We start from the raw sequence: 55,882 nt of genomic DNA on the forward strand, positions 1-55,882 counted from the left end.
ATGATGGTAACGACGGTCTGGATCACCTTGTCAAGGCTGGAAAGCGTGCCTTGACAAGGTGATCCAGACCGCGTGGGGGCTTCGGATCGAGGTGCAGGGCGGAGTCTGGGTACGGGTCTTGTCGGGTGGGTCCGTGGCGGTGGCGCAGGTGGTGCGCGGCGGCGGTTTCGTACGTGGCGTGCGTGCGGCTGGGGGTGTGGGGTGGTGGCGTGATCGCCTGATTGATCTTCAGAAGGTGCAGGTGGTGGGGCCGAAGGTGAAGTCCGGGGTGGTGACGGTGATGCCGCGGGCGTCGGTGGGGTGGCCGGTGGCGGAGAGGGCCGCGACGGTGGTGCAGACGATTTGGTCCAGGCCCAGGTAGATGGTCTTCACGGAGTACGGGACGGTGACCGTGGGCGGAGTGGCTGTGGTGTCGACCGTGGCGGGGGTCGTGCCGGTGGGCAGGAAGGAGTAGAGGCCGGTCTTCTGTTCGGCCGGGGTGGGGCCGAGGAAGAGTTCGGCGAGGGCCAGGTCGGGGGTGACGGGGCTGCCCCAGTGGCGCACGACCGGGGTGAGGCTGCCGTCGACGGCGAAGTAGAGGGTGAGCTGGCGGTCGGCGTCCGGGCCGGCGGCCTGGGGCGCGGGGCCGGCGGGGATGACGGGGGTGGGCTGGATGCCGCACGCCGCGAGGAGCACCAGCAGGGTGAGGGTGGCGAGGAGTTTCTTCATCGGGACTCCGGGTGGCGCGGCAAGCGGAGCGTGAAGCGAGCACCCGAGCCGGTGTTGGCCGCCTGGACGTCGCCGCCGTGCAGGCGGGCGTTTTCGCGCGCGATGGACAGGCCGAGGCCGCTGCCGTCGGAGCGGGCGCGGGAGGTGTCGGCCTTCGTGAAGCGGTCGAAGACGTGCGGGAGCACGTCGGCGGGGATGCCGGGGCCGTGGTCGGTCACGGTCAGGGTCACGGTTCGCTCGTCGGCGGCCAGGTGAACCTCGACGGGCGGCGCGCCGTGGCGCAGGGCGTTGCCGACGAGGTTCGCGACGACGATGTCGAGCCGGCGGGGATCGACGGTGGCGGTGACGCCGTCGGGCAAGTCGGTGGTGACGCCGTCGGTGGCCGACCAGCCCCGGGCGGCCAGGCTGTCGGTCACGGCGCGCGCGACGTCCCACTCCTCCAGGCGCAGTTCGGCGCGCCCGGCGTCGAAGCGCGAGATCTCCACCAGGTCTTGCACGAGCCGCGTGAGGCGCCGGGTCTCGGCCGACACCAGGCGCGCCGCGACGGCCGTGTCGGCGGGCAGGTGCTCGGCGTCCTCGTCGAGCACGTCGGTCACGGCATTCATCGCGGCCAGCGGGGTGCGCAGTTCGTGGGACACGTCGGCGACGAACCGCCGTGCGTCCGCCTCCATCGCGCGCAGTGTGCCGACGGTCCGCTCCAGCTCGGCCGCGGTGCTGTTGAACGTGGTCACCAGCTGGGCGAGCTCGTCGGAACCCTTCGCCGGCAAGCGCACGTCGAGCTGCCCGTCGCCGAGCTTGCGGGCCGCGGTGTTCAGCGCGCGCACCGGTCGCAGCACCTGCCGCGCCGCGAGCAGCGCCAGTGCGACGGCGATCGGCAGCGCCAGCGCGGCCGTCTGCCACGCGCGGGCCGCCAGCCGGTCGATCGCGGCCTGCTGGTCCACCAGCGAGACGCGGGCGTACACCTCCACACCGGTGTGGACGACGCGGTCGCCTCGGCGCTGCACCACCGGCATGCCGATCAGCAGCTGCGGGGTGTCGTCGCGGATCACACGCTGGAACTGGATGGTGTCCTCGTCCGCCACCTGCCGGCGCAGTTCGGCGGGCACCTCCGCGGTGCTCAGGCGCGACACCGAGTGCAGCCCCTGGTAGACGGCGACGGTGGCACCCTTGAGGCTGTCGGCGAAGTTGTCGAGCTGCCGCTGGTCCGGGGGTAGCGTCATCTGCGGCAGGTACGCCGTGACCTGGTCGCGCAGCTGCAGCATGGCCGGGTCCTGCACGCCCTCGAGGATGGTCGTGCGGGCCGTGACGTAGCTGGCGCCGGCCGCCGCGGCCGCACCGACGAGCGTCATCGCCGCGAACGACAGCACCAGCCGGGGGCGCAGGCCCGCGAGCCGCGGACGTCTCACGAGCGCCCGAACCGGTAGCCGAACCCGCGCACCGTCTGCACGTGGTCCGGCCGCGCGGGCACGTCCTCGATCTTCGAGCGCAGCCGCTGCACGCACGCGTCGACCAGCCGGGAATCGCCGAGGTAGTCGTGGTCCCACACGGCGCTGAGCAGCTGCTGGCGGCTGAACACCTGCCCCGGCGTGCGGGACAGCTCCAGCAGCAGCTTCAGCTCGGTCGGGGTGAGCGCCACGGCCTGGCCGTGTTTCGTCACGAGCATGCCGGCGCGGTCGATGACGAGCTCGCCGTGGCGTTCGACCTCGCCCGCGCGCGCGTCGCGGTCGACGGCGGCGCGGCGCAGGACCGCGCGGATCCGCGCGTCGAGCACGCGTGGCTCGACCGGTTTGACCACGTAGTCGTCGGCGCCCGCTTCCAGGCCGGCGACCACGTCGAAGTCGTCGCTGCGCGCGGTCAGCATGATGATCGGCACCTCGCCGGAGGTCCGCATGCGCCGGCACGTCTCGAACCCGTCCATGCCGGGCAGCATCAGGTCGAGCACCACGAGGTCGGGCGACTGCTCCTTCAGCACCTCGACGCCGGCCTCACCCGACTCCGCCGTGTGCACCACGTGGCCCTGCCTGCGCAGGGCCAGCTGGAGTCCTTCGCGCACGGCCGCGTCGTCCTCTACCACCAGAACCACTGCCACCGGAGCCATTATTCGGAAAACCGCAGCCCTCGGCGAGCCGGGGCGATCTTGTAGCAAAACCATGACACTGCTCTGACCCGACCACTAAATCCCGCGCCGAGACTCGGGCGCATGGCAGTGACGTTCCCCGAGGCACCCCCGATCACCCCGTCCGGACCCCCGCGCCACGCGCTGGTGGCGAAGACGCCGTCCCGCACCGCCGTGCTCGTCGCGGCGGCGGTGGGCAACGCGGTGGCCTTCCTCGTGGCGTACCTGCTCTTCGTCCGCACGGCGGCGGGGCAGGAGGCGGAAAACGGCGTGGTCCACAGCGCACAGGCCGCCGGCCGGTCCACTGTGGACTGGGCGGAGCCGCTGCGGGACGTCGACCTCGTGGTGGTCCTGGGCGCGGTCGCGTTGCTGGTGCTGGCGCTCGCGCTGGTGCGGCGCCGGTTCACGCTCGGCGTGACGGCGCTGGTGCTGCTCGCGACGCCGCTCGCCGTGGCCCAGCTGCTCAAGATCTACGTGCTCGACCGCCCGGGCATCGACGACGGTTACGCGGTCGCGGGCCACAACAGCTTCCCGAGCGGGCACGTCAGCGCGGCGACTGCGGTGCTGCTCGCGCTGGCCGTCGTGCTGCCCGCCCGGTTCCGCACCTGGGTGCTCGCCGTGGGTTCACCCGGCGTCGCTTGGGTCGCCGCGGCGACCGTCGCGCTCGGCTGGCACCGGCTCTCCGACACCGTGGGCGGCTGCCTCTTGGTGGCCGCGGTGGTGTGTGCCGGCGCGGCGGTCGTCTCGGCCCGGCGGCCCGACGGCCGGCGAGTCCCGGTGCTGCCCGCGGTCACCGCGCTGCTGGGGCCGGTGGCCGTCGTGCTCGGCGGGTTCGCGGTGCTCGGCTCTTCGACGTCGGAGGGCGCGCGGTTCATCGCCGCGGTGCTCCTGGCCGCGGTGTCGGCGGTGGCGCTCGTGGCGCTGGTGACCGGTCCGGTGCGGCGCGTGAACTTCGACCCGGGACGCGCGGGGCGGGCCACGCGGCTGAGCCGCTGATCGAGGGCCAGTTCCCGGCGATTGGCCTGCGACTCGGGCCGCCATGCGGCGCTAAGGTCGGGCTGTGTACGCGAAGCTCGCCGAAGACCTGTCCGACCTGCCCGCCGTCCTCGACGCCGCCCGCGAACAGGCGGGTGAGCTGCTCGCCGGGCTCGCCGACCGCCCGGTGGCCGTGCCGCCTGCGGGGTTCGCGCCCTCGGCCGTGCCGGAGGACGGCGTCGGCGCGAAGGCCGCGCTGGCCGAGTTCGCCCGCCGCTGGGCTCCCGGGTTCGCGGCCAGCGCCGGGCCGCGGTACCTGGGCTTCGTGACGGGCGGGGCGACACCCGCGGCGGTGGCGGGCGACTGGCTCACGGCCGCGGCGGACCAGAACCCCGTGTCCTCACTGGACTCTTCGGCGTCCGATCTCGAGCGGGAGACGACGGCGTGGCTCGCGCAGCTGTTCGGGCTGGGGCCGGAGTTCAGCGGTGCCTTCGTGTCCGGCGCGACGATGTCCACTGTGGTCGGTCTGGCGATCGGCCGCGAGTGGGTGGGCGAACAGCTCGGGATCACGGTCGCGGACGCGGGAGTCGCGGCATTGGGGCCGGTCGCGGTCGTCAGCGGGGCGCCGCATTCGAGCGTGCTCAAGGCGATGGCGGTACTGGGGCTGGGTCGGTCGGCGATGAAGCGCGTGGCCCTGCAGCCCGATCGCGAAGCCGTGGACGTCGCCGCCCTCGACCAGCAGCTGGCCGACCTGGGCGGGCGGCCCGCGATCGTGGTCGCGAACGCGGGCACGGTCGACACCGTCGACTTCGACGACCTGCGCGCGATCGCGGCGCTCAAGGCGAAGTACCCGTTCTGGCTCCACGTCGACGCCGCGTTCGGCGGGTTCGCCGCGCTGTCGCCCGAGCACGCCGCGCTCGTCGACGGGCTGGCGCTCGCCGACTCCGTCTGCGTGGACCTGCACAAGTGGCTCAACGTGCCCTACGACTCCGCGATCCAGTTCAGCCGCCGCCTCGACCTGCAGGTGCGCGTGTTCCAGAACGCCGCCGCGTACCTCGGCCACCCGGGCGAGAACCCGGACTTCGTGCACCGTACCCCCGAATCGTCCCGGCGGCTGCGGGCGCTGGCGGCGTGGTGCACGCTCGCCGCGTACGGGCGCTCGGGACACCGCGAGATCGTCGAACGCTGCGTGGCCCACGCGCGGGACCTCGGCGAGCGGCTCGCCGCGACCTCGCAGTGGCGGCTGCTCGCACCGGTGCGGCTCAACGTCGTGTGCTTCACCCTCGCGGAAAATCCCACGCAGGACCGGATCGACGCCGTGGTGCGCGCCGTCGCGGCCGGGGGCGAGACGTTCGTGACGCCGACGGTCTACGCGGGCGTGCCGGCGCTGCGCGCGGCGTTCAGCAACTGGCGCACCGCGCGCGAGGACGTCGACCGGATCTTCGCCGCGCTCGTCACGGGTTCCGGCGCGGCTTGATCCGCACGTTCGGCAGCACGGGCGCGGGCAGCCGCGCCGGTGCGCCGGGCACCTCGGGGATCGCGCCGAACTGCGGCGATTCCGCCTGCCACGCCTCGCGGTAGGCCACGATCTCCTCGTGCGTGCGCGCGACGAAGTTCCACCACATCACGATCTCCTCACCGAACGGCGGCCCGCCGAGCAGCATCGCGCGGGCCGGGCCGTCGCCGGAGTTGGTGAGCTCCAGCGTCGCGCGGCCGGTGCCGAGGTAGCCGAGGTCGGCCGCGGTCAGCGGCGTGCCGGCGAAGGTGACGCTGCCGGTGTCGACGAGCAGGCCGTGTTCGAACTCCGGGTCGACGTCGAGCGAAACGGTGGCGCCGGGTTCGAGCAGGAGCTCGGCACCGAGCAGCGGCGTGAAGGTCTTGACCGGCGAGGCTTCGCCGGCCAGCGAACCGAGGAACACGCGGGCAGTGGCGCCGCCGAGATCGGTGGCGGGCGGGGCGTAGTGCTGGAAGTCGCGGCCGGCGTGGCGGTGCGCGTCGGGCAGGGCGACCCACAGCTGCACACCGTGCAGGGACGTCGTCTCCGGCGTCGACACCTCCGAGTGGCAGATGCCGTGGCCGCCGGTCATGAGGTTCAGCTCGCCGGGGCGGATCAGCGCGTGCGAGCCGAGGCTGTCGCGGTGCTCGATCTCGCCGGCGAAGAGCCAGCTCACCGTCTGCAGCCCGGTGTGCGGGTGCGATCCGACGGACATGCCGCCGGTGACGGCGGGGTCGGCCGGGCCGTAGTGGTCGGCGAAGCACCAGGCGCCGATGAGGGAACGCTTGCGCTGCGGCAGGGTGCGGCGCACCTTCATCGCGCGCGGTCCGCCCAGGGGCACGTCGCGCGCCGTGAGCACCTCGACCCCGGCGAGCCCGGCCGGCGCGGGGTCCCCGCAGTCCAGGACGGGTGGCTCGGTCTCGACGTTGCTCATCGTGGTGCCTTCCGCTCGGGCGAAGTCCTCTCCGGAAACCTTAGTCCGCAGGGGATCGCGCGGCGGTTCAGTCCTTCGAGTACGGCGTCGCCTCGTGGCCGGGGAGCCCGGCCGTGCGGTTCTCGCGTTTGAGCCGCGCCTCGGCGAGGTGCGGGATGCCGCGCGTGAGCTCGCGGACGCGCATTTCGTGGTCGCGGAAAGCGGAGTAGTAGGTCGCGTCGTACTCCTCCACGACCTGGAACGTCCACCGGCCGTGCAGCACGTTGCGGCCGAGGAGCTGCTCGGCCAGCCGGTCGGCGTGCTCGCGGTGGCCGGCCGCGCGCAGCTGGTCGATGCCGTGCGCGAGCTTCTCGTCGGCGGAGCCCGTGAGCTGGTGGAACGCGTAGAGGTGGCCGCGTGCGACCTCCACGGTCTCCAGTGCCTCGGTGATCTTGCCCACCGCCGCCAGCGTCGCGCGGTCGGGTTCGAGGTGCTCGGCCGCGGCGTCGTCGAGCCGGAGGTCGGGTTTCGCGTCTGGGTCCATACCGGGCGAGGTACCCCGCGAACCGCCCTCCGTCACGCTCGCGGCCCGCTAGAGTCGCGCCGCATGGGGACCTCTCACGACGTGAAGGCGGCCGACGGCCGCGTTCTGCGCGCCCACGACAGCGGCCGCGGTGAAAACCTCACCGTGCTCTGGCACCACGGCACCCCGCAGACGGGCGCGCTGCTGGAGCCCGTGCTGGCGGCCGCAGAGGCGCGCGGTATCCGCGTGGTGTCCTACGGGCGGCCGGGCTACGGCGGTTCGACCGTCGCGCCGGGACGCACGATCGGCGACGCGGCCGAGGACGTCCGGTGCGTCGCCGACGCTCTCGGGCTCGACCGGTTCGCGGTCGTCGGCGCCTCGGGCGGCGGCACGCACGCGCTCGCCTGCGCCGCGCTGCTGCCGGACCGCGTCACGGCGGCCGCGACGCTCGCCGCAGTCGCGCCGTACACCGAGGAATTCGACTGGTTCGCGGGCATGGCCGACCCGACTTCGCTGCGCGCGGCGCGCGAGGGCCGCGACGCCCGGCTGGCCCACGCGGCGACGCACGACTTCGATCCGGCGAGTTTCGCCGCCCCCGACTGGGCCGCGCTCGAGGGCGCGTGGGGACCGCTGGGTGCCGACGCGGGCGCGGCCGGAGCCGTGGGTCCCGACGGCGAGGTGGACGACGACGTCGCCTACGTGTCCCCGTGGGGCTTCGCACTCGCGGACGTGCGCACCCCGGTGCTGCTCGGGCACGGGAGCGCCGACCGCGTGATCCCCGAGGCGCACGTCCACCACCTGTTCGCCCACCTGCCCGACGCGCAGCTGTGGCTGCGGCCGCGCGACGGCCACATCTCGATCCTCACCGCGCTGCCCGTGGCGTTCGACTGGGTGCTGGACGCCGCGCGCTGAGTCCCGGGTTCCGGGGGGCGGTTCACGAGGCTTCGAGGGCCTGCTCCAGCTCCGCGCGCTTCATCTTGGAGCGGCCCTTGATCTCGCGTTCCTTCGCCAGCTCGTCGAGCTCGGCCTTGGTGAGGTCGGCGAGCTTGGGCCCCGCCGCCGGTTTCTTCCCGCGCCGCTTGCCGCTGCCCTCGACGCTGCGCTGCAACGCCTCGAACAGGTCCACGACCTTCGTCGGCTCGGCGGCCTCGGCCGCGGGCGTGATCTCGTCGCCCTTGCGCTTCGCGTCGATCAGCTCGTGGACGCGGTCGGTGTAGGTGTCGCGGTAGTCCTCGGGCCGCCAGTCCTCGGTCATCGCGTCGATGAGGTTCACGGCCAGGTCGAACTCCTTGCCGCGCGCGGCGGCCTGGTCCGGCAGGTCGGGCAGCTCCTCGTCCTTGCGCCGCAGGTCCGCGGCGAAGTGCAGCGTGTCGAGCAGCAGCACGCCGTCCCCGGCGCGCACGAGCGCCAGGTATTCGCGCCCGCGCAGCACGAACTTCGCGACACCCGCCTTGTCCGTCTTCGCCATCGCGGCCAGCAGGAGCGAGTACGGCTTGTCGTAGTCGGAGCTCGCGGGTGCGAGCCAGTAGGTGCGGTCGAAGAACATCGGGTCGATGTCGGCGAGGTCGGCGAACGCCTCCACGTCGAGCGATTTGCTGCGGCCGGGCGCGATCTCGTCCAGCTCCTCCTGCTCGACCAGGACGTAGTCGCCGTCGCCGAGGTCGTAGCCCTTCACGACGTCGGCGTAGTCGACCTCGTCGCCGGTCCGCTCGTTCACCCGGCGGTAGCGGATGCGGTCGCTCGTGCCGCGCTCGAACTGCCGGAAGTGCACGGTGTGGTCCTCGATCGCGCTGTAGAGCCGCACCGGCACCGTCACCAGGCCGAGCGTGAGCGAACCGCTCCAGACGGGTCGTTTCGGGGCCATGGCGCACTCCTCTCCTGCCGCCGGGGTACCCGGTTTCGGCCCGCGTGACGCGTCAGGCCAGCCGGTCGAGCAGCTCCTCGTGGTGGCCGGCGCGGCGCAGCTTGCGCGGCTCCGGCCGGCCCAGCGTGTGGTCGCCCTCGCGCAGTGCGGCCAGGAACCGCGCGACGTCCTCGGGGTCGGCCAGCACGTCGTCGTGCTCCAGGTAGGCCAGCACGATCAGGTCCTCGCCGCACGACGCCTCGATCGCGGCCGACCAGCCGTGCACCTCGTCCCACAGCAGGGCCAGGTCGCGGTCGGGGAAGCGCTCGAGCCGCCGGTCCAGCGCCACGTAGGCCGACACGGGCACGTCGAGGTCCACCGTGCACGACTCCGGCCCGACGCCGGCGGCCGCCGCGACCCGGCCGAGGTAACCGCGCAGCGCGCGGTCGAATCCGTGGTCCACGCCGAGGTCCGCATCCACGAAGCTGGTCACCGGGTACCTGCACTTTCGCCGGGAGGAGGGAAGATCGCCCTGAGAGGCGAGCACGGGCTACCCACTCCGGCGGTGGGCTACACCTGGTTCGCCCCGCGGGTGTCCGCATTCGGGCCAAGTGGGCCCGTTCGGCCGTACGCGGGGCCCGCCGAACGGTACGGCCCCTCGATCCGCCGATCGGCGCCTCGGCGTTCGTGCGGTGCCGCCGTTCGCCGGCGATTCCGCGGCCCGCTCCCGGCGCGCCTCAGCCGCGGCCCTGCGCGGCGAGCCGGCGCACGGCGGCCACGATCTCCCGGTTCGGCACGCCCTTGGTGAGGTACTCGACCGCGCCGGCGGTCTCCATCGCCGTCATCGACGCCCGGTCGGAGTACGCGGAAAAGGCGAGTACCGCGGTGCCCGGGCAGCGGGCGACGATCTCCTCGGCCGCGCGCGCCCCGCCGCCGCCCGGCATGCGCACGTCGAGGACGGCGACGGCGGGCCGGTGGTGCTCGGTCAGGGTGATCGCCTCGTCCGCGTCGCGGCCGACGGCGACGACCTCGATGTCCGGCTGTTCCTCGAGGACTTCGCGCAGCGCGTCGCGGATCATGGCGTCGTCGTCGCTGATGACGACGCGCAGCGGGCCGCTCACAGCTGCGCGTCCGGAACGCTGGGCAGCCAGAACTCGACGCTCGTCCCCTCACCGGGGGTGCTCCGCAGGGAGAACCAGCCGTGGGCCGACTCGGCGCGCTCGCGCATCTCGATGAGCCCGAAGTGGTCGCGGCCGGGGTCGGCGCCGGTGACAGCGGTGCCGACCCCGTCGTCGGTCACGCGGAACAGCGTGCCTCTGTCCACTGTGGACATGGAAACCTCCACTCGCGACGCGCGGGCGTGCTTGTGCACGTTGGTGAGCGCTTCCTGGCAGATCCGGTAACCCGTCACCGCCGCCTCGGGCGTGGGCTCGGCCGTGAGCCCGTCCTCGAACGCGTACTCGAGGCCCCACGGGACCACGACCTCTTCGAGGTGCGCGCCCAGCGCCACCGCGAGGCCGTGCCGTTCCAGGTCGGGCGGCCGCAGCCGGGAGACGAGCGCGCGCAGCCGGACGACGGCCGCGCGCACCGATTCGTCGAGCGCCGCGACGCCTTCGCGGTGCTCTTCGGGCAGCCGGTCGGCCAGCAGCTGCAGCCGCATCCCGACGGCGACCATCGACTGGATCGAGTCGTCGTGCACGTCCCACGCGATGCGACGGCGCTCCACCTCCTGCGCGTCCACGAGGTGGCTCACGAGGCGGCGGCGCTGCGTCAGCGCGTGCGCGGCGGTGCGGCGTTCGGTCATGTCGCGGGTGACTTTGCCGAAGCCACGGTGGTTGCCGTCGTCGTCGTACAGTGTGGTGATCACGACGTTCGCCCAGAACCTCGACCCGTCTTTGCGCAGCCGCCAGCCTTCGTCCTCGAGGCGGCCTTCGGTGAGGGCGATTTCGAGCTCCCAGGCGGGTTTGCCCGCCGCGATGTCTTCGGCGGGGTAGAAGACGGAGAAGTGCCTGCCGGTGATCTCGTCGGCGCGATAGCCGTGGACGCGCTCGGCGCCGGCGTTCCAGCTGATCACGTGGCCGCCGGTGTCGAGCATGAAGAGGCCGTAGTCGACGACGTCCTGCACCAGCAGGCGGAACCGTTCTTCGCTCTCCCGCAACGCCTGTTCCGCGGCGCGGCGTTCGGTCATGTCGCGGGTGACCTTGCCGAAGCCGCGGTGGTTGCCGTCGTCGTCGTACAGTGTGGTGATCACGACGTTCGCCCAGAACCTCGACCCGTCTTTGCGCAGCCGCCAGCCTTCGTCCTCGAGGCGGCCTTCGGTGAGGGCGACTTCGAGCTCCCAGGCGGGTTTGCCCGCCGCGATGTCTTCGGCGGGGTAGAAGACGGAGAAGTGCCTGCCGATGATCTCCTCGGCGCGGTAGCCCTTGATCCGTTCGGCGCCGGCGTTCCAGGTCGCGATGCGGCCGGCCGGGTCGAGCATGAAGATCGCGTAGTCGACGACGCCTCTGACCAGCAGGCCGAGGTCGTCCGGCGAGGGTTCGTCCATGGCCCAACTCTGCCCCAGCCACGCCGGCGGGGCAGCCTCCGGCTCAGCTACCGCCGGGACCGGCCAGGTCACACCACACGACCTTCCCGCCGGCGGTGGGCGTGACGCCCCACGCGAGCGAGAGGAGTTCCACCAGCCGCAGGCCCCAGCCGCCGTCCGCGCCGGAGCTGCGCTTCGCCGGCACCGCCGCGCTCTCGTCGGCGACCTCGATCCGCACGACGGAACCGGCGTGGCTCAGCCGCAGTGACGCGGCGCCCGCGCCGTGCAGCACCGCGTTGGTCGCGAGCTCGCTCACCACCAGCACGGCGTCGTCAGCGAGGGTCAGCAGGCCCCAGCCGGTGAGAGCGGTCCGGGTGAAGTCGCGCGCCGCCGCGAGCCCGGCCACCGTTTCGGGCAGCAGGCACTCGGCCGACGTGTGCGCAGAAACCTCCACGCGTCCACCCTGGACGAAACGGGCCCGGCGCGGCAGACGCAGATCACTTCGCCGCACTGACGCAGGTGCATCAATCCAGCAGGCCCTCGCGCCGCGCGAGCGCCACCGCTTCGAGCTTCGACCGCGCGCCGAGCTTCTCGAGCACGCGCTGCACGTGGTTGCGGGTGGTGTTGCGGGTGACGCCGAGGCGGACGCCGATCTCCTCCGTGCTCGCTCCTTCGGCCAGCAGCTGCAGGGTTTCCTGCTCGCGCGCGGTCAGCGTCGAGCCGCCGCGGGTGCGGCCGGAGAGCCGTTCGAGCACCCCGGGCAGCAGGCCCGCGTCGAAGACCACCTCGCCCGCCGCGACGCGCTGCACGGCCGACTCCAGCACGTCCAGCGGCGCGGACTTCAGCAGCAGGCCTTTGCCCCCGGCTTCCGCCACGCGGGCGGCGACGGCGGGCGTCGCGTCGCCGGTCAGCACGAGCACGCGCGAGCCCAGCGCGGCGAGCTCGCCGATCGCGGTCACGCCGTCGCCATCGGGCAGGCGCCGGTCGAGCACCACGACATCGGGCCGCAGCCGGGCCGTGTCGGCGGTCGCGGACTCCCGCGAGCGGGAGCGGCCGACGACCGTGAGCCCGGGGGAGCGCTCCAGCGCCAGCTCCAGCGCTTGGGCCACCATGTCGTGGTCTTCGACGAGGAGCACCCGCACCGGGCCGGCGGACGGGGGCTCGACAGGCATGACGCTGCCTTTCTGGGGGACGCGGAGCTGACCACTCATCGTAACCGCAGGTCGGCCGGGCCACCGGCCGGGCGGATCACCCCCGGACGGCGAACTCGCCGACGACGTCCGCGGCGTCCGCCCGCGCGGCGAACCGGCGGCGCTGCCGGTCCGCACCACCGCCGTCGCGGGCCAGCCGGGCGAGGCCTTCGCGGACGAAGGCGGTGTCGCCGGCGGCCTCCAGCGCGGGCGCGCAGAACTCCGTCAGCCGCGTCAGCACCTCCAAGGCCGGCCGCACTTCGCCGGTGGCCGGGTCGGGGCAGCAGCCGGTGACGCCTTCGCGCGCGGCGCGCCAGAGCTGCCCGCGCAGCACCTCGTTGGACAGGTGCGGCGGCTCGCCGCGGCCGAGCACCGTGGCCACGAGCCCGCGGCAGAGCACGGCCAGCAGCGCGGCTTCCCCGGTGGTGGCGGCGACGTCCGCGACGCGGAACTCCACCGTCGGCTGGTTCTCCGAGAGGCGGACGTCCCAGTAGACCATCCCGCGGTCGAGGATCGCGCCCGTGCGCAGCCACGCCTCGACGATCCCCTCGTACTCGGCGTGCGAGGCGAACCGCGGCGGCGGACCGGCGGAGGGCCATTGCGACCACTGGCGGTGGCGCCAGCTGCAGTACCCGGTGTCGAGCCCGTCGGCGATCGCCGAATTGGCCGTCACCGTCAGCAGCGCGGGCAGCCACGGCCGGACGTGCCCGATCACGCGCGTGCCCGCCTCCGGATCGGGCACCCCGACGTGCACGTGGCAGCCGCAGGTGAGCGTGGTACGCGCGGTGGCGCCGAAGTGCTCGGCCATCCGCCGGTACCGCGGCGTCGGGGTGATCGAGGGCAGCTCCTCGGCGGCGACGGGCGGGGTGGCGCACGGCAGGATCCGCAGCCCGCGCCGGGCGGCGGCGCGCGCGAGCGCGGTGCGCATCGAGTCCAGCTGCTCGACGGCTTCGGCGCGGGTCCGGCAGACTTCGGTGGCGGATTCGGCCTGCGCGCGGGTGAGCTCGTGCTGCAGATCGCCGTCCGTGTCGTCCACGGAGTCCAGCACCGCGCCCGCCGCGTGCGACGGTCGGCCCCGCTCGTCGACGACGAGGAACTCCTCCTCGATCCCGAAGGTCGGTGTTTCCCGTGTTTCCGGCGTTTTCGTCATCGGCCCTCGTGACCGGCCCGTTCGGCTCGGGCCTGATCGGCGAAGCAGTCCCAGGCCTGCCGCACCAGCGCGGGGTGGGCGAGCAGGTCCACGGCCGTGCGGCCCAGCGCCGCGGCCGCCGCGAGCAGCACGGCGCGGGCGCGGGGCGAGGCGGTCGCCGCGGTGAACTGGGGCGAGTTCTCCGCGTGGGCGGGGTCGACGATCGCGACGAGCGGGTGGACGGCGGGCACCTTCAGGCTCACGTCGCCGATGCCGGACGAGCCGAGCGCGGCGCCGAGGTCGGGGCCGGTCGTGAGGATGCCGCGGGCGGCCAGGTGCGCCGCGAACCGGTTCGACAGCACGGAGTTGTCGCGGAAGTGCGAGCTGCCCGGGCCGAGGGGCTCGACCTCCGCCTTGGTGCCGGTGGCGATCGCGGCGCCCTCGGCGCAGGCGGACACGTCGGCGACGAGCGTCGCCAGCGCCGCGGCCGTGGGCGCCGAAAGGCCGAACCGCGCTTCCGCGAGTTCGGGCACGGACTCGGTGGACTCGCCGCCGCGCGTGATGATCCCCTGCGCGCGCGAACCGGCGGGCAGCCGCGCCTGCAGGGCCGCGACCGCGGTGAAGACCTGCACCAGCCCGGCCACGGCGTCGGCCGCCGGGTGCTCGGCGCCGCCGCGGACGGTGATCCGCACCTCGGCGCGGGCGGCCAGCGGCGCCCACGACCACGAGCGGGCGCCGGGGCGGAACAGCAGCGCCGCGTCGACGTCGTCGAACACGCCGGCCGCGGTGAGCGCGGGAATCCCGTCGCGGGGGCAGCCGGCGACGAGGATCGAGCCGGGTTCGCCGTCGGTGACGCGGCGGGTCGCCAGCGCCGCGCCGAGCCCCGCGGCCGCGGTCAAACCGGCCCCGGGCCGTCCGTCGTACTCCAGCAGCAGCGCCACGCCGGGGCGGCCCTCGCCGTGGCGGGCGGTGATCGCGGCCGTGAAGCCGGCGACCCGGTTCGCGACCGAGAAGCCGGCCTCTTCGAGCGGCTCGGTCAGCAGGTGGGCGGCCGCTTCCTCGTCCTGCTCGGCGCACAGCTCACCGGCGAGCGACCACAGCCGGTCGTCCAGCTGCTCGATCTCGTGGTCGACCCGCTCGTGCCGGGTCTCGTCGGCCTCCATGCGCCACACATACCCCACCGGCGGCCATTCGATCCGCACCGGAGTGGGTAATTCGGCCGTGTGCGCGCCGCGTCCGGTGGGGAATCGTCGGAATCCCCAGCAGACGAGTCGGACGGAGCGGGCATGACAGCGGGAAGCTACCGGGTACTGCCGGCCGAGGTGTCATCGATCGTGCAGAACGTCGAAGGCCTCGGAGCGTCGGCGTCGTCCGCGACGCGCGACCTGGAATCGCTGGTGATCGACGCGCTCTCGTTCGCCGGGATCGGCAGCGGGGTCGCCGCGGCGAACTCGACCCTGCAGTCGCAGCTGGTGTCCTCGCTCGGCAAGTTCGTGAACCTGATCGGCGAGGTCAGCGGCAAGGTCCAGTCCGCGGCGCAGGGCTACACCGACGCCGACACGGCGGTGGCGCAGGGCCTGGGCGGGGGAGCGCAGGCTTCGGGCGGCGGCGGCGCGGCACCGGCGGCCGCCGGGCAGCTGGACAGCCGCGTCGTCGACTCGATCATGCGCTCGGAGGGCGCGACCGGCGAGCAGGGCGGCGTGCCGGAGGCCTACGGGTTCCGCCAGAACATGCACAACGGCTACGACCAGATCATGGCCGCGCGGAACCAGTACGGCATCGGCAGCCCCGAGGAGCACGCCGTCGTGGCGAACCTGATGACCGAGAACGCGCGCACCGCCGGCGCCCTCAACTTCACCGATCCGGGCACGCAGGCCGCCGTCATGTCCGGCGCCCACATGCGCGGCGCGGGTGGCGTCCGCGCGATCCTCAACCACATGGGCGGCGCCGGCGTCGTGCGCAGCGCGGCCACGCTCGACCCGGCCGCCGTGCAGCACGTCCAGGGCCTCACACCCGAGCAGTTCCAGCAGGACTTCCACGACGCCCGCCTCGACTACGACCGCCAGGTGTACGGCAGCACCACCACCACGCAGGGCGGCCACACCCAGAACTGGTGGGACCGCTACGAGCTCGGCCTCACCCAGCGCTACGACCGGGAGCAGCAGGAGTTCCTGAACCTGTCCCGCCAGCCGGCCGCGCAGTAGCTCACTGCGCCGGCGGCTCGCGCAGCAACGCGGTGATCCGCCGCAGCGGACGCCGGGCGATCGCGCCCAGGCGGCTGCCGTCGGTGTCGGCGTTGTGGACGATGGCGGCCTCGGCCGTGGCCAGCGACGGCGGGTCGGGCGTGCCGGTGAGGACGGCTTCGACGGCGTCGGCCAGGGGAGTGGCCACTTCGGACGTGTCGGTCGGCTCGCCGCGGGCCGCGAGTTCGGCCGTGTCCTCGAAGTGGATGCGCACGAGGGTGCCGATGTCGGCCGCGGTCCGGGCGGCGGGGTCGAGGGACGCGAGGCGGCCGGGTTCACGGCGGCGCCACACCGGGTGGGCGCGCACGGCCTTGCGCGCGAGCGCCAGCTGCCCCGGCAGCGCGCGGGCGCGGGATTCGGCCGCGCGCACCGCCTGTTCGTCCGTCGGGGCGCGCAGGTTGCGCGCGAGTTCGGCGGCCGTGCCGTGGAGTTCGGTGATGAACGCGCGGGCGGGGTTCGTCGGGAGCAGCAACGGCGCCAGCACGATCGTGACGCCGGCCCCCACGGCCGTCTCCCACAGCCGCGACACGGCGTAGGAGTCCGGGTCGGTGTTGGCGAAGACCAGCAGAGCCGACACGGCGACCTGGAGGTTGAGCGTGCCGCCGATCCGCAGCACGATGCCGACGAGCAGGGCGAGCCCCAGCACGAGCGCCAGCGCGAGCGCCGAGGGCCGTACCACGTTCAGCACGAGGATCCCGATCGACAGCCCGCACACCACCCCCACGAGCCGCGCCAGGGACACGTTGAACGTCGAGTACGGCGCGTCCCGCACGGACACCAGCGGCACGATGACCGCGTACACGGGCGGCTGCTGCGCGCCGAGCAGCACGCACACCTGCCACGCGACGGCTGCCGTCACCACGATCCGCAGCACGTACGGTCCCTCGGCGCGCAGGAGCTCACCCATGCGCCGGGCCAGGACTCCGGGGGTCGGCATCGTCCCATCCTCGGGCCGCGCCCCTGATCCGTCCAGCTAGGGCCGCGGCAGCGACCGGTACCAGATCTGCCCGATGACGGTGCCGAGGTCCTGGATGCGCTCCGGCCGCGGCGTCACCGGCAGGAGTCCGATGTGGACGTAGGCCATCTGCTCGATCATCGACCCGAGCGCCTCGGCGTGCAGTTCGTAGTCGGTCTCGCCGATCACGCCGCTCTCGTGCAGCCGCCGCAGCCAGCGTTCGGTGCGGTGCACGAAGCCGGATCGCACGTGCAGCCACAGCGTCAGGAACCCCTCGTTCTCGCTCGCTGCCGCCGCTTCGCGCATCACGCGCAGGAGGTGGCGGTTGCGCGCGTAGGAGTGCAGGTACGCGATGGTCTGCTCCACGAGGTGGTGCTGCTCGTCCCCGGACCGCGGCGCGGTCGCCGACGCCGCGGCCAGCTCTTCGAGCGCGGGTTGCAGCGCCGCCAGGAAGATGTCGTCCAGGCTTGTGAAGTGCCGGTAGAAATTGCCTTGCGCGGTGTCGGCGCGGTTGGTGATGTCGGAGACGCGGGTGCGGGTGTAGCCGTACTCGGAGAAGCACGCCGTGGCCGCGCGCACGAGCTTGTCGCGCGTCTGCTGCCCCCGCTTGTTCGGCCGCTTGTCGACGGCGTCGGGTTGCAGCGAGGCGATCAGCTCGCGGACGCGGACGCGGGCGGCTTCCGCGCGGTCCTCGCCGGTGGTCTCGTGCGTGGTACTGCTCATCTTCTGCTCACCCCACCGGTCATCCGCCGACCGTACCTTGGACGATCGCCAGCAGTTCGGGCAGCGCGCCGTCGCGGCCGGCGCGCGCGGCGGCCCATTCCGTGAGCGTCGCCGCGGGCCCGTCGGCGGTCGGCGAACCCGCGCCGGCGCGGTCGCCGTCGAGCACCGAACCCGTGGTGCCGTCGACGGTCACGAGCCGGCCGCGCACGGCGTCGGCGGTGCCGTCGCCGCAGCCGACCACACACGGGATGCCGGCTTCGCGGCACACGAGAGCCGCATGCGACGTCGATCCGCCGTGCTCCGTGACGACCGCCGCTGCCGCGAACATCGCCGGCACGTCCTCCGGGGACGTGAACGGCCGCACGAGCACGACGGGATCGCCGCTGTCGAAAGCGGTCAGGGCTTCGCCGGGGTCGGTCACGGCGGTGCCCACGCCGAGGCCGGATCCGGCGCCGGTGCCGCGGGCTAGCACGTCACCGTCCGCGGCGCCCGTCGTCGCCAGCAGCTGCTCAGCCTGCGCCGGCGTCACGCGCGCCAGCGCGGTGTCGCTGTCGATCACGCCTTCGGCCACGAGGTCCACCGCGATCCGGGCCGCGGCCCGGGGGGTGCGTTTCCCGGCGCGGGCCTGCAGCACGTACAGCGTGCCGGATTCGATCGTGAACTCGACGTCGACCATGTCGCGGTAGTCGCGTTCGAGCACACCGGCCAGCCGCAGCAGCTCGCCGTGGTTGCCCGGCTGCGTGCGCGCCAGCTCGCCGAGCCGCGCCGGGGTGCGCTCGCCGGACACCACGTCCTCGCCCTGCGCACGGGCCAGCCATTCGCCGAACACGCCGGGTTCGCCGGTGCCGGGGTCGCGGCTGAACAGCACGCCGGTGCCGGACGCGGCGTCGCGGTTGCCAAACGCCATCGCCTGCACCGTCACGGCGGTGCCGCCGAGGCCGGTGATGCCGTGGTGCTCGCGGTAGCTCAGTGCGCGCGGGGAGAACCACGACCGGAACACGGCGCCGATCGCTTCGCGCAGCTGCTCGTGCGGGTCGGCGGGCGGCGGGCCGCCGACGATGTCGGTGTAGGAGCGCACGAACCGCACCCACGTGTCCTGCGCCCATGCGGGATCACCGGATTCTCCGGCCAGCACGTCGCGCAGCGCCTCGGTGAGCCCGAGGTTCAGGACCGTGTCCATCATCCCCGGCATGCTGCGCGCGGCTCCGGACCGCACCGAGACCAGCAGCGGCGAACCCGGCCCGCCGAAGCGCCGCCCGGACTGCTCCTCGAGCCGGGTCAGCTGCGTGAGCACGCCGGCCCAGACCTCCCCGGGCAGCGTGCCCCCGGCGTGGTAGGCCGAGCAGACGTCCACGGTGATCGCGAACGCGGGCGGCACCGGCAGGCCGAGCGAGCGCATCCGGTTGAGGCTGTGGGCTTTCCCGCCCACGAGGTCACGGCACAGCGGGCGCGTGCCGTCGAGGGGGAGCACCGGTTCGGCGGGTGCTGTGGTGGTCACCGGGTCGTCCTTTCGGTGCTGGACAGGTGCGCGCGGGCGGCCCCGAGGCCGCCTTCGACGGGCAGGTCGACGCCGTTGACCCACGAGGCGGCCGGGTTGAGCAGGAACCGCGCCACCGCGGCGACCTCGCCGGGTTCCGCGTGCCGGCCGACCAGCGCGCCGGCGCGGTCGATCGAGTCGGCGCCCATCGACGCGCGGAAGTCGGCCAGGATCGGCGTGCGCACGGGCCCGGGGCTCACGCTCACCGCGCGGGCCCGCGGCAGCAGCCGGGCGGCCAGCCGCGCGCTCCAGGCGACGAGCGCGGCCTTCGACGTGTCGTAAGCCGCGGCGTCCGTCAGCGGGTGTTCGGCGAGCCACGCGGCCAGCTCGTCGTGACTGTCCACAGTGCACAGCCGGTCGAGAGCTTCGGCCGGCAAGGTGTTGCGGTGCGCGGCGATCGACGCCACCGTCACGACCGCGCCGCCTTCGGCCAGCCGCGGCAGCAGCGCCTCGGTGAGCAGCCGGGTGCCGACGACGTTCACGGCGAGCACCGTGCTCGCGGGCGCGGTGCCGGGTACACCGGCGACGTTCGCGAGGCCGGCCAGCGGCCCGGTCACCGTCGCGGCGGCTTCGCGCACCGCGGCGAAGTCGGTGAGGTCCACGCGCAGCGCTCGCGCGACGGGCGCCGGGATCTCGGCGCGGTCGACGCCGAGCACCTCCACGCCTTCCCCGATCAGCTGCTGGGCCAGCGCCAGGCCGACGCCCGAGGCGGCGCCCGTGACGAGGATCCGGCGCGTCATCGCAGCACCGCCTGCACCGCGGTGAGGGCGGCGATGCCCTCGGCACCCAGCTCGCGGCCGTAGCCGGAGGCCTTGAACCCGCCGAACGGCACGCCGGGGCGCTCGCGCGTGCGCACGCCGTTGATCTTCACCTGGCCCACGCGCAGCGTCCGCGCGAAGGCCTCGGCGCGGTCGGGGTCGGCCGACCAGACCTCCGCCGACAGGCCGAAGTCGCTGTCGTTGGCGACATCGGTGGCGTCGGTTTCGTCCGCGTAGGACTGCACCACGAGCACGGGGCCGAACACCTCCTGGCGCACCAGCGGATGCCGGGCGTCGAGTCCGAAGTAGACACGCGGCTCGAGGAAGTAGCCGCGCGCGGGCAGCAGGGCGAGCCGCGGCGTGACCGCGCGGTCGTCGCCCGCCGTGTCGAGCAGGTGGCGCACGCGGTCGCGCTGGCGAGCCGAGGCCAGCGGGCCGAACGTGGTGGCCGGATCACGCGGATCCCCGGCGACCACGGTGTCGAGCGCATCGAGCACCAGGTCGCCGACGTCGGCCAGTGCGCTGCGCGGCACCACGATCCGGGTGGTCGCGTTGCACGCCTGACCGGAGTTCACCAGGCCGCTCTTCACCGCGGCGCCGACGGCGTGCGCGAGGTCCGCGTCGGGCAGCAGCACGGCGGCCGACTTCCCGCCCAGCTCCAGCGTCGTCGACGCGGTGTGCCCGGCGGCGAGCGCCGCGACCGTCTGCCCGGCCGGCACGCTTCCGGTGAAGGACACGTGTCCCACGCGCGGGTCCGTCACGAGCGCCTGGCCGGTGGCGGGCCCGGTGCCGTGGACGACGTTCAGCACGCCCGGCGGGAACCCGGCCTCCAGTGCGGCCGCCGCGATGAGGTTCGCGTCGAACGGCGTCGCCTCGCTCGGCTTGAGCACGACGGTGTTGCCCGCGGCGAGCGCGGCGCCGACCTTCGCGATGATCTGGTGCGCCGGCATGTTCCACGGCGTGATCGCGGCGACGACGCCGAGCGGGATCCGGTGCAGCTGCGCGCCGTCGATCTTCTCCGTCCACGCGAACGCGCGCGCCGACGTGGCGAACGCCCGCAGCACCCGCGGCGGCAGCTCACCCTGGCTCGCCGTCGCGAGCGCGGCGGGCATGCCCATCTCGCGGGTGATCAGGGCCGCCAGCTCACCGGCGCGCGCCTCCAGCGAGTCGGCCAGCCGGTCGAGCAGGTCCGCTCGATCGGCCGGACTCGTGCGCTCCCACGCCGGGTAGGCGGCGGCCGCGCGCGAGACCGCTTCGGCGGTCAGCACGGGACCGGCCTCGGCGGTCTCGCCGATCGGCTGCTCGGTGTACGGGTCGATCACCGGCAGCGCCGGACCGTCCGGGATCCGCCATTCGCCGCCGACGAGGCACGCCGCGCGCCCGAGCCACGGCTCGGCGCTGCTCGCCCGCTCAGTCACGGTCGCTCACCAGCCGCACCGGCAGCCGCTTGACGCCCCGGAAAAAGTTGCTGCGCAAGCGTTCCGGTGGCGCCTGCACGGCGACGCGCAGCCCGCGGTCGCGCAGCCGGCGCAGGAACAGCTGTGCTTCCAGGCGCGCGAGGTGCGCGCCGAGGCAGGCGTGCACGCCCCAGCCGAAGCCCAGGTGCTCGTTGGGCGCGCGCTCGGCGCGGAACTCGTCGGGCGCGGTGAACACGGCTTCGTCCCGGTTGCCCGATGCGAACCACAGCACCACCTTCTGCCCGGCCGCGATCGTGCGGCCGTGCAGCTCGACGTCGCGCGTCGCGGTGCGCCGCATGCACAGCACCGGCGACACCCAGCGCACCATCTCCTCGACGGCGCCCGGGATCCGCCCGGCGTCCGCGCGCAGCGCCGCCCACTGCTCGGGGAACGCCCCGAACGCCACCATCCCGCCCGTGAGCAGGTTCCGCGTGGTTTCGTTGCCGGCGACCATGAGCAGCAGGTAGTACGCGTCGAGCTGGCCGCGGTTGAGCGGCACCCCGCCGGGCGCGGCGTGGGCGAGCACGCTCACCAGGTCCTCGGCCGGCGCGGCGCGCCGCTGCGCCTCCAGGTCGTGGAAGAACGCGAAGATCTCGTCGCGCGCCTTGGCCGCGGTTTCGGGGCCCTCGCTGTATTCGGGGTCCTCCGACGCCATCTGGTTGGTCCAGCGCTGCATGTGCGGGCACGCCTCGGGCGGCGCGCCGAGCAGGCGGCCGATCACCAGCAGCGGCAGCTGCGCCGCGATCGCGTGGACGAAGTCGAACGTGCCGTCGTGCTCCAGCGCGGAGTCCAGCAGTTCGTCGATGACCGTGACGATGTCGTCTTCGAGCAGCCGGACCGTCGCGGGCCGCACGTGCGGCACCACGAGCTTGCGCACCGTGCCGTGGCGCGGCGGATCCATGTTGTGGATGCTGGGTTCGCCGTGCCCCTCGGCGCGGCGGTCCGGGATCTGGGTCCCTTCGGCGGAGGAGAAGTTCTCGTGGTCGGCGGCGACGCGCTTGATGTCGGCGTACCGCGTGAGCGACCAGAAACCGCGGCCACCGGGCTCGTCGTTCCAGTGCAGCGGATCGTGCACCCGCAGCTCGCGGAACGCCTCGTGGTCCCGGCCCGAGGCGAACAGGTCCAGATCCATGAGGTCCACGGCCGTCGCGCCGGACGTCTGTTCGGACACCACTGTCCCTTCTGTCGCTTGCCACGCTGGATTGCGAACGCTCAATCACTACAGCACATCCCGTGGACGAACGGAAGAGGTACTCCGGGGCGTTGCGACGACTCTGGTTCGTGACATAGCATTCACAAACAATCGCGAAGGAGGTTGATGGCGTGTACCCCGCCCCGATCGCGCGCGAGCGGCCGGATGCTCGCGCCTACGTGATGGCGCCCAGCGGCGAAAGCCTCACGTACGCCGAGCTCGAAGCCCGGTCCAACCAGGTCGCGCACCTGCTGCGCGAGCGGGGGATCGGCCCGGGCGGCACGCTGCTGCTCGTGCTCGAGAACCGCCTGGACTGGCCGGTGCTCGTCGCCGCGGGCATGCGCTCCGGACTCTACGTGACGCCGGTGAACTGGCACCTGCGCAGCGGCGAGCTCGGCCCGCTGCTCGCCGAGGCGGTGGGTGACGGCGGCTCGTGCGCGATCGTCACCAGCGCCCGCTGCGCCGGCGTGGTCACCGAGGCGCTGCGCGATGTCGCGAAGCCCGCGCTGCTGCTGTCCGCGGACCCCGGCGGCGAGCTGGAGTTCCTCGGCGACGCCTGCTCGGGCCTGCCCGAAACCCCGGTCGACGGCGAGCTGCTCGGCGCCCGCGTGCTCTACAGCGGCGGCAGCACCGGCCGGCCCAAGGCGTTCCGCCAGCAGCTGCTCGGCGTGCACCCGGCCGACGCGCCCGCCCGCCACGCGGGGCTCGCAACCAAACTGGAACTGGCGCCGGACACGGTGTTCCTCTCGCCCGCGCCGAATTACCACGCCGCGCCGTTCACCTTCCAGCTCATCACGCTGTCGCTCGGTGGCACGGTCGTGTGCCTGGACAAGTTTTCGGCCGAAGGTTCGCTGGCGGCGATCGAGGCGCACCGCGTGACGCATTCGCAGTGGGTGCCGACGATGCTGCTGCGGCTCCTGCGTCTCGGCGCGGACGAGCGCACGCGCCACGACCTCGGCAGCCACCGCGTCGCGTTCACCTCGGGCGCGCCGTGTCCGCCGGAGGTCAAGACGGCGATCATGGACTGGTGGGGCCCGATCCTGCACGAGTACTACGGCGCGTCGGAGGGCTACGGCCACACCTACGTCGGTCCGCAGGACGCCCTGGCGCACCCCGGCACGGTGGGCAAACCGCTGTCCGGCAGCGTGCACGTGACCGACGACGCCGGGCGCGTGGTAGCGCCGGGCACTGTCGGCAAGGTGTGGTTCGCGCCGGGTGGCTCGGCCTACCGCAACGCCGGCGACGTGGGCGCCGACCTGCGCAGCGTCGGCGACCTCGGCCGGCTTGACGAGGACGGGTTCCTCTACCTCGTGGGCCGCGAGGGGCACACGATCATCTCCGGTGGCGTGAACATCTACCCGGCGGAGATCGAGGACACCCTGCTCACCCACCCCGCGGTCGCCGACGCCGCCGTGATCGGCCTGCCGGACCCCGAGTTCGGCGAGGGCGTGACGGCCGTGGTCGAGCGGGTGGGCGACGTGAGCGGACCCGAGCTGATCGAGTACTGCCGCGAGCGGCTGGCCGGGTTCAAGGCGCCGCGGCGCGTCGAATTCGTGCCGAGCCTGCCGCGGCTGCCGACCGGCAAGCTGAACAAGACTGTGCTGCGCGACAAGATCCTCTCCGGCGAAGGAGCGTGACCATGACGACGTCCACGCAAGCGCGGTTCCTCGTGCTGCACGCCCTGCGGGTGAAGGGGCTGGCGAGCGACCCCGTGCTCGAGGCGCTCACCGGCCTGTCCGCGGACGACGCGGCCGCCGAGGTCGCGACTCTCGTCGCCGACGGGCTCGCCGTGCGCCGCGAAGGCCGCCTCGCCGGGACGATGCTGACGCCGGCCGGCCGCACGGCACACCCGGACCTGCTCGCCGCCGACGTCGCCGCGTCGGGCGAGGCGCTTTCCCAAGCGTACGAGGCGTTCCTGCCGGTGAACGGCGAGTTCAAACGCGTCTGCTCCGCGTGGCAGCTGCGGCTCTCCGGCGAGCCGAACGACCACGCCGATCCCGCGTACGACGCCGAGGTGGTCGCTTCGCTCGCCGAGGTGCACGGGCGAGTCGCGCAGCTTTTGGACACGCTGTCGGCGTCGGCCGGCCGGTTCCGCACCTACCCGGTGCGGCTGTCCGGCGCCCTGGAGCGGGTGCGCGCGGGGGAGCACGCGGCGTTCGCCCGCCCGATGGCCGATTCCTACCACGACATCTGGATGGAACTGCACCAGGACCTGCTGCTCAGCGCGGGCCGCGAACGCTCGGCGGCCGACGAAGGCTGATGCCGCAAGCGAACGGGCCGGGCTCCTCGCGTTGGGTTCTGGTGGTCGTCGCGACACCCGGTGCTCGGGAAGGCGATGGATTTCGAGATCCGTGGGGATCGTTCGCCGCAGGGACGCAGGAAGTCGGTCCGGGAACGGGCTGCCTGTCTTGATCTTGTGCGGAGGGGTGTGAGTAATCAGCAAGCCTGCCGGGTCGTCGGATTCGATGTCCGGACCGGCAGGAAGTGGCGCAACGGCCGCGCACCACAGGGTTCGCCTCGAGGGGCGCCACCGATCACGTCGGTGGCGCCCCCCGAGGCGAGGACGCGGGGCCTACCTGAACGAAGACGACCGCATCAGAGACCGCATCGTGATCGCCGACCGTCGCCGAGCGGGTGCCACGCTGCAGGAGATCGCCGACGAACTCGGGCGCGATCGCTCGACCATCAGCCGCGAGCTGCGCCGCAACGCCCATTCCCGCAGCGGGGACGGCCGGCCTCATGCCGTCCAGGCGAGGGCGGACGCCCGCCGGCCACGCCCCAAGCCACGCAAGATCACGGCCACTCCCGAGCTGCGGGCGGCTGTCCAGGATCATCTCAACCGGCGGGGCAGCCCGGAACTGATCGCCGCAGTGCTGCGCCGGGACTGCCCCGACCGGCCGGAGATGCACGTGCCTCACGAGACGATCTATCAGATCCTCTACCTGCAAGAACGCGGGGAACTGAGACGTCGACTTCGTCGCCACGGAACTCAACCAACGCCCACGCAAAACGCTCGGCTGGGACAACCCAGCCGAGCGCCTCACCAAACTTCCTCAACCAAGCCGGCTCACGAGCCGTGTTGCAACAACCGCTGGAACCCGCACGCGGGGAGCCCGGCCCGTTTTCGTGTCCTGCCTAGACTTCCAGCACCGTGACGGTGCCCGTGGTGCCGTCGACCTCGATCAGGGCGCCGTCCGGGATTCGGGCCGACGCGGCCGTCGCGGACACCACGCACGGGATGCCGAGTTCGCGGCTCACGATCGCGGCGTGCGAGAACGGGGCGCCGACGTCGACGACCACCGCGGCGGCCGGCACGAACAGCGGCGTCCACGACGGGTCGGTCAGCGGTGCGACGAGGATCTCGCCGGGCTGCAGGGCCGACGGGTCGTCGGCGCTCGTGATCACGCGGGCGCGCCCGCGCGTCGAACCGTTGCAGCCCGGCACACCCTGGATCACCTCGCCGGCCGCGGCGGCCGTGACCTCGCGGCCCGAGCGGCGCGGCCAGCTTTCCACCGGCTCGGGCCGGCCCACGACGACGAACGGCGGCTCGCGGTCGAACAAGTCCAGGTACACGGCTTCGCGGTCGCGCAGCTTCGCCGAGAAGCTCGCCGGGTCGGCGAGGAACGCGTCGAGCTCGTCCGCGAACAGCATGAAGATCTGCTCGGGCCGCTCCAGGTGCCCCTGCGTGGTGAAGCGGCGGCCCAGTTCGAGCGCGGGCAGCCGCAGCTCGTGCATGACCATCGCGCACGACGTGCGCCCGCGTTCCCGGCCCCGCAGCCACAGCGCGGCGGCGTGCAGTACGGCGGCGAACTGGCCCAGCGCCTCGTCGTTGCCCGCCAGCGCGGCGCGCACGCCCGCGGTGGCTTCTTCGCGCTGCGCGGCGCGTTCGGCGTTCTTCACCGCCGGCGAAGCGGAATCGTCCGCCTGCCGCATGCGGTCCACAGTGGACAGCACGAGCGAGGGTTTCACGCCCCACGTCCGCGCCCGGATCTCCCACTCCGACGGGCCGCGGAAGTCCCACGCCGCCAGGAATTCGTCGAGCTGCCGCGTGAACGCCACGACCTCCGGGTCGGTGCTCGCGCGCAACCGGTCCTCGAGACCGTCCTGGCCCTCGTCGAACAGCGCCGCCACCAGCGCGGTCCGCGCGAGCCGCGACAGCGCCCACATGCCGGTGGACGGGCCGGTCGAGTCGACGTCGCCGATGCCGGCCACGAGCGTCAGCGCGAGCTCGGGCTTGCCGATCGCCTCGGTGAACTGCGCGACCGCACCCAGCCCGACCCCCGCCTTGAGGCTGGCCTCGATGTGCCGGCTCAGCAGCGGGCGCAGCACGTCGCCGAACGACGTGATCCGCTCACGCAGCTCCTGGTTGCCGAGTTCGGCGATGGCGGGCCGGTTCTTGCGGATGTCCTCGACGGTGCGGCGGTCGGCGTCGTAGGCCGCAAGGTCCGTGGCGCCGAGGACCTGCTCCGCCAGCCACTGCCCGGCGGTGGCCTCGAAGGCGGGGTTCTCGTCGAAGTCGCGCTTCTCGCTCTCGTACGACGGGATGCCCGGCAGGTCCCCGAAGTACTGCAGGTCCACCGCTTCCGGCGTCATGCCGGGCACGCGCACGCCGAACAGGCGCATCAGCGACATGTTGATGTAGAGGTAGCTGCCGAAGGCGGGCAGCACGTTGTGCTCCACGGTGGAGTCGTAGGTGGCGTGGTCCCACACCCCGCACGCGACGAACGCGTCGTCCCAGCCGGGGGACAGGTTCGCCTGGAACCCGGCCGAGGCGTTGAGCGGGCTGATCGGGTCGGGGAAGATCTCGCCGATGTTGGCGCGCGAGTAGATCGGGAAGACCGCCGACGCCTCGTCGTAGATGGGCCACTGCGTCATGGAAGACCTCTCTCGTCGTTGAGTGGGTTGGGTCGGTGCGGGGCTCAGGCGGACGTGAGCCGCCGCCGTTCGAGGGCGAGCTGCTTCGGCGCGCCGATCGCGACGGAGCCGACGTGCCGGCCGCCGGCCGAGTAGCGGGCGACGAACCTGTCCCCGGTGAGGTCGCCGTGCACGAGCTCCACGCGCTCGCCCCGGCCGGGCAGCCCGACCCCCTGGATGCGGAGGCCGCACTGATCGGACCAGAAACCGGGCACGGCGTCGAACGGGGCTTGCGGGCCGTGCAGGAGCGTGCGCGCCGCCGCGGCGGCCCCCAGCGCGGCGGTCGTCCAGTGCTCGGCGCGCACGGGCGCGCCGAGCAGCGGGTGGGTCCAGCGGGCGACGTCGCCGGCGGCCACCACGTCCGGCACGACTTCGCCGGTTTCGTCGAGGGCGCGCAGGTGTTCGTCGCAGCGCACGCCGTTCGTCACGTCGATGCCGCTGCCGGCCAGCCACCCCGTGGCCGGGCGCACGCCGGTCGCGATGACCACGACGTCGGCGGGGATCACCCGGCCGTCGGCGAGTTCGGCGCCGGTCACGCGGTGTTCGCCGAGGAAGCCGGTGACCCGCGTGCCGAGCAGCCAGCGCACGCCGCGCTCGCGGTGCAGCTGCTCGACGCGGCGGGCGACGTCTTCGCCGAGGACGGTGAGCAGCGGGTGGGGCAGCGGATCGGCGACGGTGACGGCGAGGCCGAGGTCGCGGCACGTCGAGGCGAGCTCGCAGCCGATGAACCCGGCGCCGAGCACGAGGACTTCGCCGTGCAGATCGGCTTTCAGGGCGCGGGCGTCGTCGAGGGTGCGCAAGAGGTGGACGCCGGGCCTCTTGCCCAGGCCGGCGGGGATCACGGGGGTCGCACCGGTGGCGATCACGAGGCCGGTGAAGTCCAGCCGTTCGCCGTCACCGAGTTCGACGGTGTGGCCGCGCACCGCGCGGACGGGGTTGCCGAGGCGCCAGGTGACGTCGAGGTCTTCGCCGGCCAGGGCGAGCTCGGCTTCCCCGGTGGCGCCGGTGAGCAGGCCCTTGGACAGCGGCGGCCGGTCGTAGGGCCGGTGCGCTTCCGCGCCGGCCAGCACGATCTCGCCGCGGAACCCTTCGGCGCGCAGCGCTTCGGCGGCCCGCTGCCCGGCGAGCCCCGCGCCCGCGACCACGATGCGCACGGGCGCTACTCCGCGATCCGGATCGCGCGGGTGGGGCAGGCGCGGGCCGCGCGGCGCAGCGCTTCGCCGTCCGTCGCGGCGCTGTGGGCCACGTGCAGCACGGCGTCGTCGTCGAGGCTGAACACCTCCGGCGCGGCGAACTCGCACTGGCCGTGGCTCTCGCACAGGACCGGGTCCACGTCGACCTTCACGGCGCACCCCTCTCGTTTGGTTTGTGACACGCAGATCACATAATGCGGATCCAGGCGCTTCTGGTCAAGGGGAGACGAGCCTGTCATGGTTGCCTGAAGCCAGGCGGGAAGTGCCGGACGTGGACACAACAGCGAACGTGTGGTCACAATCTACCGATCCGAACACCGAGACGAAGCGGGAGCGCCGGACTGTGCGGGTACTGCTCACCAACGACGACGGCATCGAAGCCCCTGGCCTGCTCGCGCTGGCCCACGCCCTGCGGGACGCGGGGCACGACCTCGTCGTCGCCGCGCCCGCCGCCGACAGCAGCGGCAGCGGCACGTCCCTCGGCGCCATCGACCACGGCACGATCGTGGCCACCTCGCCGTACCGGCTGCCGGGTCTCGAAGACGTGCCGGCGCACCGCGTGTCGGCGCCCCCGGCCTTCGCCGTGCTCGCCGCGTGCTTCGGCGCCCTCGGCCCGCCGCCGGACGTCGTCGTCGCGGGCGTCAACGACGGCCACAACACCGGCCGCGCCGTGCTCCACTCCAGCACCGTCGGCGCGGCCCTCACCGCGTCCACCGCGGGCCGCTCCGCCCTCGCCGTGTCGTGCGGCGAATACCCCGGCGCCCGCTTCGACACCGCGGCCGCCGTCGGCGTCGCCGTGCTGCGCTGGCTGATCTCCGAAGCACCCCGGCGCACCGTCCTGAACGTCAACGTTCCCGACGTGGACATCGCCGCGCTGCAGGGCATCCGCTGGGCCCGCCTCGGCCGCGTCGGCTCCGCGGGCCTCACCATCAAACCCGCCGCGGACGGCCTCCGCCTGGAACGCTTCCCGACCGCCCACGACGTCCTGGCCGCGGAGGAACATCGCGACACGGACAGCGCGGTGGTGGCCTCCCGGTGCGTCTCGGTGACGGGGTTGGTGGGTGGCCCGCGCGAAGTTTCCGACCTCGGCTCACTGGCGGGCGTGCTGCCGGTGGCGTGACCGTGACCAAACGAGGCGCAGCAGGATGCGGCGCGTCGCCGGGAGGCGCCGGTCGACGATGAGACCGATCGCCCCCGGGCACGGGATGAGGGTGACCACTCCGGTCACGTGATCTCCGACGGGGTAGGTGCGGCGGGCGGCGTCGAGCTGGTCCTGGACGGGATCGGAGAAGGACATCGTCGCGCGATCCCACCACGGTTATGCTCCGGCGTGGTACCGATTTGCTTGGGGGCGATCGATGACGGACTACGTCGCGGCGATCTGGGAGCGGTTCGACGAGCGGTTCGCGCGCGTGGACGGCGACGCGCGGCTCGAGCGGATCCACGACGGCTGCCGGTGGGCCGAAGGGGCGGTGTACTTCCCCGCGCAGCGCTCGCTGGTGTGGAGCGACATCCCCAACGACCGGCTGCTGCGGTGGGACGAGACGACCGGCGCGGTGGGCGTGTTCCGCCACCCCGCGGGCTACGCGAACGGCAACTCGCGCGATCACCAGGGCCGCCTGCTCACCTGTGAGCAGGGGCCGCGGCGGGTGACGCGGACGGAGCACGACGGGTCGATCACCGTGCTGGCCGACGGGTTCGGCGGCAAGCGCTTCAACAGCCCCAACGATCTGGTCGAAGCCGCGGACGGGGCGGTGTGGTTCACCGACCCCCGCTACGGCATCAGCAGCGACTACGAGGGTTTCCGCGCCGAGAGCGAGATCGGCGGGGACCACGTGTACCGCATCGACCCGGCGGGCGAGGTCGCGATCGTGGCGGACGACTTCGAGCGGCCCAACGGGCTGGCCTTCAGCCGCGACGGCGAGCGGCTGTACGTCGCGGACACGAAACGCGGGCACCTGCGCGCGTTCGGCGTCACGCCGCGCGGCACGCTCACCGGCGGCGAGGAGATCGCGCACGTCCGCGAGGGCAACTTCGACGGCATCCGCCTCGACGACCAGGGTCGCATCTGGGCGGCCACCGGCGGCGGCGTGGACTGCTTCGCGCCCGACGGCACTCTGCTGGGCGGGCTCAAGATCCCCGAGCCGGTCGCGAACCTCGTGTTCGGCGGGCCCAAGCGCAACATCCTCTACGTCTGCGCCACGACATCGCTCTACTCGATCATGCTGAACGTGACGGGTGCTTGAGGTCGCGCTCCATCTTCAGCGCGAGCCGCGCGTACTGCACCGTGCCCGCGTCGAGGAAACCCATCCGCCGGTAGAGCGCGATGGCCGCGGCGTTGTCCTCGAACACCTGCAGCCGAACCGACCGGGCGTCGTGGCGGGAAGCCCAGCCGAGCACGGCCTCGATCAGCGCGTCGCCGACGCCGTGGCCGCGGGCGAACGACGCCACGTACATCGAGTGCAGGTCCACCACGCCGTGCTCGTCGGGCAGCGTGCCGCTGGCCATGCCGGCATCGCGGCCCTCGATCGAGGCCAGCACGTTGAACGGCCGGTCGGTGAGCCGCTGCCGCCAGCGCCCCTCGGCGTCGCCCTCGCCCTGCCATTCGGCCAGCCGCGCCCCGAACGCGTGCGGCGATTCCTCCAGCGCGACGAGCCGCAGCGCCCGCCAGTCGCGCCAGTCGTCCGCCGTCAGCTCCCGGATCTCCGCCATGACCCCACGATCGTCACCACCGGTCCCGCGGCGCAACGTGATTTCCGGATGACGACCTATACCGCCCGGCCGAGTCACGCGGGCCCGGTCGCGCTCCCCAGCGTGATGAAGGTCTTCGTGCCCACCACGCCGCCGGAGACGCGGATGGCGTCGATGACCTCACGAAGGTGCGTGACGTCGCGCGCGCGGATGTGGCACAGCGCGTCGGGGTCGCCGGCGACGGGGTAGACGGCCTGGACCTCCGGCAGGTCGCGGGCGAGGCGTTCCATGTCGGGCGGGCGGGTGCGGCCCGTGTAGCGCAGTTCGGTGAACGCTTCGATGTTCCAGCCCAGCTTGGTGTAATCGATCTTCGCGGTGAAGCCCGTGATCACCCCCGTGGCCTGGAGCCGGTCCACGCGGCGCTTGACCGCGGGCAGCGACAAGCCGACCTCCGCGGCCATGTCGGCGTAGGAGCGTCTACCGTCCTGGCGGAGGAACTCAACGAGCCGCAGGTCTATCTCGTCGACTCCGGCCATGTCGCCTCCACGCAAGAAATTGAGGTCCTGTGCACCACTACGTTACATAGTTGCGTCGTCGCGGCCAGACCGCGCACGGATCTTGTGCCGTGAAAGGCTCGCGGTTTCTCCTGTGTCTCGTCCCACGCGCCTCACCCCACCCGTCCCACGCCACACGCTCGCCGAGAGGAGCACCGGTGCTCACCGAACCGGTTTCGCTGGACGACAAGTACGTCGCCGACCACGGGCGCGCGCTGATCTCGGGGGTGCAGGCGCTCGTGCGGCTCACCCTGGAGCAGCGTCGCCTCGACGAGGCCCGCGGCCTCGACACGCGCGTGTTCGTCTCGGGTTACCAGGGTTCCCCGCTCGGCGGGCTCGACCAGGAGCTCGCCCGCGCGAAGCGGTTCCTCGACCCGGCGGGTGTCGTGTTCAAACCGGGCGTGAACGAAGAGCTCGCCGCCACCGCGGTCGCCGGCACGCAGCTGCTCGGCAACGTCCCGGGCCGGCGCCACGCGGGCGTCACCGGCTTCTGGTACGGCAAGAACCCGGGCCTCGACCGCGCCGCCGACGCCATCCGCCACGGCACTCTCGCCGGCACCGCGTCGCTCGGCGGCGCCGTGGCGTGGATCGGCGACGACCCGGCGTGCAAGTCCTCGACCGTGCCCAGCTCGTGCGAGCCGATGGCGCAGAGCCTCGCGATGCCGCTGCTCGCGCCCGGCAGCGTCGCCGAGATCGTGGAGTTCGGCCTGCACGCGGTGGCGATGTCGCGCGCGAGCGGGCTGTGGACGGGGCTGAAGATCGTGGCGGACATCGCCGACGCGTCGGCCACCATCGACATGGCCGCGCTGCGCCACGGCATCCCGCTGCCACCCGAGACCGTCCGGCCGACCGGCCGCGCGCTCGTTGGTGCGCCCGCGCTCGACGCCGAGCACGACATGTTCACCCGCCGCCTCGACCTCGCGCGCGCGTACGCCCGCACCACCGGTCTGAACCGCGTCACCTTCACCGCCCGCGCGGCCAAGCTCGGCGTACTCGCGTCGGGCACCGGCTACGCCGTGGTGCAGCGCGCGCTGCAGGACCTCGGGCTCGACGAAGCCGCGATGGAAGCCGCCGGTCTGCGGCTCATCCGCCTGGCTATGCCCTACCCCGTGGACGCGGACGCGCTGGCCGAGCTCACTGAAGGCCTCACCGAGGTGCTCGTGGTCGAGGACAAGGTGCCGTTCCTCGAAGGCCACCTCAAGGAGGCGCTCTACCGCCGCCCGGGTGCGCCGAACGTCGTCGGCCGCCACGACGAGAACGGCCGGCCGCTGCTCACCGCGCGGGGCCAGCTCGGTGCCGAAGACGTCGCCCGCGCGCTGGTCAAGCGCGTCGAAGCGGTGGTGGGCCCGGACCGGCTGCCGCGCACCGCGACCGTCCACCTCGACGCGATCACGCCGCCGCGGCCCGCGCGCATCGCGCTGCCGACGGCGACCCCGCCGCGCACGCCGTTCTTCTGCTCGGGCTGCCCGCACAACGTCTCCACGCGCACCGGCGACGACACGCTCGTCGGCGTCGGCATCGGCTGCCACGCGATGGTCGCGATCGACGGCGCCGGGCGCGGCAACACCATCGGTCTCACGCAGATGGGCGGCGAGGGCGCGCAGTGGCTCGGTCTTGCGCCGTTCACCGACGACCGGCACTTCGTGCAGAACCTCGGCGACGGCACGTTCCACCACTCCGGCTCGCTCGCCATCCGCGCGGCCGTCGCCGGCGGGGCGACCATGACGTACAAGCTGCTCTACAACGACGCCGTCGCGATGACCGGCGGCCAGCGCGCCGAAGGCCGGCTCGACGTCCCGGCCATCACGCGCCTGCTCGCCGTGGAGGGCGTGCGGCGGATCGTGATCACCACCGAGAGTCCCGCCGACTACCGCGGCATCACGCTCGACCCGATCGCTTCCGTGCGCCACCGCGACGACTTCGCGTCCGTGGAGTCCGAGCTCGCCGCCGTCGAGGGCGTCACCGTGCTGATCCACGACGACCGGTGCGCGGCCGAGGAACGCCGCTTGCGCAAGCGCGGGCAGCTGCCCTCGCCGGCCGAGCGCGTGGTCGTCAACGAGCGCGTGTGCGAGGGCTGCGGCGACTGCGGCGACGTGTCGACGTGCCTGTCGGTGCGCCCGGTCGAGACGGAGTTCGGCCAGAAGACGCGCATCCACCAGTCGTCGTGCAACAGCGATTTCACCTGTCTGAAGGGCGACTGCCCGTCGTTCCTCCTCGTCACGCCCCGGACGAAACCGCGCCGTGAGGTCCCGGAACTGCCGGTGGCGCTGGCGGAACCGGCTTCGCGGCTGTCCGAAGTGGACACCGTGTTGATGCGGATGCCCGGCATCGGCGGGACCGGCGTGGTCACCATCTCGGCCGTGCTGCAGATGGCCGCCCACCTCGACGGCCGGTTCGCCGCCGGGCTCGAGCAGACCGGGCTGGCGCAGAAGGGCGGCCCGGTCGTGTCCGACGTCCGGATCTCCAAGACGCCGGTCGCCGGGTCGCTGCGGGCCTCGCGCGGCACCGCCGACGTGCTGGTGGGTTTCGACCTGCTCGGCGCGGCCGATGCCGCGAACCTCGCCACCGCGCGGGCGGGCCACACCGTCGCGGTGATCAACACGTCCCTCGTGCCGACGGCCGCGATGGTCACCCACCGCGTCGTGCTGCCCGGCTCGCCGGACGACGCGCTCGAGCGCATCGGTGGCGCCACCCGCGACGTGTTCGCCGTCGACGCGACCGAGCTGGCCGAGGCGCTGTTCGGCGACCACATGCCGGCCAACATGCTGCTCATCGGCGCCGCCTACCAGCACGGCGCCGTCCCGATCTCGGCCGAAGCCATCGAAGCGGCGATCCGCCTCAACGGCACCGCGGTGGAGAAGACGCTGGCCGCGTTCCGCTGGGGCCGCGCCGCGGTCGTCGACCCCGCCGCCGTCCGCGCGGCGGCCCTCCCTCCGGTCGTGGCGCCCGTGACCGTCGACGCCGTCGCCGAAGCCCTCTCGGCCGGCGACCTGGAGACGGTGCTCGCCCCCCGCGTCGCCGACCTGATCGGCTTCCAGGACGAAGCACTGGCCCGCCGCTACGCCACCCAGGTGCGCTCGGTGGCCGCCGCCGCCACCGACCGCACCGACCCGGAGACCGGCGCCCGCATCGCCGCCGCGTACGCCCGCGGCCTGCACAAGCTGCTGGCCTACAAGGACGAGTACGAGGTCGCCCGCCTGCACCTCGACCCGGCCGAACAGGCCCGCCGCGCCGCCGAATTCGGTCCCGACGCGGACGTCGCCGTGCTCCTGCACCCGCCCGTGCTGCGCGCCCTGGGCATGAAACGCAAGATCCGCCTGCGCGGCCGCACGGCCACCGCCGCCTTCCGCACCCTCCGCGGCGCCCGCCGGCTCCGCGGCACCCGCGCCGACGTGTTCGGCTACGCCCGCGTGCGCCGCGTCGAGCGCGCCCTGCCGGGGGAGTACCAGCACCTGGTGGAGCGCGGGCTGGCCCACTTGTCGCCGAAGACCGCCGAGGCGTTCGTGGAGCTGGCCGCGCTGCCGGACGTGGTGCGCGGCTACGAGGACATCAAGCTGGCCAACGTGGAGAAGTTCCGCACCCGCGCCGCCGAGCTGCTGGCGACGATCACTTCCTGACCTTCGCGGTGTTCGTCTCGAGGGGACCGCTCGCGCCGGTGCGCGAACGGTCCCCTCGAGCCGTCTACTGGTCGCGACGGGTCCGCTCGCATGTTTCGCGGCGCGAAAGGTCCCTTCGCGCCGACGCGGTGGCACGACGGGTCAGTTCGGGACGGTGCGCGGCATGAAGTGTCCGGCCGCGAGCCTCCACTGGCGCGGCAGGTCCTCTCACCTGCGGTCAGGCCGCGCAGAGTCGGAGTGGGGCTGTGGTGCGGCGAGTCGGCTCGTTGGCGCTGCGTGGCGTGATGGGTCCTCTCGCGCGGTTGGACTGGTGTGAAAGGTCCGTTCGTGCTGGGTCAGTGGTGCGCGAGGTCCCCTCGCTGCGGCCCGTTGGTGTGAGTGGACCCCTCGCGCGGCGGTCATCTGATCTGTGATCAGGTTGTGCAGAGGCGGAGTGGGTCGGTGGTGCGGCGAGTCCGCTCGTTCGCGCTGCGTGGCGTGGCGGGTCCCCTCGTGCGGCTCGGCCGGTGTGAAAGGTCCATTCGTGCTGGGTCAGTGGCGCGCGAGGTCCACTCGTTCCGGCGCCTTGGTGTGAGTGGACCCCTCGCGCGGCAGGTCCTCTCATCTGCCGATCAGGCTGCGCAGAGTCGGAGCGGGTCGGTGGTGCGGCGAGTCGGCTCGTTCGGGCTGTGTGGCGTGATGGGTCCCCTCGCGCGGCTCGACTGGTGTGAAAGGTCCATTCGCGCTGGATCGGTGGTGCGCGAGGTCCAGTCGCTGCGGCCCGTTGGTGTGAGTGGACCCCTCGCGCGGCGAGGGCAGCGTGCGAGGTCGGCTCGTGCGTGGCCGGATCGTGCCACCAGATCGGATGGGAACCATCGCCGGCCGAAGAGCGTGCGGTGGGCAGCGACCTCGCGGTGGTCGTGCCGTGCGCGGCCCGGGCACCGGGGTCGTGCGGCCGGCCGGACGCGGTGAACCACCGCCCGCGGTCCGTGGCAAGCGTTTGCGCCAAGTCCACAAAGGACCACCCCTGGCGGTGGCGCCACCACGGCGGGGATGCGAGGCTGCCCCACGGAGAAGATCACGGAGGTGCGGGTGAACGTTCTGGCGCGCGGCGGCGGCATGCTCGTCGTGGTCCTGGTGGTGGTCGGCGGCACGGCGGGGCTCGGGGCGCTCGCCGGGCTGGGTGGGACGATGATCCTGGCCGCGTTGACGGCCCTGTTCTGCTTCATCGCGGCCAACGGGGGACCGCTGGGGTCCGATCTGAAGGTGCTGGCGGTGTTCGCGCCCGTGGTCGTGGTGGGCGCGGCCGGGCCGCGGTTGCTGGGGCAGGTGAGCCACGCGGCGGCGATCGCGTTGCTGGTGGTCGTGGTGTTCGCGGCGGCGTTGCTGCCGGCGCTGGGCGCGCGGTACGTGACGGTCGGCCTGGGGCTGGGCCTGGCGTCGGTGTTCGGGTACGGGTTCCAGCTCACCGGGGCGGCGAGCGTGGCGCAGATCCTCGGTGCGCCGGCGTTGGCGATCGGCGTGGTGTTCGTGCTGCGGTTGCTGCAGGGGGTGCGCGATCCGGGCGGGCCGACGCGCGCGGCGCTCGCCGACGCGCTGGCCGGGCCCGACCGGCAGAGCGCCGAGCGCGCGGTGCGGTTGTGGCTGGCAGACCGGCCGCGGCGGTGGCAGGCGCGGACGGTCGCCGCGGGCCTGCGGTGCCACGGCACGGCGGCGGTGCTGCGCGACCGCCTGCGCGCACTGGACGCCGACCAGGCGGCGGAAGTCACCGCGGTGCTCGACGCCGTCGAGCGGGAGCTGGCAACGCTCGCCGAGGCCGTCCGGCCCAAGACGGCACCGAAGCTCGCGGAGATCCACCGCGTCGAGCCGCGAGGAACCCTGCCGGGCAACACCCGCGTGCTCGTCGACGACCTCTGGACCGCCGTCGACGCGGTCCGCGATGCCGTCGCCACCCGGGACGAGTCGCTCGTCGACCTGCCGCACCACCTCGTGCGCACGGTGCTGGGTCGCGAGGCCGCGGGCGCGCTGTCGTGGCGCAGCGCTCAATTGCGCCACGCCGTGCGGTGCGCGCTGGGCATGCTGCTGGCCGCTGTCGTCGTCGCGTTCCGGCCCGGCGACCCGCTCACGGTGTCGTTCCTGATGACGACGTTCGCGATCATGCAGCCCGAATGGCGCGACACGCTGGCGAAGGTCTGGCAGCGCGTCGCCGGTTCGGTCGCCGGCGCCGTGGTGCTCGTGCTCGCGCTGTGGCTGCTGCCGAACTCCGCTCTCCTTCCCCTGGGCCTCGTGGCGCTGCTCGTCGGGTTCCCGTTCATGCAGGCGCAGCCCTTGGTGTTCAACGGCTGCATCGTGCTGATGAGCGTGAGCGTCAACGCCGTCACCAAGCACCTCGACCCGGGCGCGACGCTCGTGGAGTACGTCCTGCTGGTCGCGCTGGCCGTGGCGATCGCGCTGCTGTTCGGGTTCGCGGCCGTGCCCGGCGTGCCCAAACCTCCACTGTCGCAACGCTTCGCCGACGCGACCGCCGCGATGGCGGCGCTGCTCACGGCGGTGTCCGCTCGCTTGAAGAACGGTCCCGGCGGCGATCCGCGCGAGGTCGGCCCGCGCTTCCGCGAAGCCGTCCGCGCACACCAGGACCTGGTGAAGCCCGAACCCGGCACGCGCGCCCCGGACGACACCCGGCGCGACGCCGTCGAGGATTCCGCCGAGGGACTGCGGGGCCTCGCCGCTTCCGCCGGCGCGCTGCTCCGGCGCGGCACCGGCTCCGCCGAACTGGCCGCCTTCACCGAGGAGACCGCCACGGCGCTGGCCACCGGCACCGCACCCCCGGACCGGCCCGACCTCACGGACGAGGAAGAACGCCTCCTGGCCGACCTCGTCCTCGCCGACGCCCTGCGCGTCAGCCACGGCCGGACGGTGCTGACCAGCCTGATGAAGGTAATTCATTTTCCGGCCCGAAATCGCGACAACCCTAATTCGACCCTAAATGGCTGATTTCGGAGTGCGCGCCGCAGAACTTCCGTTGTACGTTCTCCCTCGCGGCGAGATGATCTTGCCGCACGAACTGGAGGGAACAACAGAATCATGGGGAAGCGAATTTCGCGCCTCGGTGCGCTCGTGGCCGCGGTCGTGGCGGTGGGCACACTCGTCGGCGGTGCCGGGGTCGCGGGCGCGGCGCCGGCCAACGCGTGCACCGACCCGCACCAGGCGTCCGGGCTCATCGGCAAGTGGGGCCCGGTCAGCAAGTCGAACTGCGCCATCTTCGGACACGCCGGATTCCGCGCCGGTTATGGCTGGAACGTGCAGGAAGGCACCAACCAGTTCGCCTGCGTCGAGGGCTGGGGCTTCGACGCGAAGCACCCGAAGGGCGGCTGGTTCAGCCTCGGCTGCGGCAAGAGCGGCAAGACGACGGTGCCGTGGGGCAACGTCGCCGCCAACCCGCAGGTGCGGGCGAAGAGCATGGGCGGCAGCCTCGCCGTCATCATCGACTGGCGCCAGTGAAGTGAGTCCGGGGCCCGCCGGGAATGGCCGGCGGGCCCCGGACTCACTTTATTCCAGCGCGACGATATCGCGGCCCGTCCGGTCTGGTGCGATCGCCGAAAACACGATTCCCGCCAATGGCCCGATGATGCCCAGTGCCAGGGCCAGTGGAATTCCGCCCGCGATCGTCAGCGCGAACAACGGATACACGCCCGCGCCCAATCCGCGGCCGACGTAATAGCTGCTGTTCGCTCCCGTCGACCGGATGCGAGTCGGGTAGTACTCCGACATCCACACGCCCAGCACGCCGAAGCCACCGCAGGCCGCGGCCGCCCACATGAGCGCCCAGAACGTGGTGTCGCCCCAGAACGACGTGGTCACGTGGTCGCTGCCGGCCAGCACCTGCCCCAGGAACCACGCGAACCCGGCGACCCCGAACACGCACGCGGCCAGGAACGCGTACTTGCGCCGCACCGCGTCGGACAGCACCCCGGTCGCGGTGTAGGCGGCGATGGTGAACACGTAGCCGATCAGCACGATGCCGCTCGCCGTGCCCAGCGGCAGGTGCTGCACCTTCAGCAGGTAGGTCGACAGGTACACGCCGACGGAGTTCGTCGTGAGGAACATGGCCGTGGACAGCACCATGAAGATCACGCTGCCGTAGAGCACCTTCGAGCGGAACACGTCCACGATCGGCACGCGCGTGCGGCGCAGCTCCGGCGGCACGGTGCCCTCGCGCAGCCGCCGCTGGTACTCGAGCCAGTGGCGTGACTCCGGCAGGAGCTTGATCGCCGCGAGCCCGATCACCACGCTCACCGCGCCGATCACGACGTAGCCGGTGCGCCACCCGAGGTCGGTGCCGAACCACGTGAGGCACAGGTAGAGCACGCCGACCGTCACGATCTCGCCGAGGAAGTACATCGACTGGATCAGCCCGCCCATCGTCCCGCGGCGGGTGGTCTTCCAGCACTCGGTGAACATCGAGAACGACAGTCCGAACAGGCCGCCCATGCCGAGCCCGGCGAGCAGCCGGGTGACCAGGAACGTCCCGAAGTTCGGCGCGAGCCCGCCGAGCACCGCGGCGACGCCGAACGCGAGCACGGACACCGCATACGTGCGGCGGCGCCCCAGCGTGTCGCCGAGCCACCCGAACAGGAAGCCGCCGGCGATCGACGCGAAGCCCTGGAACGTCGCGACGCTGACGAGCGCCACCGTCGACACGTGCAGCGAGCCGGACAGGTAGGTGAGCGGGTAGCCGACGAGGTTGATCTCGGCGCCGTCGAACAGCGAGCCGAGGAACGCGAACACGAGGATGAGGCGCAGGTCCCGGCGGGGGTGGGCGCCGGAGGTGAGTCTTTCTGCCCCTGCTGACACAGCGGTCATTGGTGTGCCTTCCGAAGCGGCGGGGGAACGCGGGTCAGAGCACCTTGCCGAGCCCGGCGTGGGCGAGGGCGACGGCGATCTCGTCGTCGGCCTCCGGGGCCAGCGGCAGCAGCGGCGAGCGCACGTACGCGTTGGGGATGACCCCGCGCTGCACCAGGCCCATCTTCAGCGCGACGCTGCCTTCCATGTGCGAGCCGCGGTGGTACACGGCCTTCGTGAGCGGCAGCAGGCGGTCGTGCACGGCCCGCGCGGCCGGGTAGTCGCGGCGCTTGCCGGCCTGCAGCAGCTCCCACATGCCTTCCGGCGCGAGCGCGCCGTAGCCGACGAGCGCGCCGTCGACGTCGAACATCGTGTGCAGCAGGTACTCGTCGTGGCAGGTCAGGATCTGCAGGTCGGGGAATTCGCTGCGCAGCACGGGGACCTCGGTGTCCCAGCGGCGCATGTTGCGCACGCCGTTCTTGATCGCGAACACGGAGTCGAGCTCGGCGATCTTGAGCTGTTCGGTGAGGTTGTAGCTGGCCTTCGTCACGTCCGGGTACTGGAACAGGATCTGCGGCAGGCCGGAGATCTCGCCGACGATGCGGTAGCGGTCGGCGGCGGCGCCGGGCTGGAAGCCGAAGCGCAGCCAGCTGTGCGCGGGGTAGAGCAGCAGCGCGGCCGCGCCGGCCTCGCCGTAGCGCTTGGCCTCCTCACCCGCGACGCGGCTGCCGTCGCTGATCACGCCGGTGATGATCGGCTGCTTGCCCTCGACGGCGCCGACCAGGGTTTTCACGACGTCGGCTCGCTCGGCCTCGGTCATGCTCGCACCTTCGCCGGCGTGCCCGTTGCACACGATCCCCTTCACGCCGGGCAGGCCGGCGAGCCAGCGGCCGTGCACCGCCAGCGCTTCGTGGTCGACGTCGCCGTTCTCGGTGAACGGGGTGACGCACGCCGGGACGAGGCCGCGCAGATCAAGAGACTTCATGACACTCCCTGGGAATCGGACGCTGGGCAAATCGGATGCTGTGCAATCGATAGAGGAATCGGTTGCACAACGGTAGGCTGCGACGTGCACAGGAGTCAAGGGAGCAAGATGAGCGAGAGTGTGCCGCGGCCGACGATCAGCGACGTCGCGCTGGCCGCGGGCGTCAGCAAGTCGACGGTGTCACGCGCGCTCAACCCGGAGCACCGCTTCTTCCGCAGCCCGTCGGCGGCGCGGATCCGGGAGATCGCCGAGGGCGTGGGCTACGAGCCCAACCCCGTTGCCGCCAACCTGCGGCGCCAGCAGACCAACACCGTCGGCGTGCTGGTGCCGCGGCTCACCGACACGGTGATGGCGATGTTCTACGAGGAGGTCGCCACCGCCTGCACGCGCCGCGGCTACCACGCGCTGGTCGCGACGTCGCACGACGAGCCGGAGCTGGAACGGGAGAACGGCCGGATGCTGCTCGGCCGCCGCGTCGACGGCCTCATCCTGACCACCGCCCGCACCGATGGCGGTTTCTGCGAGGAGCTGCTCGAGCGCGGTGTCCCGCACGTGCTCGCCGTGCGCACCTTCGGCGCGAGCGCCGCCGCCACCGGCGACGACCGGCTCGGCGGCTACCTCGCCACGCGCCACCTCGTCGACCTCGGCCACCGCCGCGTCGCGCTGGTCGCCGGTCCGGCGTACGCGTCCAGCGCGCTCGGCCGCCGCGCCGGCTACGAGGACGCGCTGCGCGAAACCGGCCTGCTCGTCGACCCGGCGCTCGTGCTGCCTTCGACGTTCAGCATGGAGAGCGGCGAAGCGGCCGGCCGCGCGCTGCTGGCCCTCGATCCCCGCCCGACCGCGGTGTTCGCCGTCAACGACAACACCGCCGTCGGCCTGCTCTCGGCGGTGCAGCGGGCCGGCGTGCGCGTGCCGGACGAGCTGTCCGTGGTCGGGTACAACGACATCCCGCTGGCCGCGCGCCTGCCGGTGCCGCTGACGACGATCCGGGTGCCGTTCACGGAGATCGCGGGCGCCGCGGTGGACCTGCTGATCGACGCGGTGGCCGGGGTTTCGCCGTCGACGCGCCGGTTCGCCCCGACGCTCATCCCGCGGGGGACGACGCTGCGCGCCGGCTGAGGTGTCCACTGAGGACCGTGCGGAACCAGTGCGCAGTTGTTGCAGACCCATGACACTTCTCGCGCCCGCCGGGGACGTGGCGCAGGCAGTCTGGAACGGGTGAACAACCGTGTGCTCAGCATCGCCTGGCGGCTGGTGGCCGCCGCCGTCCTCGCCGTCGCCACGGGGGTGACGTACCTCGTGCTGGTCCGCACCGAAGCCGGCCAGGAGGCCGACCAGCGGATCCTCGAGACGTTCGATCCGTCGTTCACCCGCGCGTCCGGGGAGGTGCCGCTGCCGCTGGAGGTGCCGGTGCCCGTGCTGTTCACGATCGCGCTCGCGCTGGTCGTGGTCATCGGCCTGGTGCGGCGCGCGTACCTGCGCACGGTGGCGGCGGTCGGGCTCATGGCCGTGACGGCGGGCGTCGCGCAGCTGCTCAAGGCCGCTCTCGACCGGCCCGGCCTCGCCGAGGAGATCCACTCCACCAGCAACAGCTTCCCGAGCGGGCACGTGTCGGTGGCGGCGATGAGCGTGTTCGCGCTGCTGCTGGTCGTGCCGCGCCTCGCGCGGTTCGCGGTGGCGCCGCTGGGGCTGGCCTGGATCGTCGCGGTCGGGGTTTCGACGCTCACCGTCGGCTGGCACCGCCCGAGCGACTGTCTCGGCGGGTTCCTCCTCGCGGCGACCGGGTACGCATTGGCGTCGGCCTTCGTGGTGGCTCGCCCGCCGCGCCCGGCCGACGGGCCGACCGTCGTCCTCGGCGTGCCCGCGACCCAGCCGATCCCGTACGTCGACCGCCGCCAGTTCTCCGCACCGCGCTGAGAGGTTCGGCGCAGGGCTGTGACCGGGCTGCGACAGAGAGTTCGAGCTGCGAAGACATCCCGGCCGCACCCTCGATCCGGGGGGACCGCACGACGGGTCCCCACGGACGCAAGGGGTAACGCGATGAACGAGCTGACCGTGCGGGGCCTGGGCCACGTGTACCTGATCGGCATCGGCGGGGTGGGGATGTCGGGCCTGGCGGAGATCCTGCTGCGCCACGGCGTGCCCGTGAGCGGCAGCGAACTCGGCGACCGGCCGGCGCTGGCGAAGCTGGCCGGACTCGGCGCGACGATCCACCGACGGCACTCACCGGGAAACCTGGGGAACGCCGACACCGTCGTCCACTCCACGGCGATCCCCGCCGACCACGTCGAGCTGATCGCGGCGCGCGATCGGGGCCTGCCGGTGCTGCACCGGTCCGCAGCCCTCGCGGCCGTGCTGGCCGGCCGGCGCACGATCGCCGTCGCCGGCACGCACGGCAAGACCACCACGACCGCGATGATCACCGTCGCGTTGCGGGCCGGCGGTGCGGACCCGTCTTACGTGATCGGCGGCGACGTCCGCACGCTCGGGTCCGGCGCGCTCGGTTCGGGTGAGCACTTCGTGGTCGAGGCCGACGAGAGCGACCGGTCGTTCTTCGCGTACACACCCGAGGTCGCCGTGGTCACGAACATCGACTCCGACCACCTCAACACCTACGGCGACGTCGACGGCCTGGCGCAGGCGTTCCTCGACTTCTGCCGGCGCGTGCGGCCGGGCGGGTTCGTCGTCACCAACGCCGACGACGAACGCTGCCGCCGGCTGGCCGCGATCCTGCGTGCCGAGGGCCGCGCGGTGTACACCTACGGCCAGGCCAACGACGCGGACCTCATCGTGGTCGGGCTGTCCACCGTCGCCGCCGCCGTCCGCTACGACGCCGTGCTCGACGGTGCCCTCCTCGGCGCCGTCCACGTGCCCGTGGTGGGCCACCACTTCGGCCTCAACTCCGCGGCCGCGCTGCTCGTCGCGCAGCGCCTGGGCGTGCGCGGCGCCGCGCGCGGGCTGCGCCACTTCCCGGGCGTGCGCCGGCGCTTCGAGCTGCGCGGCGTCGTCGACGGGATCCGCGTGTACGACGACTACGCCTGCCACCACACGTCCATGGCCGCTTCGCTGCGGGCGATGCGCACGATCGCGCAGGGCCACCGGCTGGTCGTGGTGTGCCAGCCGAACCGCGCCTACCGCGTGCGGCAGTTCCTGCGCGAGATGGCCGATTCCCTCAGCCTGGCCGACGAAGCGGTGGTGCTGGAGGTGTTCGGCCCGGGCGAAACCGTCGCCGCGGGCTTCGACGGGCGGGCCCTCACCGCCGCGATCCCGTTGCCGGACAAGCACAAAGTGTTCGCCGGTTCCGCTTCGGCCGCCGTCACGGAGGTCCTGCGGCGCGCGCAGCGGGGCGACGTCGTCGTCACGATCGGCTCCCCGGAGATGGCGACGGTGGCCGGACGGCTCGTCGAAGCTCTGCACACCGCCGGCGAACCGGCCGTCCGGGCGGCGGGGTAGGCCGGTTCCCTGCCTCAGGTGCGTTCGCCCGGCGATGCACCGTCGCGACGTTCTGGGGGCAGGCGGCCGTCGCTCGGGAGGGGTCCCGCGGCGGGTCGTTACCGTCCCCGGTGACCGAGCCGGAGCGAGGGGAGCGGGTCGTGGGGTGGCGGATCAGGACCGCGCAAGGGGTCATGTACGTGCAGGCGGTGGCGTCGCTCGGGATCTGGGTGGTGCAGCTGCTGACGTTGACCGAGCGGCTCGACCACGGGCAGGACGTGCCGGGTTCGGTGTGGCTGGTGCTCGTGCTCAACCCGGTGATCGTCGTGCTCGTCGCGCTCGCCGCGGTGTTCCTGGTGCGGCGCCCGTGGGCGAAGGGGCTCGCGGTGTTCCTGGAGGTGGTGGGCGCGGTGAGCGCGCTCATCAGCGTCACCACCGGCTACTACCAGGCTCTGTTCGCCATCCTGCTGGCGTGCGGCGTGATCGTGCTGGTCGCGTCGAGCGCGCAGCGCCCGGCCCACGCGTGAGGAGTCGTTCCGTGAACCGTGTTGCCCGCCTGCGCCTGGCCGGGGTGGCCGCCGCCGTCGCGCTCGTCGCGTCCGGGTGCGCCGGGCCGCCGCCCGAGCAGTGCGACGAGAACTTCTGCATCACCCCCGCGTACTGGCCGAGCGCTGCCACGCAGATCGAAAACGGCTTCATGGCGGTGCTCAGCGCCCTCGGCGTGGTCCCGATCGTGCCCCGCAGCGCCAACGGCCCCGCGCGGCGCACCTTCGGCCAGTAGCGTCAGCCGGGACCTTCGCCGGAGATCTCGTCCGGGCGCGATCAGGCGGTCGTCCACCGTTGTGCAGAGCCCGGATTGCTTCGAACTCGGCCGTCCCGCGCCGGGTCACGGCCAGGTGGACGCTCCACCGCGGCGTTTGCGGACGGTCTTGCCCGTGCCCGGCGGGAACCCGTGTTTGGCGAGGCGGACTTCGGCGAGTTCGTCGGCGCTGGTGACGGTCAGGAAAAGGCCCAGCAGAAGCGCCATGAGCAGCGAGAGCAGGATCACGACGACCGGCAGGGGCGTCAGGAAGAACAGCAGCAGGAACACCCCCACGAGCCACGGCAGCACCTCGAAGAACACGCGGAACGTGAACCGCAGCAGCCAGGTCGGGGCGGTGGCGTCGTGCAGGACCCAGGGGCGGTACTCGTCGGGCAGGCGGGCGCCGTAGACGTAGCGCAGCCACCGGATCGGACCCGGTCGTGGGGTCACCATGGCTACCTCCCGAAACGCGGTCACCCCAGCTTCGACGCGATGAGCGGGATCTGTCCACCCGCCAGCACCGCCGCGACCTGGCGGGTCGAGAAGTGGTGGGTCACCTCGTACTCCTCGTCGCGGGTGGTGTTGCGGACCGCGACCGGCGATACGTTTTCGAGCTGCGAACGGACGTCCTCGATCGCCAGCACGTCACCTTCGTCGATCCGGTCGTAGTCGTCCTCGGAGGTGAACTCCAGTGCCAGCACGCCGAAGTTCGCGAGGTTCTGCCAGTGGATCCGCGCGAACGACTTCGCCAGCACCGCCCGCATCCCGAGGTGCCGCGTGGTGATCGCGGCGTGCTCACGCGAGGAGCCCTGCCCGTAGTTCTCCCCGCCGACCACGAAGTGGGCCGGGCCGTCCGCCGCCCGCACGGGGTACTCCGGATCGATCCGCGTGAACGTGAACTTCGCCAGCTCCGGGATGTTCGACCGGAACGGCAGCGCGCGGGCGCCTGCGGGCGAGATTTCGTCGGTGGACACGTCGTCGCCCACCTTGAGCAGCACCGGGGCCTCGAGCCGGTCGGGCAGGGGGTCGAGGCCGGGTAGGCCGGCGATGTTCGGGCCCTTCACCAGCTCACCGCCCCCGTGCGACGGTGGCACGAACGTTCGTGCATCCACAGTGGACCGTGACGGCAGCGAGATGGACGGCCACGTCAGGCCTTCCCGTGAAGCGTGGTCCCGCGGGTCCGTGAGCACTCCGGTCAGCGCCGACACCGCCGCCGTTTCCGGCGAGCACAGCCACACGGAATCGTCCGGGGTGCCGGAGCGGCCGGGGAAGTTGCGCGGGAACGTGCGCAGCGAATGGGCTCCCGGTGCGGGCGCCTGGCCCATCCCGATGCAGCCGAGGCAGCCGGCCTGGTGCACGCGCGCCCCCGCGGCGACGAGGTCCGTGGCGTACGCGGCCCGCGTGAGGTCCACGAGGATCCGCCGCGAGGTCGGGTTCACGTCGAAGCTCACGTCGTCCGCCGTCTGCTGCCCGTGCACGACCGCCGCCGCGACGGCGAAGTCCCGGAACCCCGGGTTGGCCGACGAACCGAGCACCACCTGGGAGATCGGCGTGCCCTCGACGTCGCGCACGGGCACCACGTTCCCCGGTGACGACGGCTTCGCCACCAGCGGCTCCACTGTGGACAAGTCGATTTCTTCCGGGTGGTCGTAGGTCGCGCCGTCCTCGGCCGCGAGCGCGCGGAAGTCGGCCTCGCGGGCTTCCCGGCGCAGGAACTCGCGCACGGCGTCGTCCGCCGGGAACACCGTCGCGGTCGCGCCCAGCTCGGCGCCCATGTTCGCGATCACGTGCCGGTCCATCGCCGTGAGCCCGACCAGCCCCGGGCCGTGGTACTCGATGATCCGCCCGCGGCCGCCGGACACGCCGTGGCGCCGCAGCATCTCCAGCACCACGTCCTTCGCCGACACCCACTCCGGCAACGAGCCCGTGAGGCGCACACCCCAGATCTCGGGCATCCTTACCCGCAGCGGCTCACCCGCGATCGCCAGCGCGACCTCCAGGCCGCCGACGCCGATCGCCAGCATCCCGAGCGAGCCCGCCGCGCACGTGTGCGAATCCGACCCGATCAGCAGCTTGCCGGGCACGCCGAAGCGCTGCATGTGGGTGGGGTGCGAAACCCCGTTGCCCGCCTTGGAGAACCACAGCCCGAACCGCCGGCAGGCCGAGCGCAGGTATTCGTGGTCCTCGGCGTTCTTCTCGTCGGCTTGCAGCAGGTTGTGGTCCACGTACTGCACGCTCACCTCGGTGCGCGCCCGCTCCAGCCCGAGTGCTTCGAGCTCCTGCATCACGAGCGTGCCGGTCGCGTCCTGCGTCAGCGTCTGTTCCACGCGCAGGCCGATCTCCGTACCCGGTTCGAGCTCCCCGTCCACGAGGTGGTCGCGCAGCAGCCGGCCCGCCAGCGTCCTCTCACGGCTCATGCCCGCCGGGTACCCACAGGTCAGGAGCCGAAACGCGCCAGCGCCGCCGCCGCCGAAGCCGCGTGCTTCGAAAGGTCCCGCCACGGGTCGGCCTTGCGCGCGAGCCGCTGCCGCAGCTTCGCCGGCGGCCAGCCACCGGGTTCGGCCTTGCCCAGCTCGTGCCAGTCGAGCGGGGTCGCGGCCGCGGCGCCGGGCCGTGCGCGCAGCGAGTACGGCGCGATGAACGTCTGCGCGTACCCGTTGCGGTTGGCGTCGAGGAAGATCCGGTCGCCGCGCTTGTCCTTGCGCTGCTCGGTGGTCAGGTGGTCCGGGTCGTCGGCGGCGACGCGGTCGGCGAGCACCCGCGCGAGCTCCAGCACCACGTCGACGTCCGACCGGGCGTCCAGCGCCGCGACGACGTGGAAGCCGCGCCCACCCGTCGCCTGCACGAACGGTGCGAGGCCCGCCCGCTCGTAGTGGTCGCGGACCCTCCGCGCCGTCGCCCGCAGCCGCGACACCGGAGTGCCGTCCGGCGGGTCGAGGTCGAGCACGAGCCGGTCCGGCCGCTCCGGGGAATCCACAGTGGACAACCACACGTGGAACTCGATCGTCGCCTGGCCGGCGAGGTAGTCGAGCGACTCGGCGTCGTCGCACACCACGTACTCGTCGAAACCTCCGCCGCGCCGCGGTACGCGTTCGGTGCGCAGCCAGTCCGGGAAGTGCTCGCCCGGGTGTTTCTGGAACCAGCCCTGCCCGTCGATGCCGTCGGGGAAGCGCCGCAGCGTCAGCGGCCGGCCGCGCAGGTGCGGCAGCAGCACGTCCGCCACCGCGCGGTAGTACTCGACGACGTCACCTTTCGTCAGCCCATCGCCGGGGTAGAAGACCTTGTCCGGGTGAGAGATCACGCTTGCTCCCGAATCACGTCGGCCGCCTGCTTGTCGTCGCGCAGGCCCTGAAACCGCGGGTGCCGCAGCCGCCCGTCTCGTGTCCACTCCGAAAACCCGACCTGCGCCACCAGTTCCGGCCGGACCCAGTGCGCACCCTGCTCCCGCAAGGCTTCGGCGAACGGCGACTTTCCGGTCTCGCGTTCGGCCAGCAGCCGGTGCAGCGACGCGAGCAACCGTTCGTCGAACCCGGTGCCGACTTTGCCGGCGTACCGCAAGCGGTTGTGGTCGTAGTAGCCCAGGAGCAGCGCGCCGAAGCCGTGCCGCGCGCCCTGCGGATCGGTGAAGCCGCCGATCACGAACTCCTGGCCGTGCGCGCACTTGAACTTCAGCCAGTCCGCCGACCTCCCCGAGCGGTACGGGGCGTCCGCCCGCTTCGCGATCACCCCCTCCCACCCACGGCGGCACGCCTCCTCGAAGAACTTCTCCCCGTCGGTGTTGCGGTGGGCCGAGAGCCGCAGCGGGTCCTCGAACTCGAACGCGTCCTTCAGCAGCGCCTTGCGCTCCCGCAACGGCAACGGCGTGGCGTCGTGCCCGTCGAAGTGCAGCAGGTCGAACAGGTAGTAGTACACGCGCACGCCCGTCGCCCGCGCGCGGTCCGGATCGGTGAGGTGGATCCGCGGCTGCAGCGCGGCGAAGCTCGTGTTGTCCCCGTCGAACGCCACGATCTCCCCGTCGGCCACGAACCGGTCCCCACCCCGCTCGGCCAGCGCTTCGACGAGTTCTGGGTACGCGTTGTCCATCACCCTGTGGTTGCGTGAGTACAGCGTCGGCGCGGCCCCGTCGCGCACGCACAACGCCCGCACGCCGTCGAGCTTCCGCTCGAACAGCCAGCCCTCGTCGGAGAACCGCCGGTCCGTCAGGGTGGCGAGCGTGGGTTCACGCCAAGCCGGTGCGCTCATCGGAACTCCGCGCCCTCGGCCGGGCGGTACTCGGCCGGACGGTCCTTCCCCCGCATCACGCCTCCTCGCTGTCCGTATCCCCGGGTGCCCGGCCGCCTCCGCCGCGAAACCCCGGTTGACGACGGCGCGTTTGCCACCCGCCCGGCCGGGAAACCGGGGAGCGGGGACACGAAGGGAGATCCATGAAGGCAGTGACCTGGCACGGCAAACGCGATGTGCGCGTCGACACCGTGCCGGACCCGAAGCTGCGGGAGCCGACGGACGCGATCGTGCGGATCACGTCCACCGGGATCTGCGGGTCCGATCTGCACCTGTACGAGGTGCTGGGCGCGTTCATGACCGAGGGCGACATCCTGGGCCACGAGCCGATGGGGGTCGTCGAGGAGGTCGGCGCCGGCGTCGGCGGGCTCAAGCCCGGCGACCGGGTGGTGGTGCCGTTCAACATTTCGTGCGGGCACTGCTGGATGTGCGAGCGCGGCCTGCAATCGCAGTGCGAGACCACGCAGGTGAAGAGCCAGGGCAAGGGCGCTTCGCTGCTCGGGTACACCAAGCTGTACGGCCAGGTGCCCGGCGGGCAGGCCGAGTACCTGCGCGTGCCCCAGGCGCAGTACGGCCCGATCAAGGTCCCGGACGGCCCGCCCGACGAGCGGTTCGTCTACCTGTCCGACGTCGTGCCGACGGCGTGGCAGGCGGTCGAGTACGCGGACGTCCCCATCGGCGGTTCCGTCGCCGTGTTCGGGCTCGGGCCGATCGGGCAGATGGCGTGCCGCATCGCGAAGCACCGCGGGGCGGGTGAGGTCATCGGCGTCGACCTCGTGCCGGAACGGCTCGCGCGGGCCCGGGCACACGGTGCCACCGCGCTCGACAGCCGCGACCACCCGGACATCGCGGCGTCGATCCGGCAGCTCACCGGCGGCCGCGGAGCCGACGCGGTGATCGACGCCGTCGGCATGGAAGCCCACGGCGCCCCGTTCGGCCGGCTCGCACAGAACCTCGTCGCGATGCTGCCGCAGCAGCTCGGCGCGAAGATCACCGAAAAGGCCGGCATCGACCGGCTGAGCGTGCTGTACGCGGCCATCGACAGCGTCCGCCGCGGCGGCACGATCTCGCTGTCCGGTGTGTACGGCGGCATGGTCGACCCGCTCCCGATGATGGACCTGTTCGACAAGCAGATCCAGCTCCGCATGGGCCAGGCCAACGTGCGCCACTGGATCGACGACCTCATCCCGCTGCTCACCGACGACGGCGATCCGCTCGGCGTCGAGGGGTTCGCCACGCACAAACTGCCGCTCGCGGACGCGCCGCGGGCCTACAAGATCTTCCAGAAGAAGCGCGAGGGCGCGCAGAAGATCCTGCTTCAGCCCGCAGCCTGACCGGAAAGGAGCGCGCATGACCCGCACGGCCGAGGTCGGCGTCGAGACGCTGCGCCGGTACCGCAGGGCCTGCGACTACCTGGCCGCGGCGATGATCCACCTCCAGGACAACGTCGTGCTCGGCGAACCGCTCCGCCGCGAGCACCTCAAACCGCGGCCGCTCGGCCACTGGGGCACGTGCCCCGGGCTGTCGCTCGTCTACAGTGGACTGAACCGGCTGGTGGCGCGCACCGGGCAGCGGACGCTGCTGGTCACCGGCCCGGGGCACGGCGCGCCGGCCATCCACGCCAACCTGTGGCTCGAGGGCACGCACGCGCAGTACGATCCGGTGCTGAGCCTCGACGCGGCCGGGCTGGCCGAGCTCGTCCGGCGCTTCTCGTGGCCCGGCGGGTTCCCCAGCCACCTCTCGCCCGAGGTGCCGGGCGTGATCCACGAGGGCGGTGAGCTCGGCTACGCGCTGGCCACGGCGTTCGGGGCCGCGTTCGACGACCCCGGTTTGCTGGTCGCGTGCGTCGTCGGCGACGGCGAGGCGGAGACCGGGCCGACTGCCGCCGCGTGGCACAGCCCGAAGTTCACCGGCCCGCGCGACGGCCGGGTGCTGCCGATCCTGCACCTCAACGGCTACAAGATCTCCTCGCCCACGCTGTTCGCGGCGATGACCGACGACGAGCTCACCGCGTACTTCACCGGCTGCGGCTGGCACCCGCGGATCGTCGACGTGCGCGACTCCGAAGACCCCGACACGCAGCTCGCCGAAGCCCTCGACGGCGCGTACACCGACGAACTGGGCCTGATCGTGCTCCGCAGCACGAAGGGGTTCGGCGTCCCCGCGCGAACCCCGGACGGCACACCGCTGGAGGGCACGTTCCACGCCCACCAGGTGCCGCTCGAAGGTGCCGGCCACGACGACGCCCAGCTGGCCGAGCTGGAGCGCTGGCTGCGCTCGTACCGGCCCGAAGAACTGTTCGACGCGGGCGTGCCGCAGCCCGACCTGCTCGCCGTGCCGCCGGATCCCGAGCTGCGCCTGGGCCGGGTGCCGCAGGCGAACGGCGGACGGTTGCGCCGGGACCTGCCGCTGCCGGCGACCCGGGACTTCGCCGTCGCCCTCGACCGGCCGGGTGCGCGCGATGCCAGCGCCACGGAGGCGCTGGGTGAGTGGCTCGCGGAACTCCTGCGGCGCACCGAAGACCGCCGCGACTTCCGCATCGTCTGCCCGGACGAGCTCGAGTCCAACAAGCTCGGCGCGGTGCTGGACGCGACCTCGCGGGGCTTCGCGCGCGAAGTACCGGGCTACAGCGAGCACCTCGGGCCCGACGGGCGTGTGCTGGAAGTCCTGTCGGAGCACAACTGCCAGGGCTGACTGCAGGGTTACCTGCTGACCGGCCGGCACGGGCTGTTCCCGTGTTACGAGGCGTTCGTGTCCATCGTGGACAGCATGGTCAACCAGTACGCCAAGTTCCTCAAGATGTCGGGCGAGGTCGCCTGGCGCGCACCCGTCGCGAGCCTGAACTACCTGCTCACCAGCGACGGCTGGCGCCAGGAGCACAACGGCTACAGCCACCAGGGCCCCGGGTTCATCAACACGATCCTGACCAAGAAGGCCTCGGTGGCACGGATCTACCTGCCACCCGACGCGAACACGCTGCTCGAAGTGATGCACCGCTGCCTGGCGTCCACCGACTTGATCAACGTCGTCGTCTCGGGCAAACAGGCGGGGCCGCAGTGGCTCGATCCGGAAGCCGCGCGAGCGCACTGCCGGGCCGGCGCGGGCGTCTGGGACTGGGCGGGCACGGCCGGCGACGGTCCGGCCGACGTCGTGCTCGCCTGCGCGGGCACCACTCCGACCATCGAGACGATCGCCGCGGCGCAGCTGCTCGCCCGGCTGGCGCCGGAGTTGCGGGTGCGCGTGGTCAACGTCGTCGACCTGCTCGCGCTGTCCCCGGCCGACCGGCACCCCAACGGCCTCGGCGACGACGAGTTCACGGCCTGTTTCGGCGACGACGTACCGGTGGTGTTCGCCTTCCACGGGTACCCGTCGGCCGTGCACGAGGTGCTGCACGGCCGGCCCGGCGGCGGCCGCTTCCACGTGCACGGTTACCTCGAAGAGGGCACCACGACCACGCCGTTCGACTTGTTGGCGAGCAACCGCATGACCCGCCACGACCTCGCCGCCGACGCGCTGGGCCGCGCGCGGGGCTGGTCGTCGGCCGCGGGCGGGGTCGTGCGGGACCTGCTGCGCGAGCGGGCCGAACTCGTCGCCGCCGCCTACCGCGACGGCGAGGATCCACCGGAGATCACGCAGTGGCGGTGGACCTCGTGACGGTGCTGACCGTCAACCCCGGCTCGGGCAGCCTGCGCCTGCACCTGGTCGACGGCGACCGCGTGCTCGACGCCGCGGAGATCGGCCACCCGCCGCGCTCGGCCGACGCGCGCGCCGAGGCGACCGCGTTCCTGAACCGGCTCCCAGCGCCGCCCGACGTGGTCGCGCACCGGCTGGTCCACGGTGGACCGCAGGTGATCGCACCGACCGTGCTGGACCCCCGGGTGCGCGAGGCGATCGCCACCGCGGCGTCGTTGGCGCCCCAGCACGTGCCCGCCACCCTGGATCTCCTGGACCTGCTGACCGACCGGCTGCCCGACGTGCCGCACGTCGTCTGTCCCGACACGGCGTTCCACGCCCACCTCTCCGAAGTCGCCCGGACCTACCCGCTGCCGGAGCGGTGGCGGGCTCGGTGGGGCCTGCGGCGCTACGGCTTCCACGGGCTGTCGTTCGCCTGGGCTGTGCGCCGGGCAGGCACACTGCTCGGGCGGCCGCCCGGCGAGCTGAACCTGCTCGTCGCGCACCTGTCCGGCGGCAGTTCGGTGTGCGCGGTCGCCGGGGGCCGCAGCGTCGACACTTCCATGGGTTTCACGCCGCTGGAGGGACTGATGATGGCGAAGCGCTCCGGCAGCGTCGACCCGGGACTGCTGTTGTGGCTACTGCGCGAGGGCAAGCTGACGTTGGACGAACTCGAAACCGGCCTGTCGGAACACTCCGGGCTGCTCGGGCTGTCCGGGTCGTCGTCCGACACCCGCGACCTCGTGCACGCCGTGCGCGACGGCGACGTCAAGGCGTCCTTCGCCCTCGCCGTGTTCGACCACCGGGCCCGCCGGGAACTGGCGGCCGTCGCCGCGAGCCTCGACCGCGTCGACGCGCTCGTCCTCACCGGGGACATCGGGTGGGACCAGCTGGAGGTCGCCGAAGAGATCTCGGCGGGCCTCGGTGTCCTCGGCCTGCGCGGTGGCCTGGACCCGCGGCGCGACCACGACGCCGTCATCAGCCCACCGGGCGCCGCCGTACCGGTGCTCACCGTGCGGCCGCGCGAAGAACTCGAACTCGCCCGCACCGCAACGGTGCTCGTCCGCGACGGCGCCGCCGCTCGCTGAGCCCCGGCCACGGAGGGTGCTCGCGTCGGGTCACTTCCGCGACGGTTCTTGCCACGCCCGCTAACTAGCATTACGTTACTAACAACTCGCTAGTTAGGAGCCAACGTGGGCTGCAACGAGCACCCGGGCCCCCGGTGGGCCCGGCCGGGACCCCATCGGGTCGGCACGCGCGAAGTCGACGAGTGGGCGGTGGCGGACGGGCGGCGGGTCGCCGTTTTCGCGCAGGAACCGGAAACCACGGGGCAGCGGCCGGTTGTCGTCCTGTGCCACGGGCTGGGCGGGAGCCATCGCGGCTACGCCGGCCTCGGGCACCACCTCGCGTCACACGGGTACGCGGTGCTGCACCCGCAGTTCCTCGACGCGTTCGAGCTCGCGGGGCCGGAGCTCGGCCTGTCCGGAGTGGACGAACGCACCTGGGCCGCGGATCCCGTGGCCAAGCAGAAGATGCACGCGATGCTGTTCGATCCGCGGCACTGGCTGTCGCGGGTCGCGCGGGTCCACGCGGTGCTCGGCTCCCTCGGCGCGCGGGCGACCGGCGTGCTCGTCGCCGGGCACTCGTTCGGCGCCTACACCGCCCAGCTCCTGCTGGGCACCCGGTTGTCCGGCTTCGGGCTGGACGACGAGGACTTCGGTCACCCGGCCGTCGCCGGCGGAATCCTCCTGTCACCACAGGGGAGCGGGGATCGCGGGCTCACCGAACGGTCCTGGACCGGCGTCGAGCGGCCCGTGCTGGTCGTCACCGGCACGCGCGACTTCGGCGCCCGCGGTGAAGGGTTCGAGTGGCGGCGCGAGCCGTTCGACCGGGCCCCCTCGAAGCGCAAGCACCTCGCCGTGGTCCGCGACGGCGACCACCAGCTCGGCGGAATCCCACACCACGAAACCGAAACCGGCCCGATCGCGGCCGCGATCTCCGCCGTGGCCGTGGCGTTCGCCGACGGCGTCCACGGCGACCGCACCGCGCGCGAGTGGCTCGCGACCGGGCCGTTCCCGACGATCCTCGAGCACATCCACCAGGAGGAGACCGCATGTCCGACGTCGTGATCAGCGCGACGGGCGTCGAGCGGACGTTCGTCGCGCGGGGCCACGCGGTCCACGCGCTCGGGCCCGTCGACCTGACCGTCGAAAGAGGACAGTTCGTCGCCGTCGTCGGCCCGTCCGGGTGCGGCAAGTCGACCCTGCTGCGCATCGTCGCCGGGCTCGCCGCGCCGTCGGCTGGCGAGCTGGTGATCGACCGCGTCGACCCCGATTCGCCGTTGTGCTCCATGGTCTTCCAGGACTACGGCATCTTCCCGTGGAAGACCGTGCTGGCCAACGTCCGCCTGCCGCTGGACATCGCGGGGGTCGCGCGGCCGCGCGCCAACGAAATCGCGCACGACTGGATCGACCGCGCCGGCGTCGCGGGCTTCGAATCCGCTTACCCCGCAACGCTCTCCGGCGGGATGCGTCAACGCGTCGCGCTGGCGCGGGCGTTCGTGGCCAACCCCGAGATCCTGCTGATGGACGAGCCGTTCGCCGCGCTCGACGCGCAGCTTCGCCTGGTCCTGCAGCAGG

General features: G+C 72.9%; 52 protein-coding genes and 2 pseudogenes (1 of these 54 cut by a window edge). 23 read left to right on the plus strand and 31 right to left on the minus strand.

Annotation, left to right across the window (positions count from 1 at the left end; all coding sequences use genetic code 11):
- Positions 1-228: 228 nt before the first annotated feature.
- Genes ACIA77_RS41285 through ACIA77_RS41295 form a run of 3 tightly spaced genes read right to left on the minus strand, consistent with a single transcriptional unit; the run spans position 229 to position 2,797 of the window.
- Positions 229-708: a hypothetical protein gene (locus ACIA77_RS41285; RefSeq protein ID WP_395891599.1), complete on the minus strand. Its 480-nt coding sequence runs from the start codon at positions 706-708 to the stop codon at positions 229-231.
- Positions 705-2,057, minus strand: a complete 1,353-nt coding sequence (locus ACIA77_RS41290; RefSeq protein ID WP_395891687.1) for an ATP-binding protein — start codon at positions 2,055-2,057, stop codon at positions 705-707. The genes ACIA77_RS41285 and ACIA77_RS41290 overlap by 4 nt, the downstream gene beginning before the upstream one ends.
- Positions 2,058-2,110: 53 nt before the next feature.
- Complete coding sequence (locus ACIA77_RS41295) at positions 2,111-2,797, minus strand: response regulator (protein ID WP_395891600.1); 687 nt, start codon at positions 2,795-2,797, stop codon at positions 2,111-2,113.
- Between the two features lie 111 nt (positions 2,798-2,908).
- Here ACIA77_RS41295 and ACIA77_RS41300 point away from each other — a divergent pair, with 111 nt between their 5' ends.
- A complete protein-coding gene (locus ACIA77_RS41300) occupies positions 2,909-3,820 on the plus strand; it encodes a phosphatase PAP2 family protein (RefSeq protein WP_395891601.1) in 912 nt (303 codons plus the stop codon).
- Positions 3,821-3,884: 64 nt separating this feature from the next.
- Complete coding sequence (locus tag ACIA77_RS41305) at positions 3,885-5,276, plus strand: pyridoxal phosphate-dependent decarboxylase family protein (protein WP_395891602.1); 1,392 nt, start codon at positions 3,885-3,887, stop codon at positions 5,274-5,276.
- Here ACIA77_RS41305 and ACIA77_RS41310 read toward each other — a convergent pair.
- Positions 5,254-6,228, minus strand: coding sequence for a pirin family protein (locus tag ACIA77_RS41310; RefSeq protein WP_395891603.1), 975 nt, complete (start codon positions 6,226-6,228; stop codon positions 5,254-5,256). The two genes, ACIA77_RS41305 and ACIA77_RS41310, sit on opposite strands and share 23 nt — an antisense overlap.
- Before the next feature lie 67 nt (positions 6,229-6,295).
- Complete coding sequence (locus ACIA77_RS41315; RefSeq protein WP_395891604.1) at positions 6,296-6,751, minus strand: hypothetical protein; 456 nt, start codon at positions 6,749-6,751, stop codon at positions 6,296-6,298.
- Positions 6,752-6,814: 63 nt separating this feature from the next.
- Here ACIA77_RS41315 and ACIA77_RS41320 point away from each other — a divergent pair, with 63 nt between their 5' ends.
- Complete coding sequence (locus tag ACIA77_RS41320) at positions 6,815-7,642, plus strand: alpha/beta fold hydrolase (protein WP_395891605.1); 828 nt, start codon at positions 6,815-6,817, stop codon at positions 7,640-7,642.
- A gap of 22 nt (positions 7,643-7,664) precedes the next feature.
- Here the strand turns inward: ACIA77_RS41320 and ACIA77_RS41325 are convergent, their stop codons facing one another.
- The 8 genes from ACIA77_RS41325 to ACIA77_RS41360 all read right to left on the minus strand — a co-directional run bounded on the left by ACIA77_RS41325 (position 7,665) and on the right by ACIA77_RS41360 (position 14,618).
- The gene (locus ACIA77_RS41325) at positions 7,665-8,594 is read right to left on the minus strand and encodes a Ku protein (protein WP_395891606.1); all 930 of its coding nucleotides are present in this window, start codon (positions 8,592-8,594) and stop codon (positions 7,665-7,667) included.
- 52 nt (positions 8,595-8,646) lie between these two features.
- The gene (locus ACIA77_RS41330) at positions 8,647-9,066 is read right to left on the minus strand and encodes a DUF6292 family protein (RefSeq protein WP_395891607.1); all 420 of its coding nucleotides are present in this window, start codon (positions 9,064-9,066) and stop codon (positions 8,647-8,649) included.
- A 244-nt stretch (positions 9,067-9,310) separates the two neighbouring features.
- Positions 9,311-9,694, minus strand: a complete 384-nt coding sequence (locus tag ACIA77_RS41335) for a response regulator transcription factor (RefSeq protein WP_395891608.1) — start codon at positions 9,692-9,694, stop codon at positions 9,311-9,313.
- A complete protein-coding gene (locus ACIA77_RS41340; RefSeq protein WP_395891609.1) occupies positions 9,691-11,118 on the minus strand; it encodes a PAS domain S-box protein in 1,428 nt (475 codons plus the stop codon). Before ACIA77_RS41340 ends, ACIA77_RS41335 begins: the two co-directional genes overlap by 4 nt.
- A 43-nt stretch (positions 11,119-11,161) precedes the next feature.
- Entirely contained in the window at positions 11,162-11,551 is a 390-nt protein-coding gene (locus ACIA77_RS41345) for an ATP-binding protein (protein WP_395891610.1), read from the minus strand.
- A 70-nt stretch (positions 11,552-11,621) separates the two neighbouring features.
- A complete protein-coding gene (locus ACIA77_RS41350) occupies positions 11,622-12,269 on the minus strand; it encodes a response regulator transcription factor (RefSeq protein ID WP_395891611.1) in 648 nt (215 codons plus the stop codon).
- Positions 12,270-12,345: 76 nt separating this feature from the next.
- Positions 12,346-13,437, minus strand: coding sequence for a glutamate--cysteine ligase (locus ACIA77_RS41355; protein WP_395891612.1), 1,092 nt, complete (start codon positions 13,435-13,437; stop codon positions 12,346-12,348).
- The gene (locus tag ACIA77_RS41360; protein ID WP_395891613.1) at positions 13,434-14,618 is read right to left on the minus strand and encodes an amidohydrolase; all 1,185 of its coding nucleotides are present in this window, start codon (positions 14,616-14,618) and stop codon (positions 13,434-13,436) included. Before ACIA77_RS41360 ends, ACIA77_RS41355 begins: the two co-directional genes overlap by 4 nt.
- Before the next feature lie 84 nt (positions 14,619-14,702).
- Here ACIA77_RS41360 and ACIA77_RS41365 point away from each other — a divergent pair, with 84 nt between their 5' ends.
- Positions 14,703-15,620 carry a hypothetical protein gene (locus ACIA77_RS41365; RefSeq protein WP_395891614.1) on the plus strand — a complete coding sequence of 306 codons (918 nt, stop codon included), beginning with the start codon at positions 14,703-14,705 and terminating at the stop codon, positions 15,618-15,620.
- A gap of 1 nt (position 15,621) precedes the next feature.
- Here ACIA77_RS41365 and ACIA77_RS41370 read toward each other — a convergent pair whose 3' ends face one another.
- The 6 genes from ACIA77_RS41370 to ACIA77_RS41395 are packed head-to-tail and all read right to left on the minus strand — an operon-like array spanning position 15,622 to position 22,260.
- Positions 15,622-16,596, minus strand: a complete 975-nt coding sequence (locus ACIA77_RS41370; protein WP_395891615.1) for an aromatic acid exporter family protein — start codon at positions 16,594-16,596, stop codon at positions 15,622-15,624.
- A 36-nt stretch (positions 16,597-16,632) separates the two neighbouring features.
- Entirely contained in the window at positions 16,633-17,337 is a 705-nt protein-coding gene (locus tag ACIA77_RS41375) for a TetR/AcrR family transcriptional regulator (protein ID WP_395891616.1), read from the minus strand.
- A gap of 19 nt (positions 17,338-17,356) precedes the next feature.
- Positions 17,357-18,835 carry a pyruvate, phosphate dikinase gene (locus ACIA77_RS41380; RefSeq protein ID WP_395891617.1) on the minus strand — a complete coding sequence of 493 codons (1,479 nt, stop codon included), beginning with the start codon at positions 18,833-18,835 and terminating at the stop codon, positions 17,357-17,359.
- Positions 18,832-19,614, minus strand: coding sequence for an SDR family oxidoreductase (locus tag ACIA77_RS41385; protein ID WP_395891618.1), 783 nt, complete (start codon positions 19,612-19,614; stop codon positions 18,832-18,834). Before ACIA77_RS41385 ends, ACIA77_RS41380 begins: the two co-directional genes overlap by 4 nt.
- Positions 19,611-21,050: an aldehyde dehydrogenase family protein gene (locus tag ACIA77_RS41390; RefSeq protein WP_395891619.1), complete on the minus strand. Its 1,440-nt coding sequence runs from the start codon at positions 21,048-21,050 to the stop codon at positions 19,611-19,613. The genes ACIA77_RS41385 and ACIA77_RS41390 overlap by 4 nt, the downstream gene beginning before the upstream one ends.
- The gene (locus ACIA77_RS41395) at positions 21,043-22,260 is read right to left on the minus strand and encodes a cytochrome P450 (RefSeq protein WP_395891620.1); all 1,218 of its coding nucleotides are present in this window, start codon (positions 22,258-22,260) and stop codon (positions 21,043-21,045) included. The genes ACIA77_RS41390 and ACIA77_RS41395 overlap by 8 nt, the downstream gene beginning before the upstream one ends.
- Positions 22,261-22,412: 152 nt before the next feature.
- Here ACIA77_RS41395 and ACIA77_RS41400 point away from each other — a divergent pair, with 152 nt between their 5' ends.
- The 4 genes and pseudogenes from ACIA77_RS41400 (at position 22,413) to ACIA77_RS41415 (ending at position 25,436) form a co-directional block, all read left to right on the plus strand.
- Complete coding sequence (locus ACIA77_RS41400; RefSeq protein ID WP_395891621.1) at positions 22,413-23,918, plus strand: AMP-binding protein; 1,506 nt, start codon at positions 22,413-22,415, stop codon at positions 23,916-23,918.
- 2 nt (positions 23,919-23,920) lie between these two features.
- Entirely contained in the window at positions 23,921-24,541 is a 621-nt protein-coding gene (locus ACIA77_RS41405; RefSeq protein ID WP_395891622.1) for a MarR family transcriptional regulator, read from the plus strand.
- Positions 24,542-24,616: 75 nt separating this feature from the next.
- Positions 24,617-24,721: pseudogene (locus ACIA77_RS41410) on the plus strand (hypothetical protein); the annotation flags it as partial.
- A 25-nt stretch (positions 24,722-24,746) separates the two neighbouring features.
- On the plus strand, positions 24,747-25,436 hold the full coding sequence (locus ACIA77_RS41415) for a transposase (RefSeq protein ID WP_395891623.1): 690 nt from the start codon (positions 24,747-24,749) through the stop codon (positions 25,434-25,436).
- On the opposite strand, the gene ACIA77_RS41420 is transcribed toward ACIA77_RS41415, so the two are convergent.
- Genes ACIA77_RS41420 through ACIA77_RS41430 form a run of 3 tightly spaced genes read right to left on the minus strand, consistent with a single transcriptional unit; the run spans position 25,417 to position 28,540 of the window.
- The gene (locus ACIA77_RS41420; protein WP_395891624.1) at positions 25,417-27,156 is read right to left on the minus strand and encodes a PEP-utilizing enzyme; all 1,740 of its coding nucleotides are present in this window, start codon (positions 27,154-27,156) and stop codon (positions 25,417-25,419) included. The genes ACIA77_RS41415 and ACIA77_RS41420 overlap by 20 nt on opposite strands.
- Before the next feature lie 44 nt (positions 27,157-27,200).
- Positions 27,201-28,349, minus strand: coding sequence for an NAD(P)/FAD-dependent oxidoreductase (locus tag ACIA77_RS41425; protein WP_395891625.1), 1,149 nt, complete (start codon positions 28,347-28,349; stop codon positions 27,201-27,203).
- A gap of 5 nt (positions 28,350-28,354) precedes the next feature.
- Entirely contained in the window at positions 28,355-28,540 is a 186-nt protein-coding gene (locus ACIA77_RS41430) for a ferredoxin (protein ID WP_395891626.1), read from the minus strand.
- A gap of 191 nt (positions 28,541-28,731) precedes the next feature.
- Between ACIA77_RS41430 and surE the strand changes: the two genes are divergently transcribed.
- Positions 28,732-29,508 carry a 5'/3'-nucleotidase SurE gene (gene surE / locus ACIA77_RS41435; RefSeq protein ID WP_395891627.1) on the plus strand — a complete coding sequence of 259 codons (777 nt, stop codon included), beginning with the start codon at positions 28,732-28,734 and terminating at the stop codon, positions 29,506-29,508.
- Here surE and ACIA77_RS41440 read toward each other — a convergent pair.
- On the minus strand, positions 29,479-29,685 hold the full coding sequence (locus ACIA77_RS41440; RefSeq protein WP_395891628.1) for a hypothetical protein: 207 nt from the start codon (positions 29,683-29,685) through the stop codon (positions 29,479-29,481). The genes surE and ACIA77_RS41440 overlap by 30 nt on opposite strands.
- 61 nt (positions 29,686-29,746) lie before the next feature.
- Between ACIA77_RS41440 and ACIA77_RS41445 the strand changes: the two genes are divergently transcribed.
- Positions 29,747-30,634, plus strand: coding sequence for an SMP-30/gluconolactonase/LRE family protein (locus ACIA77_RS41445; protein WP_395891629.1), 888 nt, complete (start codon positions 29,747-29,749; stop codon positions 30,632-30,634).
- On the opposite strand, the gene ACIA77_RS41450 is transcribed toward ACIA77_RS41445, so the two are convergent.
- Complete coding sequence (locus tag ACIA77_RS41450) at positions 30,609-31,100, minus strand: GNAT family N-acetyltransferase (RefSeq protein WP_395891630.1); 492 nt, start codon at positions 31,098-31,100, stop codon at positions 30,609-30,611. The two genes, ACIA77_RS41445 and ACIA77_RS41450, sit on opposite strands and share 26 nt — an antisense overlap.
- 74 nt (positions 31,101-31,174) lie before the next feature.
- A complete protein-coding gene (locus ACIA77_RS41455) occupies positions 31,175-31,615 on the minus strand; it encodes an Lrp/AsnC family transcriptional regulator (RefSeq protein WP_204095113.1) in 441 nt (146 codons plus the stop codon).
- 176 nt (positions 31,616-31,791) lie between these two features.
- Here ACIA77_RS41455 and ACIA77_RS41460 point away from each other — a divergent pair, with 176 nt between their 5' ends.
- The 3 genes from ACIA77_RS41460 to ACIA77_RS41470 all read left to right on the plus strand — a co-directional run bounded on the left by ACIA77_RS41460 (position 31,792) and on the right by ACIA77_RS41470 (position 38,730).
- On the plus strand, positions 31,792-35,250 hold the full coding sequence (locus ACIA77_RS41460; RefSeq protein WP_395891631.1) for an indolepyruvate ferredoxin oxidoreductase family protein: 3,459 nt from the start codon (positions 31,792-31,794) through the stop codon (positions 35,248-35,250).
- A 1,071-nt stretch (positions 35,251-36,321) separates the two neighbouring features.
- Positions 36,322-38,223, plus strand: a complete 1,902-nt coding sequence (locus ACIA77_RS41465) for an FUSC family protein (RefSeq protein ID WP_395891632.1) — start codon at positions 36,322-36,324, stop codon at positions 38,221-38,223.
- Positions 38,224-38,313: 90 nt separating this feature from the next.
- A complete protein-coding gene (locus ACIA77_RS41470; protein WP_395891633.1) occupies positions 38,314-38,730 on the plus strand; it encodes a hypothetical protein in 417 nt (138 codons plus the stop codon).
- Between the two features lie 48 nt (positions 38,731-38,778).
- Here the strand turns inward: ACIA77_RS41470 and ACIA77_RS41475 are convergent, their stop codons facing one another.
- A complete protein-coding gene (locus tag ACIA77_RS41475; protein WP_395891634.1) occupies positions 38,779-40,092 on the minus strand; it encodes an MFS transporter in 1,314 nt (437 codons plus the stop codon).
- A 34-nt stretch (positions 40,093-40,126) separates the two neighbouring features.
- A complete protein-coding gene (locus tag ACIA77_RS41480) occupies positions 40,127-41,056 on the minus strand; it encodes a dihydrodipicolinate synthase family protein (protein ID WP_395891635.1) in 930 nt (309 codons plus the stop codon).
- A gap of 108 nt (positions 41,057-41,164) precedes the next feature.
- Between ACIA77_RS41480 and ACIA77_RS41485 the strand changes: the two genes are divergently transcribed.
- From ACIA77_RS41485 to ACIA77_RS41505, 5 genes are all read left to right on the plus strand, one after another.
- Positions 41,165-42,175 (plus strand): LacI family DNA-binding transcriptional regulator, encoded by a 1,011-nt coding sequence (locus ACIA77_RS41485; protein ID WP_395891636.1) that lies wholly within the window; start codon positions 41,165-41,167, stop codon positions 42,173-42,175.
- Positions 42,176-42,274: 99 nt separating this feature from the next.
- Positions 42,275-42,973, plus strand: a complete 699-nt coding sequence (locus ACIA77_RS41490; protein WP_395891637.1) for a phosphatase PAP2 family protein — start codon at positions 42,275-42,277, stop codon at positions 42,971-42,973.
- Between the two features lie 123 nt (positions 42,974-43,096).
- Positions 43,097-44,509, plus strand: coding sequence for a UDP-N-acetylmuramate--L-alanine ligase (gene murC / locus ACIA77_RS41495; protein WP_395891638.1), 1,413 nt, complete (start codon positions 43,097-43,099; stop codon positions 44,507-44,509).
- Between the two features lie 110 nt (positions 44,510-44,619).
- Positions 44,620-45,015 (plus strand): hypothetical protein, encoded by a 396-nt coding sequence (locus tag ACIA77_RS41500; protein WP_395891639.1) that lies wholly within the window; start codon positions 44,620-44,622, stop codon positions 45,013-45,015.
- Positions 45,016-45,026: 11 nt separating this feature from the next.
- Entirely contained in the window at positions 45,027-45,269 is a 243-nt protein-coding gene (locus ACIA77_RS41505) for a hypothetical protein (RefSeq protein ID WP_395891640.1), read from the plus strand.
- A 105-nt stretch (positions 45,270-45,374) separates the two neighbouring features.
- Here the strand turns inward: ACIA77_RS41505 and ACIA77_RS41510 are convergent, their stop codons facing one another.
- The 4 genes from ACIA77_RS41510 to ligD (ACIA77_RS41525) are packed head-to-tail and all read right to left on the minus strand — an operon-like array spanning position 45,375 to position 49,532.
- Entirely contained in the window at positions 45,375-45,743 is a 369-nt protein-coding gene (locus ACIA77_RS41510; protein ID WP_395891641.1) for a DUF5313 family protein, read from the minus strand.
- 20 nt (positions 45,744-45,763) lie between these two features.
- The gene (locus ACIA77_RS41515) at positions 45,764-47,707 is read right to left on the minus strand and encodes an aconitate hydratase (RefSeq protein ID WP_395891642.1); all 1,944 of its coding nucleotides are present in this window, start codon (positions 47,705-47,707) and stop codon (positions 45,764-45,766) included.
- Between the two features lie 20 nt (positions 47,708-47,727).
- Positions 47,728-48,591, minus strand: a complete 864-nt coding sequence (ligD, locus tag ACIA77_RS41520) for a non-homologous end-joining DNA ligase (RefSeq protein WP_395891643.1) — start codon at positions 48,589-48,591, stop codon at positions 47,728-47,730.
- Positions 48,588-49,532 carry a non-homologous end-joining DNA ligase gene (gene ligD, locus ACIA77_RS41525; protein ID WP_395891644.1) on the minus strand — a complete coding sequence of 315 codons (945 nt, stop codon included), beginning with the start codon at positions 49,530-49,532 and terminating at the stop codon, positions 48,588-48,590. The genes ligD (ACIA77_RS41520) and ligD (ACIA77_RS41525) overlap by 4 nt, the downstream gene beginning before the upstream one ends.
- Before the next feature lie 182 nt (positions 49,533-49,714).
- On the opposite strand from ligD (ACIA77_RS41525), the gene ACIA77_RS41530 reads away from it, so the two are divergent.
- The 5 genes and pseudogenes from ACIA77_RS41530 to ACIA77_RS41550 all read left to right on the plus strand — a co-directional run.
- Positions 49,715-50,905, plus strand: a complete 1,191-nt coding sequence (locus ACIA77_RS41530; protein ID WP_395891645.1) for a zinc-dependent alcohol dehydrogenase — start codon at positions 49,715-49,717, stop codon at positions 50,903-50,905.
- 16 nt (positions 50,906-50,921) lie between these two features.
- A pseudogene (locus ACIA77_RS41535) lies at positions 50,922-53,225 on the plus strand (phosphoketolase family protein).
- On the plus strand, positions 53,213-54,331 hold the full coding sequence (locus tag ACIA77_RS41540) for an acetate kinase (RefSeq protein WP_395891646.1): 1,119 nt from the start codon (positions 53,213-53,215) through the stop codon (positions 54,329-54,331). The pseudogene ACIA77_RS41535 and the gene ACIA77_RS41540 overlap by 13 nt, the downstream one beginning before the upstream one ends.
- Before the next feature lie 105 nt (positions 54,332-54,436).
- On the plus strand, positions 54,437-55,372 hold the full coding sequence (locus tag ACIA77_RS41545; protein ID WP_395891647.1) for an alpha/beta hydrolase family protein: 936 nt from the start codon (positions 54,437-54,439) through the stop codon (positions 55,370-55,372).
- Positions 55,357-55,882 carry the 5' portion of an ABC transporter ATP-binding protein gene (locus tag ACIA77_RS41550; RefSeq protein WP_395891648.1) on the plus strand. The gene runs 263 nt beyond the window's last position, so only the first 526 of its 789 coding nucleotides appear in the window; it begins with the start codon at positions 55,357-55,359; its stop codon lies off the right edge, out of view. The genes ACIA77_RS41545 and ACIA77_RS41550 overlap by 16 nt, the downstream gene beginning before the upstream one ends.

It is taken from the genome of Amycolatopsis sp. NPDC051903 (assembly GCF_044452505.1).
GTDB lineage: Bacteria > Actinomycetota > Actinomycetes > Mycobacteriales > Pseudonocardiaceae > Amycolatopsis.

Coding starts and splice junctions, on each gene's coding strand:
- ACIA77_RS41285 (WP_395891599.1), bottom strand. CDS start 708: ATGAAGAAACTCCTCGCCACCCTCACCCTGCTGGTGCTCCTCGCGGCG.
- ACIA77_RS41290 (WP_395891687.1), bottom strand. CDS start 2,057: ATGACGCTCGTCGGTGCGGCCGCGGCGGCCGGCGCCAGCTACGTCACG.
- ACIA77_RS41300 (WP_395891601.1), top strand. CDS start 2,909: ATGGCAGTGACGTTCCCCGAGGCACCCCCGATCACCCCGTCCGGACCC.
- ACIA77_RS41310 (WP_395891603.1), bottom strand. CDS start 6,228: ATGAGCAACGTCGAGACCGAGCCACCCGTCCTGGACTGCGGGGACCCC.
- ACIA77_RS41315 (WP_395891604.1), bottom strand. CDS start 6,751: ATGGACCCAGACGCGAAACCCGACCTCCGGCTCGACGACGCCGCGGCC.
- ACIA77_RS41320 (WP_395891605.1), top strand. CDS start 6,815: ATGGGGACCTCTCACGACGTGAAGGCGGCCGACGGCCGCGTTCTGCGC.
- ACIA77_RS41325 (WP_395891606.1), bottom strand. CDS start 8,594: ATGGCCCCGAAACGACCCGTCTGGAGCGGTTCGCTCACGCTCGGCCTG.
- ACIA77_RS41340 (WP_395891609.1), bottom strand. CDS start 11,118: ATGGACGAACCCTCGCCGGACGACCTCGGCCTGCTGGTCAGAGGCGTC.
- ACIA77_RS41350 (WP_395891611.1), bottom strand. CDS start 12,269: ATGCCTGTCGAGCCCCCGTCCGCCGGCCCGGTGCGGGTGCTCCTCGTC.
- ACIA77_RS41355 (WP_395891612.1), bottom strand. CDS start 13,437: ATGACGAAAACGCCGGAAACACGGGAAACACCGACCTTCGGGATCGAG.
- ACIA77_RS41365 (WP_395891614.1), top strand. CDS start 14,703: ATGACAGCGGGAAGCTACCGGGTACTGCCGGCCGAGGTGTCATCGATC.
- ACIA77_RS41370 (WP_395891615.1), bottom strand. CDS start 16,596: ATGCCGACCCCCGGAGTCCTGGCCCGGCGCATGGGTGAGCTCCTGCGC.
- ACIA77_RS41375 (WP_395891616.1), bottom strand. CDS start 17,337: ATGAGCAGTACCACGCACGAGACCACCGGCGAGGACCGCGCGGAAGCC.
- ACIA77_RS41385 (WP_395891618.1), bottom strand. CDS start 19,614: ATGACGCGCCGGATCCTCGTCACGGGCGCCGCCTCGGGCGTCGGCCTG.
- ACIA77_RS41405 (WP_395891622.1), top strand. CDS start 23,921: ATGACGACGTCCACGCAAGCGCGGTTCCTCGTGCTGCACGCCCTGCGG.
- ACIA77_RS41415 (WP_395891623.1), top strand. CDS start 24,747: ATGTCCGGACCGGCAGGAAGTGGCGCAACGGCCGCGCACCACAGGGTT.
- ACIA77_RS41420 (WP_395891624.1), bottom strand. CDS start 27,156: ATGACGCAGTGGCCCATCTACGACGAGGCGTCGGCGGTCTTCCCGATC.
- ACIA77_RS41440 (WP_395891628.1), bottom strand. CDS start 29,685: ATGTCCTTCTCCGATCCCGTCCAGGACCAGCTCGACGCCGCCCGCCGC.
- ACIA77_RS41445 (WP_395891629.1), top strand. CDS start 29,747: ATGACGGACTACGTCGCGGCGATCTGGGAGCGGTTCGACGAGCGGTTC.
- ACIA77_RS41450 (WP_395891630.1), bottom strand. CDS start 31,100: ATGGCGGAGATCCGGGAGCTGACGGCGGACGACTGGCGCGACTGGCGG.
- ACIA77_RS41455 (WP_204095113.1), bottom strand. CDS start 31,615: ATGGCCGGAGTCGACGAGATAGACCTGCGGCTCGTTGAGTTCCTCCGC.
- ACIA77_RS41470 (WP_395891633.1), top strand. CDS start 38,314: ATGGGGAAGCGAATTTCGCGCCTCGGTGCGCTCGTGGCCGCGGTCGTG.
- ACIA77_RS41475 (WP_395891634.1), bottom strand. CDS start 40,092: ATGACCGCTGTGTCAGCAGGGGCAGAAAGACTCACCTCCGGCGCCCAC.
- ACIA77_RS41480 (WP_395891635.1), bottom strand. CDS start 41,056: ATGAAGTCTCTTGATCTGCGCGGCCTCGTCCCGGCGTGCGTCACCCCG.
- ACIA77_RS41485 (WP_395891636.1), top strand. CDS start 41,165: ATGAGCGAGAGTGTGCCGCGGCCGACGATCAGCGACGTCGCGCTGGCC.
- murC (WP_395891638.1), top strand. CDS start 43,097: ATGAACGAGCTGACCGTGCGGGGCCTGGGCCACGTGTACCTGATCGGC.
- ACIA77_RS41510 (WP_395891641.1), bottom strand. CDS start 45,743: ATGGTGACCCCACGACCGGGTCCGATCCGGTGGCTGCGCTACGTCTAC.
- ACIA77_RS41515 (WP_395891642.1), bottom strand. CDS start 47,707: ATGAGCCGTGAGAGGACGCTGGCGGGCCGGCTGCTGCGCGACCACCTC.
- ligD (WP_395891644.1), bottom strand. CDS start 49,532: ATGAGCGCACCGGCTTGGCGTGAACCCACGCTCGCCACCCTGACGGAC.
- ACIA77_RS41530 (WP_395891645.1), top strand. CDS start 49,715: ATGAAGGCAGTGACCTGGCACGGCAAACGCGATGTGCGCGTCGACACC.